This window comes from Caulobacter radicis (genome assembly GCF_003094615.1).
Classification (GTDB): Bacteria; Pseudomonadota; Alphaproteobacteria; order Caulobacterales; family Caulobacteraceae; genus Caulobacter; species Caulobacter radicis.
In genome coordinates, this window is sequence record NZ_QDKO01000009.1 from 389,674 (window position 1) to 447,344 (window position 57,671).

Consider the following 57,671-nt stretch of genomic DNA (forward strand, 5'->3'; position numbering starts at 1 on the left):
GTGAGTCGCCGTCGCCCGCATGGGCCGTTCAAGGGCGCTCGCGCGCCTGAACGCGCCGCTCACGCGACGTTCATTGAACGGGGCTATCGTTTTGGTATAAGCACACCGCCCGCTGAGGGCGGAGTTCATCGGGGCGTGAGGCGTTGATGCAGACGGCCACTGTTCTTAAAGAACCGGACACCTATCGTCCTTCGGACGACGAGCCTTTCATGAACGAGCGTCAGCTTGAATATTTCAAGCAGAAGCTGCTCGGCTGGAAAGAAGAGATCCTCCGCGAATCTCGCGAGACGGTGTCCCATCTTCAGACTGAAACTGAAAACCATGCCGACCTCGCCGACCGGGCGTCGTCGGAAACCGACCGAGCGCTGGAACTGCGGACCCGCGATCGGCAACGGAAACTGATCTCCAAGATCGACCAGGCGTTGCGCCGCGTCGAAGACGGCAGCTACGGCTACTGCGAAGAGACCGGCGAGCCCATCGGCCTGGCCCGTCTCGACGCCCGCCCGACCGCCACCCTGAGCCTCGAGGCCCAGGAGCGTCACGAGCGCCGCGAACGCGTCCACCGCGACGACTGAGGCCTTCTCGGCCTCGACTGATGTGTTTCAAGCGGCCTCGCCCGAAAGGGCGGGGCCGTTTTTGTTTGAACCTCCCCCTGTGGGGGAGGCGATCGCGCAGCGATCGGAGGGGGGGGGGAGTGACTTGGAACTCGGCCAACTCACCGGAAGCTGAAAACGTCCCCCCACCGGCCTTCGGCCGCCTCCCCCAGAGGGGGAGGTCCCTTTAGGCGGTCGCCCGCTTCTCCTCGCCCCGCGCCGTCAGCCAGTACATCACCGGCGTCGCCACCCGTGACAGCACCGTCGAGGTCACCAGGCCGCCGATGATGGCGATGGCCAGGGGCGAGTAGAGGCCCGAACGTTCGAGGGCCAGCGGCAGGAGGCCGCCGATCGCCGTGGCCGAGGTCAGCAGCACCGGCAGGAAGCGCACCTCGCCGGCTTTCTCGATGGCGTCGTGCAGGTTCATCCCCTCGCGGCGCAGTTGCTCGGTGAAGTCGACCAGCAGGATCGAGTTCTTGATCTCGATGCCGATGAGCGCGATCAGGCCGATGGTGGCCGTGAACGACAGCGAATTGCCGGTCAGCCACAGGGCCGCGGCCGCGCCGAAGATCCCGAACGGGATGATGCCGGCCACCACCAGGGCGGTCTTGAACTTGCGGAACTCCAGGACCAGCACCGCCAGGATCCCGAACACCGCCACCATCACCGCAGCCCCCAGCCCCGCGAAGCTTTCCGACTGGGCCTCGGCCTGGCCGCCCAGGGTCAGGGCGTAGCCGGGCGGCATGGGCAGCTCCTTCTGCAGGCGGGCCAGCACCTCCTTGGTGACATTGTCGGTCAGGTAGCCGGTGCGGACGAAAGCGGTGACCGTCACGGTCCGCTCGCGGTCGAAGCGGTCGATGCGGGCGGGGCTGGACTTCAGGCTGGGGGTGGCGATGGCCGACAGCGGCGTCGCCTCGCCGTCGGCGGTGGGTACGTAGACGCCCGACAGGGCCGCCAGGGCGTTGCGGTCGGCGCCGTCGACCTGGCTCATCGGCAGGCGCACCTTGACGGCGTAGTCGTCGCCGTCGGGGTCGCGGAAGCGGCCGGTCTCCTCGCCCGACAGCGCCAGGCGGGCCGAGCGACGGGCCGCGCCGGCCGGCACGCCCAGGGCCGCGGCCTTGGCTTCGTCGACGCCGAGGTCGAGGTCGGTGCGGTCCAGCCGCACCGGGTTGCCGACGTCGCGGGTTCCCGGCGTGCTCTTCAGGACCGCTTCGGCGCGCACGGCCAGGGCCTTCAGCACCTCGAGATTGCGGCCGGTGATGCGCACGGCCACGGGAGCTTCGATCGGCGGGCCGTTCTCGAACACCTCGACGCTGATCCGCGCGCCGGGATAGCGGGCGAAGTCGGCGCGCAGGCGGTCGAGCAGATGCTCGCTCTTGCCCGGCTCCCAGCGCTTGAGGCTGACGAACATCTCGCCATAGGTCACCGCGCTCTCGCGCTGGGACTGGTTGTAGAACACCTGCGGATTGCCGCGCCCCAGGTTGGCGGCGCGCCAGACGACTTCGGGCTCGCGGGCCAGGCGCTGGTCGACATAGCGCAGGGCCGCGTCGGTGCGGGCCAGGGACGAGCCGTCGGGCGTGGTGACGCGGACCAGGAACTGCGGCGTCTCGGCGGCCGGGAACAGGCTGGAGCCGGCGGCCTGCAGCAGCGGAACCGCCGTCGCGCAAAGAGCCAGCATAAGGGCCAGCGCGAGCCAGGGCCGCGCCAGGGCGTGGTGCAGCACGGGGCGATAGACGGTGTGGATCACGCGGTTGACCGCCTGCAGCAGGCGGTTGCCCTCGGGATCGGAGTGCTTGTCCAGCACCCGGCTGGCCAGGAACGGGATGATGGTCAGCGACACGAACAGCGACGCGCCCACCGTGCACAGCACCGTCACCGGCAGCGAGCGGATATAGGCGCCCGAGCCGGCCGGCAGGGCCATCAGCGGCAGGAAGGCCAGCATCAGGGTGGCCGTGCAGCCGATGACGGCCAAGGCGATCTGGCCCGAGCCGTTGATGGCCGCGGCCGTACGCTCCTCGCCCTCGCGGATCCGGCGGGCGATGTTCTCGGTGATGACGATGCTGTCGTCGACCAGCAGGCCCAGCGCCAGCACGAAGCCGGCGATCGACAGCTGGTTCAGGGTGAAGCCGAAGGCCTGGATCAGCGACAGGCCGATCAGCAGGGACAGCGGGATCGACACCATCACCACCAGCCCCGCGCGCGCGCCCAGCGGCAAGAGAGTGATCAGCACCAGCACCAGGGCCAGGCCGAAGTCGCGCAGCAGGTTGTTCAGCCGATGCTCGACATTGCGGGCCTGGACGAAGCCGCGCTCGAGCCTGACCCCGGCCGGCAGCACCTTCTCGTAGTCGTCGAGCACGGCCTCGACGCTCTTGGTGATCTTGCCGACGTCCTGGCCGTCCTTCTGGGTGACGGCGATGAACACCGCCCGCTTGCCGTCGAAGCGGGTGACGTGGGTCGGCTCCTCCTGGGACCAGGCCACATCGGCGACGTCGCGCACCCGCACCACCTGGCCGCCGACCGAGCGGACGGGGGTGTCCTTGACGGCGTCCAGCGAGCGGAAGGCCCCGCCGGACTTGACGTTGAAGCGCCGGGCGCCGGCTTGGACCGCGCCGATCGGGGCCTCGGCTCCGGCCGCGCGCAGGGCGTCGGCGACGCTGGAGGCCGGCAGTTGCAGGGCGGCCAGCCGGGCCAGGTCCAGCGACACCCGCACCTCCGAGGCCGGGGCGCCGTAGTAGCGGGTCTGGCGCACGCCGGGCACGCGGTCGAGGCGTTCGGACAGGCGGTCGGCCGCCTTCTCGAGCCGGCGCATCGGCAGGCTGTCGCTGACCAGGGCGACCTGAACGATGGCCACCTCGGTCGTGCGCACGCGCTCAATGTCGAGCCGTTGCAGGCCGGCGGGCAGGCTGCCGCGGATGGCGTTCACCTCGCGCACCACCTGGTCGAACTTGCGCTCGGGATCGACGTCCCAGGTGAAGAACACCCGCACGATCGCCGCCCCGTCGAGGCTGGTGCTCTCGACCTTGTCGATGTTGTCGAGGCCGTAGACCGCGGTCTCGATCGGGTCGGCGACCAGCTGCTCCATCTCGGCCGGCTCGGCCCCGGGCAGGACGGCGCGGACGATGACGATGGGGATCGGGAAGTGCGGATCCTCCGACCGCGGCACGGTCAGCAGGGCGTTGACCCCCAGCATCACCAGCAGGCCGAAGGCGACGATGGTGAACTGCCAGCGCTTTACCGCGAAGGCGGCGAGGTTGAGGTTCATTTGCCCGCCGCCCCGCGGACAGGGGCTGCAAGGGCGCGCGGATCGACCACGGCGACCTTCTCGCCGTCGGAGACGAAGCCGGCGCCGGCGGTGATCACCCGGGTTCCGGCGGCGAGGCCCGCCACCAGGGCGTCGTCGCCGTCGAAGCCGCCGAACCGGACATTGACGCGCCGGGCCACGGCGCCGTCGAGGCGCAGCACGGCGGCCTTGTCGCCCGAGGCCTCGAGCAGGGCCTCGGCGGGGATGCGGACGAACTCGGCGCGGGCGGCGGCCTGGGCCGAGGCGGGCGCTTGCAGGCGGGCGGCGGCGATCTGGCCGCTTTTCAGCTGTGGCGGGGCCTGGACCTCGATCTCGACGGTGACCGCGCCGGTGCGAGCGTCGGCGGCCTGGCCCAGGCGCGTGACGACGCCGGTCAGGGTCTGGCCGGGCAGGGCGTCGGCGGTGACGGCGGCGCTGGAGCCCAGCGTCACCCGCGCCGCGTCGCGGGCCGGCAGCGGCAGGCGCAGCACCAGCGGACTGGAAAGATCGGCGACGGTCAGCACCGTCTGGCCGGCGGCCACCACCTCGCCGGCCTGGGCCGTGCGGGCCAGCACCACGCCCGAGACGGGCGAGGCCAGGCTCGCCCAGCGCCGGTCGAAGGCCGCGCCGGCGTGGGCGGCCTGGGCCGCCTTCAGCGCGCTTTCGGCGTCGTCCAGCCGGGCCTTGGCCACGAAGCCGGTCGAGTAGAGCTTGCGGGCCCGGTCGGCGTCGCGGCGGGCGCGCTCCAGGTCGGCGGCGGCCTGGGTCTGGCGGGCGTCGACGCCGGCCGGATCGATGGCGGCCAGGGCCTGTCCAGCCCTCACCGCGTCGCCGGCCTCGACGCTCATGCGGGTCAGCACGCCGGGGATGCGGAACGACAGCGCCATTTCGCGCCGGCGCTGCAGGGCGCCCGAGGCGGTGAGTTCCGAGGCCTGGCCGGGCGCGCCGACGGTGACGGCCTCGACGGCCGGGGGCGGGGCGGCCTGGGGCGTCTGCGCCTTGCCGCCGCAGGCGACCAGCATCAGGCCCGAGCCCAGCGCCAGCGCCGTCAGCAGCACGACGCCTCCATAACCAGCACGCGCCCCGTCCATCGCCCTCGCCCTCATCATCGATCGGTGATAAGTTATCACTGATCGATTATTGTGGGTTGTCAAGGCGGACCGAACACGGAAAGGAGGGACGATGACCGCGCCGAAAGTCCGTTCCCCCCGCAAGCCCAAGGGCCAGGGCGCCGAGCGCCGTGAGGAGATCCTGGACGCGGCGCTGAAGCTGTTCAGCGCCAAGGGCCTGCACACCGTCTCGACCCGCCAGATCGCCGAGGCGGTGGGCATCTCGCAGCCGGCGCTCTACGCCTATTTCGCCACCAAGGACGACATCACCGCCGAGCTGTGCATCCGCGCCTTCGCGATCCTGGTCGAACGCATGGAGGCCGCGCGGGCGGACTTCACGCCGACGGCCGAGAGCTTCGAGCGGGCCCTGCGGGTCTATGTCGACTTCGGCCTCGAAAACCCCGACGCCTATCGCGTGGCCTTCATGGTCGAGAAGGGGCTGGACGGGACCTACAAGGAGCGGGTCGGCGACCGGCCGATGATGGCCGGCATCGGCGCCTTCCAGCGCTTCGCCGAGATCGTGGGCGAGGTGCGCGACGCTGGCCTGACCCATGACGACGACGTCCAGCGCATCACTCAGACCCTGTGGGCGGGGCTGCACGGCCTGGTGTCGCTGCTGATCGCCCGCGCCGACTTCCCGTGGGTCGAGCGCGAGGTGCTGATCGCCTGCCACATCTCGCTGCTGCGGCGAGGGGCGTTGAAGGGGGTGGCGTGAAGGACGTCCGTTGAACTGACGGCGTCTCGGGCCTACATCCGCGCCTCGCATTCCCCAGACGAAAGACGCCGCCCATGGCCAAGCTGCAGCCCCTGGAAACCTTTTCCTTGCAGGAAACCGAAGACGGCTACCGCCTGCTGGTCTCGGCCGTCGGCGGCGACAACATCTATGTCTCGATCACGTCCGAGCAGATGGACGAGATCATCGACAGCCTCGACACGGCGCTGACCGGCGAGGAAGAGACGGCGGGCGAAGACGCGTTCGACGACGCGGACTGAGGTTCGAGGAACCTCCCCCTGTGGGGGAGGCGATCGCGTAGCGATCGGTGGGGGGAGGACGGCCACCGCTGCGGCGGTTGAAAACGTCCCCCCTCCGGCCCTTCGGGCCACCTCCCCCAGAGGGGGAGGATCTTTATGCCGCCTTCGCGTTCGTCGGCCGGTAGTTCGCCGCATCCGTCGTGAACTCGGCGTGGCCGTAGCGCTTCAGCAGGGTCCGGATCCGGTGGACCATGGCCGCGTCGGCGACGTGGCGCAGCACCGGCAGGCGGTCGGCCAGGTCGAAGGCCTTCATCTGCAAGGTGACCAGCAGGGCCACGACGATGAAGGTCGCCTCGTCGGCCGGGGTCACCTCGATGCCCATGCTCGCCGCGCGCTTGCGGTCGCCGCGCATGAAGTGGCGCAGGAAGAAGGCCTTGGCGAAGCGGCGCTCGATGCGGTCGTGCAGGCGGTTGGCGGGGCTTTCGTCCGGCGGCAGGTAGGCGTCGAGCGTGGCGCGGATCAGCGCGCCGCAGGTCTCGTCGTCGAAGCCTCGGCGAAGCGTGCTGTCGCGAGCCGTCATCATCCGCACGATCCCCTCCGGCGTGTCGGCCAGCAGGTCCTGCGGCAGGCCCAGCAGGAAGCAGCGATACCGGGCCAGCTCGACCTTGGCCCGCTCGGCCGGCGTGAAGCTGCGGCGGCCCTTGCGCAGCATCTGGAACGACATCAGGAAGATCGGGATCAACCCGGCCGGCATCTGGTCGACCTGCGGGATCGGCACGCCGTAGACCTCGGCGTTCCAGCGGCCTGAGCGCAGGGCGTTGAAGCGGACCATCGAGTGCATCAGCCGCACCATGGCGGCGGCCTTGAAGCCCTCGCCGTGGCGGTCCAGAGAGCCCGGCAGCAGGGTGGTGGTGAAGAAGGCGGCCGTCTCGTTGACCCGCTTGGCGGCGGTTTCCGCGCCCAGGGTTCCGGTCAGGGCCATGGGCAGGGCCGAATACTTGTTGAGGAAGGTGGCCACGAACGCGCCGCGGATGGCGAAGGGGCCAAGGTGGGCGGCGGCGTTGCGGTCGAGCCGCTGGCCCTCGCGCACCAGGTCCATGTCGATCCAGTCGGGCGCGGCTTCCATTTCGGCGATGAAGGCGGCCAGTTCCGGCGGCGCGTCGGGCACGGCGTCGATCCCGCGCTCGCAGGCCGTGACCAGCATGTCTATCAGCCGGCGAAAGCCATACTGCGGGATCAGGGCGGCGTAGGCGTCGGCGACGATGTCGCCCAGCATGGTGTAGGCCCGCACGCGGTCGAGGTCGTCCTGGCTGACCGACACGCCCAGCGGGTTGCGGTCGCGGGCGACGGCGAAGGCGGGATCCTCGGTGAAGCGCTCGGGCGTGCGGTCGAAATCGATCTTGCCGTAGAAGCCCGGCAGCAGGGTCTTCTGCGAGGCGACGCGGGCGCGGACTTCGTCGATGGGACGGATCATCTGGGCTCCTTCCGGTCGGCTCCCCGGGGGAGGGACCTCTATTCTCGGCCTCAAGCGTATGTAAGCATTGCTCATGTTCCTACTCGCCTTGCCGTTCGGCGCGGCGGGCGCGCGGAGGTCGATGGCAAGTGACTGAAAAGAAACGGCGATCGCCAAGCCAGGGGCGGGCGCAGGCCACGGTCGACGCCATTCTCGACGCGGCCTTTCAGCTTCTGGAGAGCGGCGGGCCCGAGCGGCTGACCACCAATCACGTGGCCGAGCGGGCGGGGGTGAGCGTCGGCACGGTCTACCAGTACTTCGCCGACAAGCAGGACATACTGGCGGCCCTGGCCCAGCGGCGGACCAGCGCGGTGCGCGACACGATCGCCCAGACCCTGATCGAGCGGCCGGACCTGGGCAGCGTGCGGCCGATCGTGCGGGCGCTGATGAACGGCTTCGAGGGCTCGCCGGCCACGCGGCAGGCGCTGCTGGGGGCCATGTTCCATCGCGGCGACGCGGTGCTGGAAGAGCACCACCAGGCGTTCCTCGCCTCGATCGCCGGCAAGGCGCGGCTACAGATCGAGCTGACGCCGGAGGCGGCCTTCGTCCTGACCCACGCCGCCGTCGGCCTGCTGCGGGCGGCCGCCGCCGAGCCGGGCCTGGCGCTGGACCCGCAGGCGCTGGAGGACGAGCTGGTGCGGCTGATGGAGGCCTACATCTCGGCGCTGGCGGCGCTGCGCAGATCCTCCCCCTGAAGGGGGAGGTGGCGGCGAAGCCGACGGAGGGGGATGTGGCTTGAGAGCCAGCAACCTTCTCCAACCTCGGCAGAGCCTTCCCCCCTTCGGCCCTTCGGGCCACCTCCCCCTTCAGGGGGAGGGTCTTGTGCGGCTTGCGCTCCGGGTCCAGACGGAAGGCGTCGTCGGCACGGCGACTCGTCAAAGGGCCTGGCGATGCATTCCGATCTCGACACCGACGCGGCCGCCGCGCGGGCGCTGTTCCAATCCCTGGAGGGCATGGAGGGGCTGAGCCGTCCCGAGCCGGCCCCGGCCCTGAAGGCCAGGGAGCGGTTTCCCGGCCAGGCGGCGCTGATCAAGCTCTATCCCGGCGTGCTGGTGGCGGGGACCATCGCTCTCGCCTCGACCTGGCTGTCGCAGCACTACGGCGCGCCGGTGATGCTGTTCGCCTTGCTGCTGGGCATGACCTTCCACTTCCTGCACCAGGAAGGCCGCTGTATCCCGGGCATCGAGTTCTCGTCCAAGGCCATACTGCGGTTTGGCGTCGCCCTGCTGGGGGCGCGGATCACGGCCGGCCAGATCCTGAGCCTTGGGATCACGCCGATCGTCACGGTGGTGATCGCGGTGGTCTCGACGATCCTGCTGGGCGCGTTCCTGTCCAAGCGCCTGGGCCTGCGGCAGGGCTTCGGGGTGCTGTCGGGCGGGGCGGTGGGCATCTGCGGCGCCTCGGCGGCCCTGGCCATCGCCTCGGTGCTGCCGCGCGACAAGGACGGCGAGCGCGACACCATCCTGACGGTGGTGGTGGTCACGGCGCTGTCGACCATCGCCATGATCACCTATCCGCTGCTGACGGCGGCCCTGCATCTCGACCAGACCAAGGCCGGCGTGTTCCTGGGCGGCACGATCCACGACGTCGCCCAGGTGGTGGGGGCCGGTTACATGATCTCGCCGCACACCGGCGACGTGGCGACCTATGTGAAGCTGCTGCGGGTGTCGATGCTGCTGCCGGTGGTGTTCGTCATCGCCTTCCTTGCGGCGCGGATGCTGCCGGGCGGCAGCGGCGGGGCGAGGCCCCAGCTGCCGCTGTTCCTGGTCGCCTTCGCAGCCCTGGTGGCGGTCAACAGTTTCGGTTGGCTGCCCAAGGCTGGCGCCGACGCGGCCACCGAGGTCAGCCGCTGGTGCCTGGTCACGGCGATCGCGGGCCTGGGCATGAAGACCTCGTTCAAGGACGTGATGACCGCCGGCTGGCGGCCCGTGGCGCTGATGGTGGTCGAGACGGCGTGGATCGCCGGCGTGGTGCTGGTGGCGGTGGAGTGGTTTCTCTAGATCCTCCCCCTGAAGGGGGAGGTGGCCCGAAGGGCCGGAGGGGGAAGCGGCCGCTGATATGCCGCTGCAACTTCCCCCTCAGTCGCTCCGCGACAGCTCCCCCCTCAGGGGGAGCATCTTCCTACCGCGCCGCCACCTGGGCGCTGCGCGCCAGCGCCTGGACCACGACCGGCGCCAGGTTGGCCGCGATGACCCGCGCGCCTTCGGCGTTGGGGTGGATGCCGTCGCTCTGCATGTAGCGGCGCGAGCCGCCGATGCCGGCCAGCAGGTTGGGCAGCAGGGGCGCTGCGAAATCGCGGGCCAGGTCGGTGAAGACGGCGTTGAAGCGGCGGGCGTAGTCGGCGCCCAGCAGGGCCGGGGCGTTGACGCCGGCGATGGCGGCGGGGATCCGGCGTTCGCGCAGGCGGGTCAGTATGGCGCGCAGGTTGGCCCGGGTGGCCTCCGGCCGCAGGCCTTGCAAGAGGTCGTTGCCGCCCAGGGCCACGACGCAGACGGCGGTGTCGCCGCCCAGCGCGCCTTCGAGGCGGGCCAGGCCGCCGGCGCTGGTGTCGCCGTTGCGGCCGGCGGCGCGGACCTGGACGGAAAGGCCGCGCGCGGCCAGCACCGCCTGCAGGCGGGCCGGCATGGCCTCGCCCGGACGCACGCCGAGGCCGGCGGTGATTGAGTCGCCCAGCACCGTCACAACCGGCGGACGCGGCGGGGCGACCACGCGCGGGGCGGCCAGGACGGGCCCAGCGGGGAGGGCGAGCAGGCCGGCCAGGATCTCGCGCCGGCCGGGTGTATGAGCGTCAGCGAACTTCATTCTTCCTAGGTAGTAAGCCTTTCAGGCCGGGTTGAGGCGTGCCTGCCCCCTGATCGAGTGGTTGTGATCCGTCTTGAGGAAGGCTTGAGATCGGCACGCCGGGCAGGGGCGGCTCGCCGGTCCATTCCCAGTGCCAGGGCTCGAACACGTAGTTGACGAAGCCGAAGCGGCCGGCGTTGCGCACCATCCAGCGATAGACGTCCGAGCGGGCCATGGCGCGGCGATTGTCGTCGGCGCTGGAGTCGGGGCCATGGCCGGGGGCGGCGGCGATGAACACGTCCATGGCCAGGCCCGTGCGGTGGGCCGAGCAGATGGTGCGGGTCACGCCCTGGCAGTTGTTGTCGCGGGCGCAGCGGGCGGCGTCGGCGGCAGGGTCGCGGAAGGCCGAGAAGATGGTCAGTACGCGCGGGTCGCGGCTCGTGACGACGCCGTCCTCGCGCGCCGCCTCGACCATCCGGCGATAGGCCTCAAGCGCCCCGGGACGCAGCTGGATCGTCTTGCCGCCATAGGCCTCGTCGGCCTTGGCCGTCGAAAGGCCGGCGAGCGCGGGGGCGTTGGGACATTCGCCGCGCGCATTGATGGCGGCGAAGGGGCGGGCCAGGGTCCAGCGGGTCTTCATGGCGTCGAAGGTCGGCTGGTCCAGCACCCCGGTCTGCGGCAGGCGGTGGCCGGCCTGCCAGCGGGCGAGGGCGGCGGCGAAGCGGGTCGTGCCCGGGCCGCAGGCGGTGGCCAGTTCGGCGCCGATGCGCGGGGCGTAGATGACCCAGCCGGTCTCGGCCCGCCCGAACGGGGCCCAGGCCAGGGTGTTGAGGCCGGCGGCGTTGGCCTCGGCCGCGCCGGCGGGGGCGGCGGCCTCGCAGGTCTCGTCGAGCGGCAGGGGCGACAGCGGGGCCGACGGCGGGTCGTTGGAGGGCACGTACTGCGTGGTCGGCTCGACCGGGGTCTCGTCGCCGGTAGGCGGGTCGACGGGCGGCGGACCCGAGGTCGGCCAGGCCAGCCACGCGCCCACCCCCGCGCAGCCGGCCAGCAGCAGGACGAGCAAGGTCAGCCCCAGCCGCCGGCCGCGCCGCCGCTCTTTCGTTCCCTTCCGCCATCGTGAAGCCAAGCGCACCCGCCTTTCGGAACTTCGCCATGGCTCAAGGCTTGAGAACGGCAAGACGTTCCTCGTGCGTGGAGTATGCGATGCCTTCGACCTTCCGTCTCGCGGCCCTGATGGCCGGATGCGCCCTGGCCGCGGCCGCCTGCTCGAAGGGCGAGGACAAGGCCGAGGCGCCGCCGCCGGCCGCCGTCGCGCCGCAGCAGAAGGCCGCCCCGGCCGCCAATGGCCGCTCGCCCCTGGCCCAGGCGGTCGAGGCGGCCGGTCCCCAGGACGCCCCGCCGGCCGACCCATCGATGATCGCGCCGTCGCTGGTTCGGGTGCAGGTGCTGCTGGACCGGGCCCGGTTCTCGCCGGGATCGATCGACGGGGTGACGGGCACGAACCTGCGGCTGGCCATCGAGGCCTTCCAGCAGGCGCGGGGCCTGACCGTCGACGGCCAGGTGACGGCGGACCTGTGGAAGGCGCTGATCGAGGCCGACGGCGGGCCGGTGCTGACCGACTACGTGATCACGGCCGAAGACGTGAAGGGACCCTTCGTCAAGGTGATCCCCAAGGACGACTACGAGGCGATGGCGAAGCTGCCGGCGCTGTCCTACACGAGCCCGCTGGAGGTCCTGGCCGAGCGCTTCCACATGGACGAGGCGCTGCTGCAGGCGCTGAACCCCGGAGCCGACTTCACCAAGGCTGGAACCCGCATCGCCGTCGCGGCCCTGGGCCCGGCCGAACTGCCGGCGCGGGTGACGCGGATCGAGATCGACAAGACCAACGGCCAGGTGCGGGCCTTCGACGACCAGGACGTGCTGCAGGCTGTCTATCCGGCCACGGTGGGCAGCACCGAGCGCCCGGCGCCCAGCGGCGAGTTGGCGGTCAACACCGTCGCGCCGCGCCCGACCTACACCTACGATCCCTCGCGCCTGACCTTCGGCAAGCCCAAGGGCAAGCTGACCATCAAGGCCGGCCCCAACAATCCGGTCGGCGGCACCTGGATCGACCTGACCAAGGACACCTACGGCATCCACGGCACGCCCGACCCCAAGCTGGTCAACAAGCGCGCCTCGCACGGCTGCGTGCGCCTGACCAATTGGGACGCTGCGCAGCTGGGCAAGGCGGTCGAGAAGGGGGCCAAGGTGGTGTTCATGGGCGAGGAGGCGAGGAGCTCCTAGGACCCTCCCCCTGTGGGGGAGGCGATCGCGCAGCGATCGGTGGGGGGAGTGAGTGGAAAACCGGCTGGTCCATCGAAGCTGAAAACGGCCCCCCGCCGGCCTTTGGCCGCCTCCCCCACAGGGGGAGGTTCTTTGTCTGTCATGCGTTGTTGCGTCGCAGCATGCGGCCTTGATTTGACAACGTTGTCATCTTATATCCCCGGCGTCGGGGCAATCCGGTCCCGGCGACGCAAGATGACTGGATCTTCCATGCTGAGCCTGATCGCTCTGGCCGTTTCGGCCTACAAGAACCGCGCCGCCCTGTAATCTGGCCGCGGTCGTCCCGGTTTCGGGGCCCTCGAGGAAATGGCCCGCGCGCTCCGGCTCGCGGGCCTTTCTTTTGGGTGCGATGCAGCAATCGACGTTCGTCGAAGGCGCTTGCATAACGAGACTGATGGTCTAGGCTTCCCCCGCCAGCCTGGGGAGGACGGCATGAAGATCGCGCGCCAACCATCGGTGAAGACCTCGCTTGGGGTCACCGACCATCCCTACATGACCGGCGCCTGGACGCCGCAGCACGAGGAGCTCGACGCCGAGGACCTGATGGTGCTGGAGGGCGCGATCCCGCCCGAGCTGGACGGGGTCTATCTGCGCAACACCGAGAACCCGGCGCACGAGCCGCTGGGCCGCTACCATCCGTTCGACGGCGACGGCATGGTCCACCAGATCGAGTTCCGGGGCGGGACGGCGCGCTATCGCAACCGCTTCATCCGCACGCGCGGCTTCGAAGCCGAGCAGGAGGCGGGCCAGAGCCTGTGGGGCGGGCTTGCCGACGGACCGGGGGTGTCGCTGCGGCCGGGCTTCGGCGCGCACGGGGCCCTGAAGGACACCGCCAGCACCGACATCGTCGTGCACGGCGGCGAGGCGATCGCCACCTTCTACCAGTGCGGCGAGGCCTATCGACTGGATCCGCTGACGCTGGAGACGCTGGGACCGGCCGCGTGGGCGCCGCTGGACGGGGTGTCGGCCCACGCCAAGGTCGATCCGGCGACCGGGGAGCTCCTGTTCTTCAACTACTCCAAGCACGCGCCCTACATGCATTTCGGCGTCGTCGACGCCTCGGGCCGGCGGACGCTCTATCAGCCCGTGCCGCTGCCGGGGCCGCGCCTGCCGCACGACATGGCGTTCAGCCAGAACTGGGCGATCCTCAACGACCTGCCGGTGTTCTGGGACGCAGGGCTTCTGGAGCGCGACATCCACGCGGTGCGCCTGCACAAGGGCCTGCCGTCGCGCTTCGCCCTGGTGCCGCGCCAGGGCGGGCAGCCGCGGTGGTTCGAGGCCGCGCCGACCTACGTGCTGCACTTCCTCAACGCCTATGAGGAAGGCGACGAGGTGGTGGTCGACGGCTATTTCCAGGAGAACCCGACGCCGCGTCCGCTGGCCGACGCGCCCGAGCAGTACGCCCACCTGATGGCCTATCTGGACGAGCACAGCTTCCGGCCCAAGCTCCATCGCTGGCGGTTCAACCTGGCGACCGGCGAGACGGTCGAGCAGCGGCTGGACGACCGGGTGCTGGAGTTCGGCATGTTCAACCAGGCCTGGGCGGGCAAGCCCTATCGCTATGCGTACTCGACGACGGCAAAGCCGGGCTGGTTCCTGTTCGACGGCTTCGTCAAGCACGACCTCGTCACCGGCGAGAGCTGGAGCCTGAAGCTGCCCGAAGGCCGCTACGCCAGCGAGGCGCCGTTCGCAGGACGGCCGGGCGCGACCGACGAGGACGATGGCTGGCTGGTCAGCTTCATCATCGACGAGAACACCGGCACCTCGGAGTGCCTGGTGGTGGATGCGCGGACGATGGAGCCCGCGTGCCGGATCGCGCTGCCGCACAAGATCAGCAGCGGGACGCACTCGGTGTGGGCGGGGCGGGGGGAGCTTCGCTAAACCTTCTCCCAGAGGGAGAAGGAGGGGCCCGCGCCGAAGGCGTGGGAGGATGAGGGGTTACACGGTCGGCCGGCGTGCCGGTACGATCTCGGGCAGGGCGGCCAGGGTTCCTAACCCCTCACCCTCCCAGGCTTCGCCTGGGCCCCTCCCTCTCCCTATGGGAGAGGTGTTTTTTGGGGAAACCACGGCACGAACCCTGACGTCCGCGCCACATAGGCCGCGTAGTCGGGCCGGGTCTTCTTCAGGCGGCCTTCGGTGGTGGGCACGCCGCTCCAGCGGATCAGGGTGAAGGTCAGCAGGATCGGGCCGAGGATCGAGGCCGGGCCCCAGGGCAGGGCCTCGGCGGCGATCAGGAACAGGCCCCACCAGGTGCAGGCGTCGCCGAAATAGTTGGGGTGGCGAGTGTAGCGCCACAGGCCCTTGTCCATGACCTTGCCGGCGTTGGCGGGATCGGCCTTGAAAGCGACGAGCTGGGCGTCGCCGACGGTCTCGAAGGCGATGCCGACCACGGCGAGCGCCGCGCCGGCGAAGGCCAGCGGGCCGAGCGGGCCAGGCGCCTGGCCCAGCTGCACCGGCAGGGCGACGACGAACTGCATGACGTATTGCAGGGAAAAGACCAGCAGCAGCGAGGTCTTGGCGAAGCTCCAGCCGCGTTCCTTCTCGGCATGGGCCAGCATGGCGACGTAGCGGCGGTCGGCGCCGTGCTTGCGCCAGCGCCACAAGAGGTAGCCGCCCAGGCGCGCGGCCCAGACGGTGCAGATCGCCGTCAGCAGCATGCCGCGCGGCGTCGGCGGACCTTGCAGGAAGGCGGTCCAGGCGATCAACGCCATGCCCAGCCCCCACCAGGCGTCGATGAAGCTGACGTCGCGGATCTTCAGCGAGATCAGCCACAGCGCCAGGAAGGCGGCGGCCGAGACGGCGGCGTCGACCAGCAGGAGTTGCAGCATGTCAGGTTCCGATCACCAGGCTGACCGTGGTGGTGGTCGAGCCGCCGATATTGAGGGTCTGGACGGTGCGGGCGCCGTCGACCTGGTAGTCGTTGGCCGTGCCCGTCGTCTGCTTGAAGGCGTCGAGCGCCATGCGCACGCCCGTCGCGCCGACCGGGTGGCCCGCGCCGATCAGGCCGCCGGAGGGATTGATCGGCAAGCGTCCTCCCATGGCGGTGTCGCCGGCCTCGATCGCCTTCCAGGCCTCTCCAGGGGCGGTGAGGCCCAGGTGGTCGATGGCCATGTATTCGGTGATGGCGAAGCAGTCGTGGGTCTCGACGGCGTGGATGTCCGACAGGTGGGCGATGCCGGCCCGGGCGCGGGCGTCCTCGACGGCGCGGCGCACCTGCGGGAAGACGTGGCCGCCCTCACGGCTGGTCGCCAGCTTGCGGTCGAGCGGGATTGGCGCCGAGCGATGGCCCCAGCCCTTGATACGCGGCAGGCTTTCAAGGGGAATGCCGCGGACGTCGGCGTAGGATCGGGCGCGCTCGGGCGAGGCCAGGAAGAGCACCGCGGTTCCGTCGGTGACCTGGCCGCAGTCCTGCTTGCGGGTGCGGCCCTCGACCACCGGATTGGCGACGTCGTCGGCGGTGAAGGCTTCGGGCGAAAAGCGCCAGTCGCGGGTCTGGGCGTTGGGGTTGCGACGGCCGTTGGCGAAGTTCTGTTCGGCGATCGCCATCAGGTGCTCGTAGCGCAGGCCGAAGCGCTGGTCGTACACCTCGGCGAGATCCGAGAAGGCGGCGGGCCACAGGAAGCGGGCGTCCTGGAACTCGTGGCCGGTCCAGGCGGCCGCGCCCAGGTGCTCGGCGGCCTGCTGGCCGGGAACGTTGCGCATCTGCTCGATGCCGACGACGCAGGAAAGGCCGTAGCGGCCGGCCTCGATCTCGGCGGCGGCGGCCAGGACGGCGCAGCTGCCCGAGGCGCAGGCGGCCTCGTGGCGCATGGTCGGCAGGCCGTCGAGGTCGGGGTGGACGAGGCCGAAGAAGCCGCCCAGCAGGCCCTGGCCCGCGAACAGTTCGCCGGCGAAGTTGCCGACGTGGCCGGTCTCGATGTCGGAAGGGGCGAGGTCGGTGGCCGCAAGTCCCTGCGCCACCGCCTCGCCGAACGCGTCGGCCAGGCCCCAGCCCTGGCGCGACCAGTTCGCGGAGAAGTCGCTCTGCCATCCCCCCAGGATGTAGACCATGGCTGCCTCCGCGCCGGCGAGATTACCCGTCCCCGCTCTTGTTAGTCTCGTTATAAAAGCTACTTGTCGGCGAGGCAATCGGCCAAGATTGACAGGCGGCCGCGAACGCTCGCACCAAGGGGAAGATGTCGCCCGAAAACCACAGTTTCCGCTCGGTGCGCGCCAGCTCGGCGGCGCGGGCGCTGAACGTCATCGGCGACCGCTGGACGCTTCTGGCGCTGTACGCGGCGTTCCGGGGCGTCAGCCGGTTCGACGGGTTCGTGGCCCATACCGGCATGGCGCGCTCGCTGCTGACCGACCGGCTGGGCCGGCTGGAGGGCGCTGGGATCCTGGAGCGGCGGCCCTATCAGGAGCGACCCGTCCGGCACGGCTATCACCTGACCGCCAAGGGGCTGGACCTGTTCGCCGCCGCCCTGATGATCCTGCGCTGGGACCAGAAGCGCGGTGAGGCGCCCAGTGACCCGGCCCATCGCGTCATGCACCGCACCTGCGGCTGCGAACTGGTGGCGGAGCTGACCTGCAAGGCCTGCGGCGAGGCGGTGACCGCGCGCAACACGACCGTGGCCCCGGGGCCGGGGGCGGGTCTCGACCCCGCGCCGGGCCCGCGCGCCCAGCGGCGCTCGATCGTGGAAGGGGAGGGCGGCGTCCCGCCGGTGGCCGAGCGGGCCATCGCCGTGCTGGGCGACCGCTGGACCTCGCACCTGGTGGCGGCGGCGTTCTACGGCCTGCGCCGGTTCGCCGACCTGCAGGCCGAGCTGGGCGCGGCGAGCAACATCCTGTCCGACCGCCTGGCGCGGCTGACGGCCCTGGGAGTGCTGGACCGCGTGCGCTACCAGGAGCGGCCCGAGCGCTGGGAGTACCGGCTGACCGACGAAGGGCGCGAGCTGTTTCCGCTGCTGGTGACGCTGATGGCCTGGGGCGATCGCTGGCTGGCGGGGCCGCAAGGTGCGCCCGAGGTGCTGACCCATGGGCCGTGCGGCCAGCCGCTGGAGGCGGTGGTGACGTGCGCGGCCTGCGGCGGGGTGGTCGGGCCTGAGACGACGGTGCTGGCGTGAGGGAACCTCCCCCACGGGGGGAGGCGATCGCGGAGCGATCGGTGGGGGCGTAGATACGAAGAAGGCCGGTGGGGAGGAGGCTGACGCCTTCCCCCCACCGGCCTTCGGCCGCCTCCCCCACGGGGGGAGGTTCTACTACAGCCGATCCACCGGCGAGGCCGTCGCCCCAGGCGCCTCACGCGGCGTGGTCAGGCGCGAGAGCTTCGGCGTGATCCAGCGCTCGAAATCGTCGATGACCTCGTAGACCACCGGCACCAGCACCAGCGACAGCAGGGTCGAGGTGATCAGGCCGCCGATCACGGCCACGGCCATGGGCTGGCGGAACTCCGAGCCCTGGCCCAGGCCCAGGGCGGTGGGCAGCATGCCGGCCATCATCGCCAGGGTGGTCATGACGATCGGGCGGGCCCGTTCGTGGCAGGCGTCGATCAGGGCCTCGCGCTGGGTCATGCCGGCGCGCTCCTGCTCGATGGCGTATTCGACCAGCAGGATCGAGTTCTTGGCCGCCAGGCCCATCAGCATCAGGAAGCCGATCAGCGACGGCATCGACAGCGGCTGGCGGCAGACCACCAGCGCCACCAGGGCGCCGCTGATCGCCAGCGGCAGGGCCGAGATGATGGTGATCGGCTTGAAGAAGCTGCGGAACAGCAGGACGAGCACGCCGAACACCAGGCCGATGGCCGAGAGGATGGCGACCGCGAAGCCGCTGAACAGCTCGGTGAAGGCCTCCTGGTCGCCGGCCGAGGCCGGGGTGACGCCGGCGGGCAGGTTCTTCATCGTCTCCAGCTTGCCGATCTCTTCCAGCGCCTGGCCCAACTGGGCCTCGCCGTTGAGGTCGGCCTCGATGGTCAGCTGCCGCTTGCGGCCGAAGCGGTCGATCTTGGCGGGACCCGCCTGGAAGTCGATGTCGGCGACGCTGTCGAGACGGGTGGCGCCGCCGCTGGCGGTGGGCACCTGCAGGGCGCCGATCGCCGCCAGGTCTGAGCGCGCGCCGTCGGGCAGGCGGATACGGATCGGGATGCGGCGCTCGCCCTGGGTCATCTTGGCGACGTTGGCGTCGATGTCGCCCACCGTGGCCACGCGGGCGATGGCGGCGATGTCGGCCACCGAGACGCCCAGGCGCGCGGCCTCGTCGGCGCGCGGCCGGATGACGATCTCCGGACCGCTGGGCGGCGAGGACGGACGCGGGTCGGCGACGGTCTTGAGCGACCGCATCTCACGCTCGATGTCGAGGGCGGCCTTGTCGAGGGCGGCGCCGTCGTCGGAGGTGATGATGTTCTGGATGTCGGCCGCGCCCCAGTCGCTCTGCAGGTTGACGCGGGCGTCGGGAATGTCGCGCAGGCCGGCGCGGATCTCCTGCTTGATCTGCGTGACGGTCAGCTTGCGGTCGCCCTTGAGCACGACCGTGACGGTGCCGTCGCGGACGTCGGCGCCGCTCTGGCCGCCGAAGCCGCTGGCGATGTTGGAGCCGACCTGGACGAAGACGTGCTCGGTCTCGGGACGCGCCTTGAACATCCTGGTCACGGCCTGGACCGTGCGGTCCATGTCGGTGACGGTCGCGCCGGGCGGGCCCTGAAGCTTGATGTAGTAGTAGTTGGCGTTGCCGGCCGGCTGGAAGCCGACGGGGAGCACGCCGATCGAGGCCAGGAAGCCGGCGCCGACCAGCGAGCCGACGGTCAGCACCCCGCCGAGGATGAAGCTGATGATCCGGTGGTCCAGCGCCCAGTCCAGGCTCTTGCGGTAGAGGCCCTCGAACGGCTTGCGCGGATGCGGGTCCTTCGACGGCTTGAGGAAGTAGGCGGCCAGCAGCGGGGTCAGCAGGCGGGCCACGACCAGCGAGAACAGCACCGAAACCGCGACGGTCAGGCCGAATTCCTTGAAGAACTGGCCGGGGATGCCGGGCATGTAGGACACCGGCACGAACACCGCGACGATGGTGAAGGTGGTGGCCACGACCGCCAGGCCGATGGCGTCGGCCCCCTCCATCGCCGCCTGGTAGGGCCGCTCGCCCTTGGAGACCCGTTTCTCGATGTTCTCGATCTCGACGATGGCGTCGTCGACCAGGATGCCGATGACCAGGGTCAGGGCCAGCAGGGTGACGACGTTCAGCGAGAAGCCGACCATGGCCATGAAGGCGAAGGTCGGGATCAGCGACACCGGCATGGCGATGGCGGTGATCAGGGTGGCGCGCCACTCGCGCAGGAACAGGAACACCACCAGCGAGGCCAGCAGCATGCCTTCCAGCAGGGTGTGCTCGGTGGCCTTGAAGCTGGCGCGGGTCTCGTCGACGGTGGAGTAGATCTTGGTGAAGCTGACGCCCTTGCTCCTGGCCTCGAGGGCGAGCACGGCCGCCTTCACGCGATCCTCGACCTGCACGTCGCTGGACTCGCGGGTCTTCATGACCTGGAAGGCGACGACTGGCTTGCCGTCGAGACGGGCGAAGCCGCGCTCCTCGCCGGCGCCCTGGCCGACGTCGGCCACGTCGGTCAGCTTCACGTAGCGCGAGCCGACCGGGATGGTGATCTGCTTGAGCTGGTCGAGCGTGTTGGCCGCGCCGAGCACGCGCAGGGTCTGCTCGCGGCCGCCGACCGTGGCCCGGCCGCCGGGGGCGTCGAGGCTGAAATTGGCCAGGGCCTGGTTCAGCTGAGGCGCGGTGACGCCGAAGGCGGCCATGCGGGCCGGGTCGATGATGACGTTGATCTCGCGCTCGGCGCCGCCGACGCGGGCCACCTGGGCCACGCCCTTCTCGCCCTGCAGGGCGCGAGTGACGGTGTCGTCGACGAACCACGACAGCTCGGCCGTGCTCATCGCCGGGGCCGAGACGGCGTAGGTGATGATCGGGGCGCTGTCGATTTCCAGGCGCTGGACGATCGGCTCGTCGATCTCCTTGGGCAGGCTGGCGCGGGCCTGGTCGACCTTGGAGCGGACCTCGTCGGTGACCTTCTGCAGGTCTTCGCCAAGCTCGAACTCGATGGTGGTGGTCGAGGCGCCCTGTGTCACCGACGAGCGGATGGTCTTGATGTTGGAGATGCCCGAGACCGCGTCCTCGATCGGGCGGGTGACCTGGGTCTCCAGCTCGCCGGGCGCGGCGCCGCTCTGGGTGACCGAGACGGTGACGGCCGGGAAGGTGACGTTCGGGAACTGCTTGACCGGCAGCGACAGGTAGGCCGCCACGCCGGCGATGATCAGGGCGATGAACAGGACCGCGACGGGGATCGGGTTCCGGATCGACCAGGCTGAGATGCGAAGCTCGGACATCAGTTGGCGGCCTTCTGGGCGGCCGTGACGGGCTGGGGCTTCACCAGGTCGCCGTCGCCGGCGAAGGCGGCCGAGCCGATGATGACGCGCGTGCCGGCGGCGGGGCCCTGGACCAGCTCGACCCAGCCGCCGCCGCGGCGGCCGGTGCGGACCGCAACCTGCTTGGCGCGATTGTTGGCGTCGACGGTCACCACCGACAGGCCCGAGGCGTCGTAGCGGATGGCGGTTTCAGGCACGGCCGTGACCGCCTGGCCCGAGGCGCCGAAGGTCGCCTTGCCAAAGCCCCCCGCCCGCAGGTCCTCGCGCACCGGCAGGCGGATGCGGACCTTGCCAAGGCGCGTGTCGGCGTTGACGCGCGGGCTGACCAGGCGGATGGCGCCGGCGACCTGCTGGCCGCCGGGCAGGGTGACGGTGGCCGGCTGGCCGACCGCCAGGCCCGCCAGGTCCTGCTCGTTGACGTCGGCTTCCAGCTCGACCAGGCCGTCGCGGACGATGCGGAACCACGGCGTCGTGCCGCCGCCGGAGATCTCGCCGGGCTTGACGCCGCGCTCGATGACCCGGCCGCCGACGGGGGCGACGATGGTCATGCGGCTCTGGCGGGTCTTCAGTTCGTTGAGCGAGGCGGCCTGGGCCTTGGCGGTGTAGCGGCGGCTCTCGATCTGTTCCTGGCTGAGCACGCCCTGGCCGTCGAGGCCGGAGACGCGGGCGGCTTCGGCCTGGGCCTGGGCGGCGACGGCGGCCTGCTGGTCGATCTGGGCGCGCAGCAGGGTGGCGTCCAGCTGCACCAGCGGCTGGCCGGCGCGGACATAGTCGCCCTCGTCGGCATAGATGCGGGCGACGCGGTAGCCGGAGAGCTCCGAGCCGACCACGGCCTCGTCGCGGGCCAGCAGCACGCCGGAGGCCTCGATGCCGCCGCCCAGCGGGCGGGTCTCGACCTGGCCGACGCTGACGGCGCGGGCCTGGCTGGTCGGGGCGGCCTTGTCGTCGTCCTTCTTGCCGCAGGCGGTCAGGGCCAGGGCGGACGCGGTCAGCAGGGCGAGCGCGCGGGCGGAGTTCATCGTCATGGTCTGGGTTCTCATCGCGAGGCGCGTTCGGAAGACATGTCGGCGGGCTGGCTGGCGGCCCGTGGAGGCAGGGGCGCGGGCGCGTTCGGAGACCAGCCGCCGCCCAGCGCCTTGTAGGTCTGCACTGCGCGCAGCAGCGCCTGGGTCTGGGCGCCGGTCAGGGCGGTGCGGGCGCTGCGCCAGTTCTGCTCGTTCTGCAGGTTGGTCGTCTGGTCGGTTAGGCCGGCGGCGTAGCCCTTGCGGCTGGCGGCGTAGGCGTTGGCCGCGCGGGCCTCGCCGGCCTTCAGCAGGGCGACGCGGCGATTGTCCGACGCCAGCTGGGCCATGGCGTTCTCGGCCTCGCCATAGGCGGTCTGCACCGACTTCTCGTAGGCGACGGCGGCCTGTTCGGTGCGGGCGTCCTGGGCGTCGATCTCGGCCAGCAGCTGGGGGATGTTGAGCAGCGGGACCGAGACGTTGCCGCCCAGCGTCCAGGTTCCGGTGGTGGTCGACACCGTGCCGCCGCCGGCGCCGCCCTGACCGAAGTTGAAGGCAGGCGAGACGCTCTTGGCCCAGCCGAGGCCGGGGGTCAGGGTGAAGGTCGGGAACAGGGCCTTCTGGTTGACCTTGAGATTGCCGGCGGCCGAGGCCAGGCGGGCCTGGGCCTCGCGCACGTCGGGGCGACGGGCCAGAAGCTCGCCCGGCACCGCGGCCGGGATCGCCGGCGGCTCGGCCAGGGCGGCGTCGACGTCCAGGCTGGCCAGCGGGTCGATCCCCCGCCCGACCAGGATCAGCAGGCTGCGGCGGGCGGCCTGCAACTGGCCCTCGAGGTCGGCGGCCTGGGCCTGGGACTGGGCCAGGGTGGCCGCGGCGCTGTCGGCTTCGGACCCGGCCGACAGGCCCCGGCGGGCCTTTTCGGCGGCCAGGTCGAGCAGGCCCTGGCTGATGCGGGCGCTCTGTCGGGCGTCCTCCAGCTGGACGGCCAGGCCCTTGGCCTCGAAATAGGACTGGGCGACGTTGGCGGCCAGGGCCGCGCGGGCGCCCTCATAGGCGAAGCGGGCGGCGGCCAGGTCGTTGTTGACCACTTGCAGGCCGGCCTTGCGGCGGCCCAGGTAGTCGAGCTCCCACGAGACGTCGAAGCCCGCGCTGTAATTGTCGGTGTCGCCGCCGAGGGTGAAGCCCTGGCCGCTCTGGTCGAGGATGTCGGTGTGCTGGCGGCTGGCCGCGCCCTTGATCTGGCCCGAGGGGATGAACAGCTGGCGGATCTGGCCCTTGCGCACCGCGCGGGCCTCTTCCAGCACGGCTGCGGCGCTGCGGGCGTCGGGGCTCTTTTCCAGGGCCGTGGCGATCAGGCCGCTCAGCTGCGGGTCGTCGAACTGCGTCCACCACTGGTCGAGGGCGGCGGCGGGCAGGGGCGTTCCGGCCGGGGCCTCGAAGGCGGCGGGCAGGCGGGTGTCGGGCGTGCGGGGCGCGGTGGCGTTGCAGCCGGCCAGGGCCAGGGCGGCCAGGCTGACGCCCGCCGCAAGGCCGACCTGGGCGATCAGGCGCGCGGCCGGACGTCGGCGATCGGCGGTCGCGTCGAAACTCATCAAGAATTACCCCACTTCCGGACGACCGCCCCTAAACGGACGAACTGGACCGTCGTTCGCTCAATTAGGGCGACTATTCACAAGAAAAAAGCCCGTCTCGCCAAGACGCGGACGGATTTTCCCATGCTTGCGGTCACTACGTAGGACGGTCGCACCTCTGTTCGCACGGCGACCACCCGAATCTGTCAGCAGGCTGGCAGCCGAACGCGACGATTTTTCGAAGCGGCCCGCAGGCGGCTTTCGTTGCCGCTCGATTACGAGCGGTTGACGTTTCGGAAAAACATACCCAATCATCGAAACATTCGTTCGACTCTCACCGTTGATGCGGTTCGCGGTGGTTTCGGGCAGTTGAAAAGCTTTGCGTACAAAGTATCCGGCGAGAGGGGGGTCCCAAGGTTGTCGGCATCCAAGTTCGCATCTTCCAATTTCGAAAAGCGTGACCATGGCGCGGCGGGCGGCCGTGCGTCGTCATCGCGCGCGGAGGATTTCGCCGAGACCTGAGAGAGATCCGTCCTCGCCCAAGCGCTCCGAAAAAGAAGAGAGACCGGGAGAGGGAAGATGACCAGGAAGACCTATCTGCGCGCGGGCTCGGCCTGCGCGTTGGCGGCGACGCTCGCCGCGACGGCGGGGGCGGCGCGGGCCCAGGAAAGTACGCAGGTCGAGGAGGTGGTGGTCACCGGCTCCTTCATTCGCGGCACGCCCGAGGACGCGGCCCTGCCGGTCGACGTGATCGGGGCCGAGGAACTTCAGAAGCGCGGCTCGCCCTCGACGGTGGAGCTGATCAAGTCGCTGTCGGTGTCGAGCGGGGTGCTGGGCGACACCAACCAGTTCGACAGCCGGGCTCAGGGCTCGGAGGGCTCGGGCTCTGTGAACCTGCGGGGTCTGGGCTCGCAGCGCACCCTGGTGCTGCTGAACGGCCGGCGCCTGGCGATCAATCCGCTGGCCTCGGCCGGGGCCGGCATCGTCGACACCAACATCATTCCCGCCGCCGCCATCGGCCGGCTGGAGGTGCTGAAGGACGGCGCGGCGGCGACCTATGGCTCGGACGCCATCGCCGGCGTGGTCAACTTCATCACCAAGAAGAACGTCGACGGGCTGGAGGTCGGGGCCGACTACCGGGCGATCGACGGCTCTGACGGCGACTACGGCCTGAACCTGACCTACGGCAAGCCGTGGGACAACGGCGACATGCTGATCAGTATCGGCTGGCAGCACCGTTCCAAGCTCAGCGTCGCCGAGCGCGACTGGGCCAACCAGCCCTACCTGTCCAATCCCGAGGCGGGATGGTCGGCGGCGGGCAGCCCCTCGAGCTTCATCCCCGTGGCCAGCACCACCAGCGGCCTGCGCGACCCGGCCTGCGCGGGGCTGGGCGGCTATCCCGGCTTCAGCGGCCTGACGCCGGTCTGCTACTGGCACTACACGCCGTTCGACAACCTGGTGGAAAAGTCCAACGCCGTGCAGGTCTATGGCGAGATCAACGCCCGGCTTTCGGAGACCACCAAGTTCCACGTCGAGGCGCTGTACGCCCATACCGACGTGCCCGACTGGAACACCTCGCCGTCCTATGCGGCGCTGGCCGTGCCGACGGCCGAGGTGGCGCCGATCCCGCAGCTGGCCGGGCGCTATTTCGTGCCGGCGACCAATCCGGGCCTGATCGCCTTCATGGCCGCCAACCCGACGGTGATGCTGACCAACCTGGGCACCGGCGCCCAGACCACCGTGCCCGGCACGATCTTCGCCGGCGGCGCGCTGAACGTCGCCAACCGGCCGTTCGGCATCGGCGGCAACCCGGCCTTCGGTTACGGCCCGTCGATCGGCTCGCGCTCGTTCGACGCCTATCGGGTGTCAGCCGACCTGAAGGGCGAGTTTAGCAACGGGATCGGCTGGGAGGCGGCGGTGACCTACTCGCAGGAGGTGGGCATCCGCACCGGCTACGACACCCTGGTCAACCGCTACGCCCTGGCGCTGCGGGGACTGGGCGGGCCCAATTGCGACAGCAGTCCCTCGACCCCCGGCATCCAGGGCACGCCCGGCGTCGGCGGCTGCATGTACTTCAACCCGTTCGCCAGCGCCCTGCCCAGCAACGCCATCACCGGCGTGGCCAATCCGGGCTACGTCTCGAGCCTAGCCAACAGCAAGGAGCTGACCAGCTGGTTCTTCCAGAAGCTGTCGACCAAGCAGACCTCGCGACTGTTCGTCGCCGAGGCGGTGCTGAACGGCAAGACGACCATCAGCCTGCCGGGCGGCGACATCGCCTGGGCGGCCGGGATGCAGTACCGCCGCAGCTACTTCACGGCGACCTACAACGACATCTCCAACGCCCTGATCAATCCGTGCGTCAACACGCCGGACTTCGGGGTGACCACCTGCACCGGCTCGGCGCGGAACGGGCCGTTCATGTTCCTGGGCGTGGGCACGCCGTCGGATAACCAGAGCGACGTCGTGGCCGCCTTCGGCGAGCTCAGCCTGCCGATCACCGAGACGGTGCAGGCCCAGCTGGCGGCCCGGTACGAGGACTATGGCGGGGCGGTGGGCTCGACCTTCAACCCCAAGGCCTCGGTCCGCTGGCAGGCCACGCCCTGGATGGCGGTGCGGGCCTCGGCCGGCTCGACCTTCCGCGGGCCGCCCGATCCCCTGACCACCACCACCTCGGTGACCTCGCTGCAGGGCATTCTGGGCGTATTCCGGGCGGTCGACATCTTCGGCAATCCGAACCTGAAGCCCGAGAAGGCCAACACCTACAATGTGGGCCTGCTGTTCAAGGCCGGCAGCTTCAAGGCCAGTGTCGACTACTTCCGGTTCGACTTCAGAAACCCGATCGTGGCCGAGCCGGTGGCCGGCATCACCAACGCGATCTATCCGAACGGGGTGGCCGGAGCCAACAACTGCGCCGACCCGGCCTATGCGGCCCTGGTGGCGCGCTTCACCTTCAACGGCGCCTGCGGCTCGCCGGCCAATATCGCGCGGCTGAAGACCTTCTATATCAACGGCGCGCCGGTGGAGAACTCGGGCTTCGACTTCTCGGCCGACTACAGCTTCGCCGGCGTGCTGGGCGGCGACCTCGCCGTCGGCGGCACGGCGACCTGGGTGCAGAAGTACGAGGTGGGGGCGACCACGGTCGAGGGCGTGGTGGTCGAGAAGGCTTTCGACGCGGTGGGCCTTCTGAACTACCAGACCACGGTGGTGCCGATCCCCGAATGGAAGGGCCAGGCCTTCGCCGAGTGGAGCCGGGGGATCCACAATCTGCGCCTGACGGTGCACTACATCGGCAAGTACGACGACCAGCGCGTCGCGCCGTTCGCGACCGGCGCCTACAAGGACACGACCGGCGCGGCGGTGACCGTGGCCAGCGGCAAGACCATCGACGCCCAGGTGCTGACCGATCTGGCCTGGCGAGTGCTGCTGCCGCGCGAAACGACGGCGACGGTGGCGATCACCAACCTGTTCGACCAGGACCCGTCCTACGCCCGGCTCGACCTGGGCTACGACCCGTTCACCGGTGACCCGCTGGGCCGGACCTACAAGTTTAGCCTGCGCAAGAAGTTCTAGGGATCCCCACCTCGGGGAACTGACGGCCGGCCATCCTCCTGCCGGTCGTCCTGGGCCGGAGCCCGCTTGGCCGTCCCCCGCGCCAGGCAGGCTTCGGCCTTTCTGTTGTCAAAGCTCCTCCCCGCTCGCGGGGGAGGGGGACCACAAAGTGGTGGAGGGGGCGAGACTGGGCGCGGCGGAAGCTGTCGCCCCCTCCGTCACGCTGCGTATCCGCAGCGCGCCACCTCCCCCGTTTCACGGGGGAGGAGCTGGGGCTCAGACCTGCGCCACGGCCCGCCGCACGGCTTCGGCCAGGTCGTCGAGGTCGGCGATGTCGAGGTCGGCGGCGAAGGGCAGGCCCAGCATCTTGCCGGCCAGGTGGTCGACGACCGGCACGCTGTCGGCCTGGATCTCGGGATCGCGCACGCCGACGCAGGTGACGAAGCGGCCCTCGACGGCCAGCAGGGCGGCGACGGCCGGGGCGCAGCCCTCGGCGACGCTGACGACGCAGGCGCTGGACACCCACGACAGGCCCCAGCCAGGCTGGAAGGCGACGGGCGAGCCGAGCAGCAGCATGCGCAGGCGCTGGGCGTTGGTGGCCAGCTGCTGGCGCTTGAGGGTCCAGCCGTCCAGGCCGTCGTCGCCCTCGAAGGCGGGGGCGGAAAGGCGGCCGATCAGATCGGCGTCCTCGGCGGCGACGAACACGCCTTGCCCGCCGGGCAGGCCGACGACGACGGGGACGGGGGCGTCCATGATCACGTCGAAGCCGAAGGCGGCGTCGACCACGACCGGCAGGCCGGTCTCGGCCTGGAAGGCGGCCAGGGCCAGGAGGTCGGGGGCGCGGCCGAAGGCGCAGGTGGTGACGATGGCTTCCAGCGGGCAGGGGGCTTCGCTCAGGCGCTCGCGCAGGTGGGCGGTGTCGACCATCCAGGTGAACGGGTCGACGTCGACCAGCCACGGCGTCAGGCCGGCGGCGGCTACGCCTTCCAGGGTCTCGCGGCCGGCCAGGGCCGAGAAGATACAGACGCCGCCAGGGCGCGCGCCCTGGGCGGCCAGCAGGTCGGCGGTGGCGGCGGCGCGGTCGGCGCAGGCGCGCACGGCGGTGGTTCGGGAGAAGCGCTGGGCCAGCCGGCCGTTCAGGTCGTCGCAGGCCGGGCCGCCGAAGGCCTTGCCCAGGGCGTCGAAGTCGAGCGGCGCCGGAGAGGCGAGGACGGACTTCGGCTGCGACGCCAGAACGGCGGCTGAAAGGCTGGACATGCGAGACGCTTCCGCAACGAACCGGCGCCGACAACCCCGACAGCGCCTTTATGGTTAACTGAACGTATCGAGTGACTCGGCCTGTCCAGATGCGGCGCGCGGTCGCGGCGGAGATTGCGGTTTTTCCGGGTTTTCGGTGATCCGCTTTCCTATCCGCCCGTCATTCCCGCCCTTGTGGCGGGAACCTCTGGTTCCACTCGCAAGTGAAGCGCCAGCGGACCGCTGGCGGTCCGCCCCTCCCGCCCTTGCGGCTGATAGAGGGTTTCCCGCCACAAGGGCGGGAATGACGGGCGTTGGGGGTGTGGCGAGCTATCCCTTCGCCGTCCACCCGTCGCGCAGTTCGCGCTTGAGCACCTTGCCGATGTGGCTGCGGGGCAGGGCGTCGACCAGCACCAGCTCGGCCAGGCGCTGGGTCTTGCCCAGGCGCTCGTTGGCGAAGGCGCGGACGGTTTGCGTGTCGGCGGTCGCGCCTGGCTTCAGGGCCACGAAGGCCACCGGGGTCTCGCCCCAGGCGTCGGACGGCACGCCGACCACGGCGGCTTCCAGCACGTCGGGGTGCGCGGCGATCACGGCTTCCAGGTCGCTGGGATAGATGTTGAAGCCGCCGCTGATGATCATGTCCTTCTTGCGATCCATCAGCGTCAGGAACCCTTCGGCGTCGAAGCGGCCGACGTCGCCGGTGCGGATGAAGGATAGGCCTTCGGGGCTGGTCCAGGTCGCCTCGGCGGTCTTGCCGGGCTGGCCGTGATAGCCGTTCATCATGCCGGCCGAGCGGCCGACGATCTCGCCGACGACGCCGGGACCGACCTGGACGCCGTCCTCGTCGATCAGGCGGATGTCGTGGCCCGGGGCGGGCTGGCCCACCGTGTGCAGCTTGTCGGGATGCTCGTGGGCCATGAGGATGCAGGTGCCGCCGCCCTCGGTCATGCCGAAATACTCGACGAGGCCGCCGGGCCAGCGACGCAGGACCTCCGCCTTCAGTTCGGCGGCGAAGGGCGCGCTGGTGCAGAACTTCAGCCGCGTGGACGACAGGTCGAAGGCGTCGAAGTCCGGATGGGCCATCAGCCGGCGGTACTGCACCGGCACCAGCATGGCGTGGGTCATGCGGTGGGCCTGCGCCAGTTCCAGGAAGCGGCCGGCGTCGAACTTCCTCATCAGCACGACGGTCCCGCCGCCGGCCAGGGTGGGGAAGAAGCAGACCAGGGTGGTGTTGGAATAGAGCGGGGTCGACAGCAGGGTGACCGCGTCAGGGCCATAGCCGACGGCGTCGCCGCGGAAGACGTGCTTCCAGCGCATGCCGTGCGACTGGACGATGCCCTTGGGCGCGCCGGTGGTGCCGCTGGAATAGATGATGTTGAACGGATGCTCGGGGCCGATCTCGACCGGCGCGGGCGTCGCGTCTTCGGGAGCCAGCCAGGTCTCGAAGGCCTCGCCGGCGGCCGAGCCGTCGAGCGCGATGGTGCGGGTCGCGACCGGGGCGGGCTTTTGCGCCTGCGCCACCCCGGCGTCGACGAAGAACAGTTTCGCGCCGCAGTCGGCGACCATGCCGGCGATGGCCTCGGGCGTGGAGGAGGGCGCCAGCGGCGCGACCGCGACGCCCGCGCGCAGGCCGCCCAGGAACACGGCCGCATAGGGAATGGACGACAGGGCGCAGACGGCGACCGCCTCGCCAGGCGCCACGCCGTCGCGCTGCAAGGCGGCGGCGACGCGGTCGGCCAGGGCGTCGAACTGGCGGTAAGTGACGGCCTCGCCCGTCTCCATGATCACGGCGGGGTGGCCGGGCGTTTCCCGCGCCCGCTCGCGCAGGATGTCGCCCATCACGCCGTAGTCGGCGGCGATCATGGAGGGGATGGTGGGCATGGGGGACGCCTCTGCACTGACTGCTCCCTTCCCCCTTGATGGGGGAAGGGTTGGGGAAGGGGGTGGTTGCTGAGCTTGCGGCGGTGCGCGGCTTCGACCGTCGCAGTCACCCCCACCCCTGTCCCTCCCCCATCAAGGGGGAGGGGAGAGTTAGAGGTCCTTGAAGCCCTTGCCCTCGGCGACCAGCCGCTCCAGCAGGGCCGACGGCTTGAAGTCGTCGCCGTGCTTTTCCTGGAAGGCCTTCATGCCGGCCAGCACCTTGTCGAGGCCGACCAGTTCGCCCCAGAACATCGGGCCGCCGCGATAGACCGGCCAGCCGTAGCCGTTGATCCAGACGATATCGATGTCCGACGCCCGGATGGCCTTGCCTTCCTCGAGGATCTTCGCGCCCTCGTTGACCATCGGATAGAGGCAGCGCTCGAGGATTTCCTGGTCGCTGATCTGGCGGCGCTGGATCTGGCGCTTCTCGGCGAAGTCCAGGATCACCTTCTCGACCTCGGGTGAGGGCTTGGCGACGCGGTTCTCGTCGTAGTCGTAGAAGCCCTTGCCGTTCTTCTGGCCGCGGCGGTCCATCTCGCACAGCACCTCGCGCACGGTGGACGAGCTGGTCTTGGCGGGATCCCAGCCGATGTCGAGGCCGGCCAGGTCGCTCATGGCGAACGGGCCCATCGGCAGGCCGAACTCGTAGAGCACGCGGTCGACGTCCCAGGGCATGGCGCCCTCGAGGATCAGCTTCTGGGCCTCGCGTTGGCGCTGGGCCAGCATGCGGTTGCCGACGAAGCCGAAGCAGTTGCCGACCAGGACGGCGACCTTGCCGATCTTCTTGCCGATCTGCATCGAGGTGGCGATCACCGACTTGTCGGTCTTCTCGCCGCGCACGATCTCGAGCAGGCGCATGACGTTGGCCGGCGAGAAGAAGTGCAGGCCGATGACGCTTTCCGGGCGCTTGGTGACGGCGGCGATGGCGTCGATGTCGAGGTACGAGGTGTTGGAGGCCAGGATGGCGCCCGGCTTGGCGATGGCGTCGAGCTTGGTGAAGACCTCCTTCTTGATCTCCATCAGCTCGAACACGGCCTCGATGATCAGGTCGCAGTCGGCCAGGTCTTCCAGGTGCATGGAGGGGGTGAGCAGCCCCATGCGCTTTTCGACGTCGTCCTGGGTCAGGCGGCCCTTCTTGGCGGTGTTCTCATAGTTCTTGCGGATGATCCCGACGCCGCGGTCGAGGTTCTCCTGCTTGGCCTCGATGATCGTCACCGGGATGCCGGCGTTGAGGAAGTTCATCGAGATGCCGCCGCCCATGGTGCCGGCCCCGATGACGCCGACCTTCTTGACGGGGATCGTGGGGGTGTCGTCGGGCACGTCGGGGATCTTGGCGGCCTGGCGCTCGGCGAAGAACACGTAGCGCTGGGCGGCCGACTGGCTGCCGGTCATCAGTTCCATGAAGAGGCGGCGCTCTTCCTTCAGGCCCTCGTCGAAGGGCAGGTTCACCGCCGCCTCGATGCACTTGATGTTGTTCTCGGGCGCCAGGAAGCCGCGGAACTTGCGGGCGTTGGCCTTCCTGAACTCGGCGAAGATCTCGGGCTTGCCGCGGGCGGCCTCGACCTTGTCCGACAGGTCGCGGACCTTCTTCAGGGGGCGGCCCTCGGCCAGCGCCACGCGGGCGAAGGCGATGGCCCCGTCGCGCAGGGCGCCTTCCTCGACCAGGCTGTCGAACAGGCCCATGGCCAGCGCGACCTTGGCCGGCACGTGCTGGCCGCTGGTGACCATCTCCAGCGCCTTCTCGACGCCGACGATGCGCGGCAGGCGCTGGGTGCCGCCGGCGCCCGGGAGGAGGCCGATGTTGACCTCGGGCAGGCCCGCTTTCGCGGAGGGTACGGCGACGCGGTAGTGCGCGACCAGCGCCACCTCCAGCCCGCCGCCCAGGGCCGTGCCGTGGATCGCGGCGACCACCGGCTTGGGCGAATTTTCGATGGTGTTCTGCACGTCTTGCAGAGAGGGGCCGGTCATGGCCTTGCCGAACTCGCTGATGTCGGCGCCGGCGATGAAGGTCTTGCCCTCGCAGATCAGCACGATCGCCTGCACGGCCGGATCGGCGATCGCCGCCTCGAAGGCGCTCTTCAGTCCTTCGCGGACCTGGGCCGACAGGGCGTTGACCGGCGGAGAGTTCAGCGTGACGACGCCGATGTCGCCTTCGACGGTCAGATCGGTGACGGCGTTGATCGCGGCCATGCGGTTCCACCCTTTTCGGTTCGTTTGAACGCTTGTTTGACTAAAGCCAGCACGACGGCGCGCCAGAGTCCAGAGGGCGCGGGCGGCGCCGCTTTTTCGGGCGCCGCAGGTTGACGTCGCGAGAGTCGTACTGGACATTCGAAGGGTTCAGTTTCGGTCGAGATGGCGCCTGCCGGCGCGGGCCGACGTGACATCGCGTCGGCGCGTAAGCCTACGGTCTTCCAAGAACAATCGACCAGACTGGGGAGGGAGTTCGCACCAGGACCGGCCGCTCGCCGCCGCTTGCAGGCGTGCGGGACATTCCAAGACCGATTCAGGCGCGGGCGCGACGCGGTGCATACGACGCGTCGAAACTTAGAGGTGAAGCGCACCTCGGCGCGGGGGCGACAGGCTCCCGCGCCGCCTTGTGCGGGCTTGACCCTGCCGCGCTGCGAGCCGATGGAATTCCCATGACCGACACCACGCTCGAAGCCTTCGCCCGCGGCCTGCCCAAGGCCGAACTGCACATGCACATCGAGGGCAGCCTCGAACCGGAATTGATGTTCGCCCTGGCCGAACGCAACGGGATCACCCTGCCGTACAAGTCGGTGGAGGAGATCCGCGCGGCCTACGCCTTCTCGAATCTGCAGGACTTCCTGGACATCTATTACCAGGGCGCGGGCGTGCTGATCACGCGGGCCGACTTCAAGGACTTGGCGCTGGCCTATTTCGAGCGCCTGGCGGCCGACGGCGGGGTGCACGCCGAGATCTTCTTCGACCCGCAGACCCACACCGAGCGCGGCGTCGCCTTCGAGACGGTGATCGACGGCCTGCTGGACGGCATGAGGGAAGCCGAAGAGCGCTTGGGCGTGACCTCCAAGCTGATCCTCTGCTTCCTGCGCCACCTGTCGGAAGAGAGCGCCTTCGAGACGCTGGAGCAGGCCAGGCCGCATCTTGCGAAGATCGCCGGCGTCGGCCTCGACTCCTCGGAAGTCGGCCATCCGCCGGCCAAGTTCGCCCGCGTGTTCAAGGCCGCCCGCGACCTGGGCCTCAAGATCGTCGCCCACGCGGGCGAGGAGGGGCCGCCGGAATATGTCTGGGAAGCCATCGACCTCGTCGGCGTCGACCGTATCGACCACGGCAATCGCGCCCTGGAGGACGATGCCCTGACCGCCCGTTTGGTGGCCGATGGCGTGACCCTGACGGTCTGCCCGCTGTCGAACCTGAAGCTGTGCGTGGTGCCGGATCTGACGGCGCACCCGATGCGGCGGATGCTGGACCTGGGCCTGAAGGCGACGGTGAACTCCGACGACCCGGCCTATTTCGGCGGCTACCTGCTCGACAATTACCTGGAGACCGCCAAGGCCGTCGACCTGTCGCGGGACGATTTGGTGGTGCTGGCGCGCAATAGCTTCACGGGCTCGTTCCTCGACGAGGCCGAGAAGGCGCGGCGGCTGGCGCAGGTGGATGCGTATGTGACGGGAAATCCCTCTCTCTAAGAGAGAGGGAGGGGCCCACGCCAAAGGCGTGGGAGGGTGAGAGGTTACATCCTCTCCGAATGGAGCGCGATGGTTCGAGCTTCGGCTTGGACAGGGTCTGAGGTGCGCCGGCTAGCGGTGAAACCTCTCACCCTCCCACCGCTGCGCGGCGGGCCCCTCCCTCTCTCGAAGAGAGAGGGTCTCAAAAAGGCTACTTCGCCATCAGGCCCATCAGCAGAGGCCTCGCGAAGAGCCTCGCGGCGTCTTCGCGCGTCACGCCAGGGGCCCAGGCTTGCAGCGAGGCCGCCGCGTTGAGCATCGAGTTGATCATGTGCGCGGCCACCAGCGGGTCGACCGCGCGCACCGAGCCGTCGGCTATGCCGTCGGCGATCATGCCGGCGAAGCGGTTGGAGCCGCGGGCGTAGCCGTCGCTCATTTCGTGCCGGATCTCGATCGGCAGGGCGCCCATCGACGAGGCGCGCAGGAGCGGGCCGTGGTCCGACAGCTGGTATTCGACCAGGGCCGCCGTCGCCGCCGACACCGCCGTCCAGCCGTCGCCTTCAAGCGAGGGGGCGGCCAGGGCCAGGGCCGACAGCTGGGCGCGGCGGGTGACCGCGAAGGTGCGCTGGAAGCACTCGACCACCAGGGCGTCCTTGTCCTCGTGGTGGTGGTAGAACGAGCCCTTGGTGACGTTCAGCGCCGCCGAGATGTCCTCGACCGAGGCGCCGCGATAGCCGCGCTGGTTGATCAGGCGCGTGGCGGCCACGAGGAAGGTCTCGCGCCATTCCTGGCCCTCGTCGGAGACGGGCGTCGGGTCGGGCAGGGCCGGCGGCGTCCAGTCGCGGCCAGGGCCGGCGATGCCGCCCACGAGAATGTCGTACATCCGCTCGCGCACCCGCTCGTAGTCGTCGAGGTCGAAGCGGCGCAGCCAGGCGCCGGTCCAGAAGACCTGTTCGAGCAGCAGGTGGGCGCGGGCGTTGCGCTCGGCCTTGTCGAGATGGGCGAAGGCCTCGCCGTCGAAGAAGCCGCGCACCCGGCGGAAGATGTCGGCGAAGGCGGCCTGCACCGAGGCGCGCATCGGCTCCTTCAAGGCGCGGATCTCGGTGAAGCTGGCCAGTGGCGCGTCTTGCCCTGCGCGCACCCGGCGCGACAGGTCGAGATAGAGGGTCAGGAACTTGCGGATGCGGCCGGCTGCGTCGGGCTCGGCGGCCGCCTCGTCGATCATCGCGTCCAGGCGTTCGAGGCCCCGGATGAAGCAGGCGGCGGCCAGGTCGTCCTTCTTGCGGTAGTAGTAGGTGACGCTGGTGGTGATCAGCCCGACCTTGGCGGCGACGTCGGCCAGGGTCATGCCCTTGACGCCCTGGCGATTGAGCACGGCGGTGGCGGCCGCCAGGATGGCTTCCTTCTTCTGCGCGTAGCGCGCGGTCGCCGCGGTGACGGTGTGGCCGTCGTCCATAGTCTGGCCCCCTGCAACGCCGGACTTTCCGGCGTTGGACTCAAGCGTCCAATCTAGGCCTGGAAAGGGGCCGCAGAAAGGCCCGCCCAAGTCTTTGTCGCTCAGTGGACGCGGTCGGGCAGGGCGGCGACCACGGCGCGGACCAGGGCGGCGGGCGACAAAGGCTTGGCCACCGAGCCGTTCATCCCGGCCTCGGCATAGGCGGCGGTCTGGTGGGCCAGGGCGTTGGCGGTCATGGCCACGATCGGCGCGGCGCCGGCCGGACCGGGCAGGGCGCGGATGGCCCGCGTGGCCTCGACCCCGTCCATGATCGGCATCTGGATGTCCATGAAGATCAAATCATAGCCGCGCGCGGCCGCCACGATGCCGGCCTGGCCGTCCTCGGCGGTGGCGACCCGGGCGCCGAGGGCTTCGAGCATGCGGGTGGCGATCAGGCGGTTGACCGCGTTGTCCTCGACCAGCAGCACCTCCAGCCCGTCGAGCATCGGGGCGTCGTCCTCGTCGTCCGTCGCCGCGGGGGGCTGGGCGGCCGGGGCCAGAAGTTCCAGCCAGAAGGTCGAGCCCTGGTCCGGCGTGCTGGAAAAGCCGATATCGCCGCCCATCAGCTGGGCCAGACGACGGGTGATGGAGAGGCCAAGGCCCGCGCCGCCGAAACGTCGGGTGGTCGAGCCGTCGGCCTGGCTGAAGCGCTCGAACAGGCTGGCCTGGGCGTCGAGCGGAATACCGACCCCCGTGTCCTCGATCTCGAAGCGCAGGCGCAGGCCCTCTTCGACCGGCGCGACGGACAGGCGGGCGGTCACCTGGCCGGCCAGGGTGAACTTCACCGCGTTGCCGATCAGGTTGAACAGGGCCTGGCGCAGGCGCACCGGATCGGCGGCGACGAAGGCCGCGCCGGCCGGCGGGGCTTCGACGCGGATGGCCAGGCCCTTGGCCTCGGCCTGCGGCTCCAGCAGGTCGGCGACGCTGCGCAGCAGGGCGGACGGATCCAGCGCCTCGGGGGAGAGCTCCAGCTTGCCGGCCTCGACCTTTGAGAAGTCGATGATGTCGTTGAGCAGCTCCGACAGCATGGCGCCGCAGCCCAGGGCCTCGGCCAGCAGGCGGCGGCCGTCGGCCGACAGCGGTTCGTGCTTGAGGAGGTGCAGGACGCCCAGCACGCCGTTCATCGGCGTGCGGATCTCGTGGCTCATATTGGCCAGGAATTGCGACTTGGTCGCGGTCGCCGCCAGGGCCGCGTCGCGGGCGACCAGCAGCTCGGTGACGTCCTGGCTGATGCCGATGACGTCGAACAGCTCGCCCGCCCCGGCCCGCACGCCGCGCCAGTCGGTGCGCATCCAGTTCCAGCCCTCGCTGGAGGGGTCGGCGTGGCGGTAGACCAGCTGGGCGTGCTCGCCGGTCTCCTGGGTGCGCAGGAAGGCCCGGGTCATCGTCTGGCGATCGTCGGGGTGGATGGCGGACAGCATCTCGGCCACCGTCATCTGGCGGGCGTCGCCCAGCGGCGCGGCCAGGGTCGTGATGTCCTGCTCGAAATAGTAGATCCCCTTGCGGGTCTCGAAGCGCCAGACATAGACGCCGGCGGCGTTGCGCAGCATCTCGTTGGCGCGCTCGGCCTGCTGGCGCTGGAGGCGGCGCAGCCGTTCCTCGGAAAAGTCCTGGAAGACGATCAGCAGCGCGCCGTCGGGCAGGATCTTCGAGCGCGAGCGCACCCAAAGCCAGCCGCCGCCCTTGCGGGCCAGCCGGTGCTCGGACTGCACCTGGCCCTCGGCCCGCAGAACCCGGCCGGCCTGTTCCAGCACCTCGGTGTCGTGCAGGTGGAGAAAGTCGCGGATCGAGCGGCCCAGGGTCTCGTCGGGGCTCCAGCCGGCGATCGCGCTCCAGGCCGGATTGACCCGCACGATGGCGCGGTCTTGCAGCACCACGAACATGTCGAGGCTGTTCTGGAAAAACCAGTCGGCCGCGGCACGGTCGATGTTCGAGGCCGTCTCGCCCTCGGGACGCTTGCCCATCGCGCTCCCCTCGTCTTCAATCGATCAACGCAGGATCAGGTGAAGGTTGCGTTATCCGTACCGCCTATTCGATCCGCGATAATAAGGCGACCGTGACTGAAGGTCGCGCCAGTAAGGGGGATTCCCGTTTGAGCACGCCCGAAGCCGTCGGCCTGTCGTCGCAGCGCCTGAAGCGCATCGATACCTTCCTGCAGGCCAAGTATGTCGAGCCCGGCCTCCTGCCCGGCGCCCAGCTGCAGGTCTGGCGGCGCGGCCAGCTGGCCCACGAGACCGTGCTGGGCCTGGCCGACCGCGAGCGCGGAACGCCGCTGAAGTCCGACACGCTGTACCGCATCTATTCGATGACCAAGCCGATCACCTCGATCGCCTTCATGATGCTGGTCGAGGAGGGCCGGGTGGCCCTCGAGGATCCGGTGCATCGCTTCATCCCGGCCTTCAAGGACCTCGGCGTGTTCGCCGCCGGCTCGCTGGGCATGTTCCAGACCAGGCCCCTGGCCGAGCCGATGCGGATGATCGACCTTTTGCGCCACACGGCCGGCTTCACCTACGGCTTCCAGCAGCGCGGCAATGTCGACGCGGCCTATCGCAAGCTGCATCTCGACGACCTGCCGGGGCCGCGCGACCTGGACGGCTTCATCGCCGAGCTGGCCAAGCTGCCCCTCGAGTTCAGCCCCGGCGAGGCCTGGAACTATTCGGTCTGCACCGACGTGCTGGGCTATCTTGTGCAGGTCATCTCGGGCCAGCCGTTCGACCAGTTCCTCAAGGACCGCATCTTCGAGCCGCTGAAGATGGCCGACACCGGCTTCTTCGTGCCGGAGGCCGATCAGGCCCGCTTCGCCGCCTGCTACAGCCTGGATCCCAAGGGCAAGGTGGTGCTGCAGGACGATCCGGCCCAGAGCCCGTTCCTCAAGGACCCGCTGTTCAAGTCCGGCGGCGGGGGCCTGGTCTCCACCGCCGCCGATTACATGCGCTTCTGCCGCATGATCCTGAACGGCGGCCAGCTGGACGGCGCCCGCATCGTCAGCCCCAAGACGCTGAAGGCGATGATGCTCAATCACCTGCCGGGCGGCCGCGAGCTCACCGAGATGTCGAAGTCGCTGTTCAGCGAGAGCGTCTATGACGGCGTCGGCTTCGGCCTCGGCTTCGCCGTCACGACGGACCTGGCCCGCACCCGCACCATCGGCAGCCTGGGCGAGGCCTTCTGGGGCGGCATGGCCTCGACCGCCTTCTGGGTGGATCCGGTCGAGGACCTGGCGGTGGTGTTCATGACCCAGCTGATGCCGTCCAGCGTCTATCCCATCCGGCGGGAGCTGCGGACGCTGGTCTACGCGGCGTTCGAGGAGGCGGCTTAATCTCCGGGAACCTCCCCCTGTGGGGGAGGTGATCGCGAAGCGATCGGTGGGGGGAGTGGTTGATGACTTTCCGTTGTCTCGGAAGCTGAAAACGGCCCCCCACCGGCCTTCGGCCGCCTCCCCCACGGGGGGAGGTTCGTCCTAGAGCGGCGAAGCCGGCGGGGTATAATCCTCCGGCAGGGGGATGAACTCGCCGTCGTCGAGGTCGGGCAGCTTCATGCGGCCGGCGCGCCAGTCGGCCTTGGCCTGTTCGATGCGGTCCTTGGAGCTGGAGACGAAGTTCCATTCGATGAAGCGCGGGCCGATCGGCTCGCCGCCCAGCAGCATGACCACCGACGGCTCCAGGGCCTCGAAGACCACGGTCTCGCCCGGGGCGAAGACGGCCATCTGGGCCGCGCCCAGTTCGCGGCCGGCGACTTCGACCCGGCCGCTGGAGACATAGGCCGCGCGCTCGGAGTATTCGGCCGGCAGGGCCGCCTTGGCCCCGGCCGCCAGCTCCCAGTGGACGTAGAACAGCGGCGAGTGCACCGGCACGCTGGCCTTGGCGCCGAAGGCCTCGCCGGCGATCAGGCGGGCTTTCAGGCCCGCGCCCTCATAATAGGGCAGGTCGGCCGAGCCGGCGTGGTGGCTGAAGCCGGGATCCATCTCCTCGTATTCCTTGGGCAGGGCGATCCAGGCCTGCATGCCGTTCATCACCCCGCCCTGGCTGCGCAGGGTCTCGAAGCGTTCGGAGTGGGTGATGCCCGAGCCTGCGGTCATCCAGTTGACCTCGCCGGGCACGATCTCGATCTCCGAGCCGACGCTGTCGCGGTGGGTCATGGCCCCTTCGAACAGGTAGCTCAGGGTCGACAGGCCGATGTGCGGGTGGGGCCGCACGTCGACGCTACGGGGGAAGTTCGGGTCGAAGCTGGCCGGGCCCATGTGGTCGAGGAACACGAACGGCCCGACCATGCGCCGCTTGGCGAAGGGCAGCACCCGCCCGACCTCGAAACCGCCGATGTCGCGGCGGCGGGCGTCGATGACGAGGTCGATCATGGGGGCTCCGTGTGGCTTGTTGCGCGGGCTCAGTCCTCCCACGGCGGACGTGCGGCGTCTTGTTGATTTTCGCGGAGGCGCGGTCCCGCCTTCAGCGGTCGTTCCACCAGGCGCCCTGGCGGCGCAGGATCTCGACATATTCGTCGACGACCTCGGGCGGACAGCCGCGGCGGCGCTTGTACTCGGCCTTCTTCTCGGCCTCGATCGCGGCCAGCCGCCGGGCTTCGGCGCGAGCGGCGGCCTTGGCGGCGGCGCGGGCCTCGGCCTCGGCGCGCTCGGCGGCGCGACGCGCGGCCAGCCGCTCCGCCGGCGTCGGCGGGGGCGGCGGAGGCGCGGGGCCGCGGGTGCGGTGCGGACGGGCGGGGCAGGGGTTGCGGCGATGGGGCATGGGGTTGGGCTCGGCTGGGAACCTCCCCCCGTGGGGGAGGCGATCGCGCAGCGATCGGTGGGGGGAGTTGGGGGCTGAACCAGGCCGGCCTGGGTGGAAGCTGAAAACGGCCCCCCGCCGGCCTTCGGCCGCCTCCCCCAGAGGGGGAGGTTTCCTGATCGCCGGACACGCGGCCTCGCGCTCACGCGGAAAACCGCTGAGGGGATGGAGAGGGCGCGGGGCGTCCGGACCGCGTCCGGAGCTGTGTTTGAATGTACCGTTTCGACGAAGCCTTGACGCCCCGCGCGATCGTTTGACCTCAGGCCGGGGCGCGCGGGCCTTTTCCGCCCTTCACCCCCTTCGGCATGTGCCTTCCCCGTGACCGGGCTGTGAGCTTCGCTAGCCATCGCGTGCAGACAGAAGGCGCCGGAGCGGACCCTCGGGCGGGCGGGAGCCCATGACAGGCAAGCCCCCGATAGGCGGGTTTACGTCCCCCGCCCTCCGTTCAAGCCCCGCCGGCCCGGCTCACGCCGCTCCAGGAGGCCCCGCTCGATCGCACCCCGCCGCACGCATCGGGCCGGATCCTAGCGCCCTCTCCCCGCGACGGGATCGAGAGGATTATGCGGGCGGTTTGAGGGCCGTCGGATGGGAAACGTGCGTTTTTATGTAGGGCGTTGATTGGGTTGGGGTTTGTTCGGCGGGGGATGGGGATTGGGGGAGGTTATTCGGCCAGTGAAGTGAGGGGGGGCACGGTAAGCTGGACGTTTTGGGGCAGCTTCACCTAAAGTGTAGTTTCTTCTGTCGATTTTCGAGTCGGCAGGCCTAACAGTCGCGAATCTTACGTGAGCCCCTCAAGCAAGCCGTTCACAAAGCCCATTCAGCGGGTGAAGCTTAATCTTGCGGTGACTCGGCTCGCGCAGGAGTTAGATGTTTTTGTCGCTGGCCCATTTATAGATAAAAATTGGACGGCTGAAGAGCTGGTTAAGCAAAGTGCCGCTACCCGTGCCAGGCTTGCGGTAAAGGATTTTATAGAATCTGATTTGCAGCACAGGGTCGTTCTTGGTGAGCATCGCGGTGTTGATGAAATTGGATCGTCTGCGTTCGGTGATCACACCAGTTTTGCTATCGCTGAGCTTGCTCTCGTCAGGGAGTGTGAGGCTATTGTAATATTTCCGTCAAGTGTTGGATCTTTCTGTGAGCTTGGTGCCTGGTCTTTAAGTGAACATATATGCAGAAAGATGTTAATAATACCGGAAAAGAAATTTGAGAATGAGGTAAGCTATTTAAATATTGGAACATTGAGAATGGCTGCTAGTAATGGCGCTTCTATTATTTGGCGAGATTTGGAAGATCTAGAAAGTATAATGGGTGATGTAAGGAGGTTCGTTGGCTTTGCGCATGATCGCGCCATGGTGAGGTCTGTCACTCGTGACTAAGCGGGAGGCTATAGATGATATTCTCTTGATGTTGGCTATTAAGCTGGCGCAGCCTGGGTTGGCGGCTGATATCGAGGAGGGATATTATCGTCTCGATCCGGACTCTGCTGAGGATAGGCCCTCTAGGAAAGATCTGAGGCTTCATTTAGATAGGCTTATAGATCAAAAGTATATATGGCTGTATGCGGGGCGGCGTTACCTGTTGACGCGGCGTGGTGAGCGCTACGTTGCGCTTGCTGGTTTGAGGTTGGATCTCGATATGCGTCGCCTCTACTTGCTAAAAGAGACGCGATCGTCTAGTTTGAAGCGTCGGGGCGGCACTCACGATTGGCCGCTGAAGCAGCAGCCATAGGTTTTCTTGGTTGGGCGTAAAGGGCTCGCGGTTAGGCTTCTGTCGCGCTTTCGGGCGCAGCCAAAACCGCGACAGAAGCCTAACCGCGTGCTCTTAAGCAACTAATTTGGTTGGTAAAACGTGTCGCCCCGCACCTACGACCTCATCACGAACCCCAAATACATAGACTTTATCAGCGAGTCTGTTCGATCTGGGTGTTCTTTGGAGGATGTCAAGTTTCCGGTCCCTTCGGTTTCTTTGCCGGCATTAAATAAAGCTGAAGATATATCTTATTATCTTGGTATATCTCCGGAGTTGATTTGGACTCTTATCAGGTCGCCAAGGTATAAATATAATACCTTTTCAGTAAGAAAAAAATCTGGCGGATCGCGTGTTATAAGCGCTCCCAGAACATACATGAAGGTTGTTCAGTGGTGGATAAACGACGTAATTCTTTCTAAATTTCCGCAAAGAGATAACGTATTTGGATTTGTTCCTGGCGTTAGTTATGTCGATAATGCCGCGTATCATCATGGTGCAGTTACTATGATGAATGTTGATATAAAGAACTTTTTCCCTTCCATTAAGTCGGAAGATGTTCTCGTCTGCTTTATGAAAATTGGATATTCTAAGCAGGTGGCTTTGGGGCTTTCCGCCTTAACGACTTATGCGGGATTTTTACCGCAGGGGGCTCCCACTAGTCCAAATTTATCAAACATCGTATTTTCGGAATTTGATGAAAAAATATCCAATATATGTAAACTATACAATTTAAAATATTCTAGATATGCTGATGACATGACTTTTTCTAGCATTGGTAGGGTGCCGAAAGACTTTCACCGTATTATTTCCAGAGAATTGTTTCCGAAATTTTTGCTGAACGATGAAAAAACCCAGTATATGGGTGCGGGGGACAAGAAGGAAGTAACGGGACTCGTTCTTGGTCGAGATGGTCCCGCTATTAGCCGAGAGAAATTAAATGGTCTGAGGGGGTGGTTGCATCAGATTATTGCTAACCCGGAACAGTATGTAGATGATTTGGACAGATTATCTGGCACCCTCGCTATGGTTCGGATGGTGGGTGGTCGTGGCACCGGCCCAATTCTGCTGCAAGGAGGACGAGCTATGCAGGCTATCGAGCAATCTCTCCGCATTTAATTAAATCCCCCTACCTTCTCCCCTTCCTGAACGCCTCCGCCTTCTCCGCCCGGTGCTCGGCCCGCACCCGCTTCGGCGCTGACGTGTCCACCGCCTCGCCGGCCCCCGTCAGGGCCTCGTTGGCGAACTCCAGGTCGAGCAGCTTCATGCGCTTGATCTCGTCGCGGAGGCGGGCGGCGGTTTCGAATTCGAGGTTGGCGGCGGCTTCGCGCATCTTGGCTTCGAGGTCGCGCAGGGCGGCCTTGAAGTTGTCGCCGCTGAAGGGCTTCTCGGCGCCCGAGGCGTCGGCGACGCCCATCGGCACCAGGACGCGGTCGCCGCGCTCGTAGGGGCTGGCCAGGATGTCCTTGATGTCGCGCTTGACGCTCTCGGGCGTGATGCCGTGCTCGAGGTTGTAGGCGTTCTGCTTGTCGCGGCGGCGGGTGGTCTCGGCCATGGCCCGCTCCATGCTGCCGGTGATGCGGTCGGCGTAGAGGATGACCTTGCCGTCGACGTTGCGGGCGGCGCGGCCGATGGTCTGGACCAGCGAGGTCTCCGAGCGCAGGAAGCCTTCCTTGTCGGCGTCGAGGATGGCCACCAGGCCGCATTCGGGGATGTCGAGGCCCTCGCGCAGCAGGTTGATGCCGACCAGCACGTCGAAATGGCCCAGGCGCAGGTCGCGGATGATCTCGATGCGCTCAAGAGTATCAACGTCCGAGTGCATGTAGCGGACGCGGATGCCCTGTTCGTTGAGATATTCGGTCAGGTCCTCGGCCATCTTCTTGGTCAGGACGGTGACCAGGGTGCGGTAGCCCTTGGTGATGGTCTGGCGGATCTCGTCGACGACGTCGTCGACCTGGGAGGCGCCGTCCTTGGCCACGGGGCGCACCTCGACCGGCGGGTCGATCAGGCCGGTGGGGCGGATGACCTGCTCGGCGAAGACGCCGCCGGCGCGCTCCAGCTCCCAGTTGGCGGGCGTGGCCGAGACGTGCACCGACTGGGGCCGCATGGCGTCCCACTCCTCGAACTTGAGGGGCCTGTTATCCAAGGCGGACGGTAGGCGGAAGCCGTATTCGGCCAGGGTCCATTTGCGGTTGCGGTCGCCCTTGTACATGGCGCCGATCTGCGGAACCGTCTGGTGGCTCTCGTCGGTGAACAGCAGGGCGTTGTCGGGGATGTATTCGAAGAAGGTCGGCGGCGGCTCGCCGGTGCGGCGGCCCGACAGGTAACGGCTGTAGTTCTCGATGCCGGCGCAGGAGCCGGTGGTCTCGATCATCTCCAGGTCGAAGGTGGTGCGCTGCTCCAGGCGCTGGGCCTCGAGCAGCTTGCCGTTGGCGTTCAGCCACTCCAGCCGTTCCTTCAGCTCCTTGCGGATCTCGATGATCGCCTGGCGCAGGGTGGGGCGCGGGGTGACGTGGTGGCTGTTGGCGTAGACCTTGATGGTCTCCAGGTCGGCGGTCTTCTTGCCGGTCAGCGGGTCGAACTCGCTGATCGCCTCGACCTCGTCGCCGAACATCGAGACGCGCCAGGCGCGGTCCTCGTAGTGGGCGGGGAAGATCTCGATGGTGTCGCCGCGGCGGCGGAACGTGCCGCGGTCGAAGGCGGCGTCGTTGCGCTTGTACTGCTGGGCCACCAGGTCGGCCATCAGCTGCTTCTCGTCGACCCGGTCGCCCACCGTCAGGGTGAAGGTCATGGCGGTGTAGGTCTCGACCGAGCCGATGCCGTAGATGCACGACACCGAGGCCACGACGATGACGTCGTCGCGCTCGAGGATCGCCCGCGTGGCCGAGTGGCGCATGCGGTCGATCTGCTCGTTGATGGAGCTGTCCTTCTCGATGAAGGTGTCGGTGCGCGGGACGTAGGCTTCCGGCTGGTAGTAGTCGTAGTAGCTGACGAAGTACTCGACCGCGTTCTCGGGGAAGAAGGCCTTCATCTCGCTGTAGAGCTGGGCGGCCAGGGTCTTGTTGGGGGCCAGGATCAGCGCCGGGCGCTGGGTGGCCTCGATGACCTTGGCCATGGTGAAGGTCTTGCCTGAGCCGGTGACGCCGAGCAGCACCTGGTCCTGGTCGCCGTTCTCGACGCCCTCGACCAGCTCCTTGATGGCGGTCGGCTGGTCGCCGGCCGGCTCGTAGGACGACACCAGCTTGAAGGTCTTGCCGCCTTCCGACTTCTCGGGACGCGCCGGCCGGTGGGGCGTCCACAGCATCGGCATGCCTTCGAGAGCGCCATCCAGTTGCGCGTCGAGGACGAAGGGCGTCGAGGCGTCGGAGACGCCGGGGTTCTGGCTGCTGGGCATGGGCCAAATCTAGGCATGCGGGCGCGCGAAGGCCAGAGGGCCTGCTGACAGCCGGTGTCAGCAGGTGGCGGCAGGTGGCGACAGCTCAGCCGCCGTAGTCGCCGCCCAGGTCGTAGGCCAGGGGGCGACCGACCCTGGCCAGGGCGGCCTGGACCTCGGGGCGCTGCTTCAGCTCGGACTGGCGGCGGAGATAGGCCGGAGCCTTGGCGGCGACGGCCTGGGCGCCGGGCGAGGGGCGGCCGGTGCGGAACCCGGCCAGCGCGCCGTCGCGCAGGGCGGGGTCCTCCAGCCAGCGGACCAGCAGGGCGGCGGCCTCGTCGTCGCGCTGCAGGCAGGCCAGGCCCTCGACGGCGGCGCCGGGCGCGTCGCGCCAGTCGGGCAGCAGCCTGGCCAACTGGGCCTCGGCCTCCGGCCGCCGGTCGAGCAGGGCCAGGGCGCACAGCCTGTTGCTGGCGGTCACCATGCGGCCGTAGGGCGAACCATAGTCGGCCGGGATCCTGTCGAGCGCCGCCAGGGCCTCGGCCGGGCGGTTCAGGGTCAGCAGCATGGCGGCGCGGTTGACGTTCTGGCTGATCTTGTCGGGCCCGCGAGCGCCGTCGGCGAGGGCCGTCTCGGCCGGGGCGGTCTGGCCCAGGTCGCCGAGCGCGCTGGCGTAGGCGTACAGCACCCAGGCCTTCTGTTCGTCCTGGTCGTCGAAGGCCTTCCTGCGCTTCATGCGCTCGACATAGTCGGCCCCGACGGCGCGGGCCTCGTCGTAGCGCTGCAGGGTGCGCAGGATCTGGATGCGCTCGACCACCAGCTCCAGGCGACGGGGCTCGCGGGCGATGCGCTCGTCGACGCCGACCAGGCGGGCGGCCTCGCGGGCGCGCCAGTCGAAGCGGCCGGCGGCCTCCATCTCCGGCCACAGCCGCTCGAAGCGGCGGTCCTGGTAGACGGTCATCATGACGTAGGGATCGGTGGCGCGCGACAGGGCGGCCGAGGCCAGGGTCATGTCGCCGGCGTCGGCGGCGACCTTGGCCTCGCGCAGGGCCCAGTCGTTGTCGACCAGCTGGTGGGCGTCCTCGGTGGCCCAGGGGGCGCGGCGCAGGGCGGTGACGAAGGCGGCGGCGGGATCGCCGGCGAGGTCGGCGAGCGCCCAGGTGAACACCCGCGGCGGCAGGGCGACGGCCTTGGCGGGCGTGGTCTCCAGCACGATCCGCATGTTGTCGGCGAACGAGCGGGCGTCGTGCTGGGCGCCGTCGACCAGGGCGACCATGAAGGCGGCCTCGCCGCGCGTCTCGGGCCGGAACTCGGCGGCGGTCAGGCGGCGGGCGGCGACCGTGGAGGCGGGGCGGTCGCCGGCGCGCAGGGCGCAGTTCATGCGGACGTGCAGCAGGGTCTCGCGCTGGCGGGCGTCCAGCTGCGCGAAGCCGGCGGCGTCGGTCACGGCGGCGATGCGGTCGAGCGTCGAGACCTCGCAGGCGCGCACGCCCCGGTCGGCCACGGTCTCGATGAGGCCCCGCGCCTGGTCGGCCAGCGACGGGGATCCCGCGGTCTGGGCGAGGACCGGCGAGGCCAGGGCGATCGACGACAGGCCGGCCGCGGCCAGCAGGGCCGCGCGGGCGGTGAAGCGATTCATGTCTCTCATCGGGATGCCGTCCTAGTAGCCGCCGGCGTAGTCGCCGCTGAGCGGCACGGTGATCGCGCGGCCGTACTCCCGCATCACCGACACCACCTCGGGCCGGGCGACCATCGCCTTGCGGCGGGCGTCGAGCTCGGCGTCGCGCGGGGTGACCACCGGCGGCGGCGGGCCGTCGCGGAAGGCCTTCAGCGCGTCGCCGCGCAGGGCCGGGTCGCGCAGGCGGCGGATCATCAGCTGGGCGGCCTCGTCGTCGCGGCCCAGGCACAGCAGGGCGCCGGACAGGGCGTAGGGGTTGTCGCGCCAGCCCTTGCGCAGCTTGTCGAGCGCCTTGCGGGCGCCGGCCTCGTCGCCCAGCTGGTGGCGGGCGCAGGCGCGCAGCTCCTCCAGCCACATCAGGCCGAACGGCGAGGCGATCGAGGCGTCGGCGGCGTCGACCACCTTCAGCACCTCGGCCGAGCGGTCGAGGCCCAGCAGCAGGGCGGCGCGGGCGGTGTTCTGGGTCAGCTTGTCCTGGGCGACGGGCTTGGCCAGCAGGGCGTCGGCCTCGTCGAAGCGGCCCAGCTCGCTCAGCGCCGCGGCCTGGATGGCGACCAGCATCGGGCCCGACAGCTCGACGTCGTCGAAGGCTTCGCCGGCCTGCAGGCGGGCTACATAGCCGGCGCCCAGGGCGATGGCCTCCTCGCGCCGGCCCAGGGCGCGCAGGTGATCGATGCGCTGGGCGATGCGCTTGAGGTTGGCCGGCTCGCGCGCCGACTGCTCGTCGACGCGGACGAGGGCGGTTTGCAGCACCTTGGTCCAGTCGAAGCGGCCGGCGGCTTCCATCTGCGCCCAGAGGGGCGAAAAGCGGCGGTCCTGGGCGACGGCCAGCAGCACGTGCGGGCTGCTGGCGCGGTCGAGCACGGCGCCGGCGCGGGTCATGTCGCCGTCGTCGGCGGCCAGCTCGGCGCGGACCAGGGCCCAGTCGTTGTCGACCTGGTCGTGGCCGTCCTCGGTGGGCCAGTCGAGGCCGCGCAGCAGGTCCAGCGCCCGGGCGCGGGCGACGGGGTCGCCCTTCAGGTCCTCGATCGTCTGGCCGTACATCTCGGGCGGCAGGGCGGTGACCTGCGAGGCGTCGGCGCTGGCGGCGCGCTGCAGAGCGGCCAGCTCGCCCTTGCCGTCGTTGCGCATGGCCGCGTCGGCCAGCAGCACCATGTTGGCCGAGGCCAGGATCGGCGGGGGCGTGTCGTCGCGATCGAGGCGGCGGGCGGCGGCCACGGCGCGGGCGTCGTCGAACGGCCGGCAGACGACGACGGCGTACAGCACCGCGTCGCGGCGGAAGGCGTCCAGGGTGTCGAAGCCGCGCCGGGCGATCAGGGCGTCGACCCGGTCGGCCAGGTCGGCGGGGCACGGCTGGCTCGCCTGCGCGCCCTGCGGGTTCGACAGGTCGAGCATCCGGGCGATCACCGCATCGGCGTCGCGGGCGAGGTCGGGCGCACCCCTGGTCGGCGCGGCGAAGGCGGGGGCGGGGGCCGGAACGGCCGCCAGCGACAGCGCCGCGGCCACGGCGGCGAGTTGCAGTTTCACGATCATGCGCGGCCCCCGGTCACCCGTCACTTAAGACCACGCGCCCGGCCGCGCCGCAACGCCGCGATCAAGCGCAGGCCTTGCGCGGATCGTCGGCCTTGATCACGCAGAGGATCTTGCTCCCCCGCGCCTCGCCGTACTGGCGGCGAACGCGATCGGAGAACTCGTCCCACTTCTGGCGGGTGTCGGCGGCGGCCACGGCCATGGCCTTCTCGTAGCCGCCGCGACCGGTGTGGACGGTGTCCTTGTTCAGGTAGTCGTGCTTGATGCGGCCGCCGCAGCTGGCCCATTCGGGAAAGCCGTAGCAGCCGCTGATCAGGCCGACGGGGAACTCGGCCGGCCGGGCGGGGCCCAGCCACTCGGCGGGGGCGTCGTGGTTCAGGCCCTGCGGGTTCTTGACCGTCGGGCTGGCGCGGGGCGCGTCGACCCAGTTGGTGTGCGAGTAGAAGTCCTGGGCGGCGTGCAGGGCCAGGCCGAAATATTCCAGCACCCGGCACTTGGGGGTGTCGCCGTCATCCTCGTCGAACTTGCAGCTGGAGCCCATGGCGGTCTGGCCCAGCGACAGGTCGGGGGCCACCAGGTCGCCGGCGCGGCGCAGGGCCTCGTCGAGATTGCGGTGCATCAGGGCGCGGCAGGCGCGCAGGGCGTCGCTCGCCTTGTCGCGGCTCTGGGCGTAGTCGCGCGCGTCGAACCAGTCGCCGTCGTCGCAATGGGCCTCGGTGACGCTGATCAGGCCGCGGAACGGCCGGTCGGGCGCGCCGACCGCGCCGAAGCTGCCGGCCCCGACCATCAGGCTCGTGCCGGCCAGCTGGTTGAGGGTCAGGCGCTCGAAGCCGGCCGGCTCCAGGGCCCGGCGGGTGATCCGCTCGTGCTCGGCGTTCTGGCCCAGCTTGCGCACGGTGCCGAAGGCCTGGGCGGCCTGCGGCGCCATGGCGGCGGCCAGGGCGGCGGCCAGCGTGGCGACGGCGAGGCCGACGGCGAAGAGGCGCGAACGGACGGGCTTGGACATGACGCGAAAATCCCCTGAAGCGCGACAACCGGCGGTCACATTTTCAGGGATTCCCTTAAGCGCCGGTGTGTCGAATGTCACAGGCGGGCCAGGGTCAGCGGATCGTCCTGGCCACCGAAGTATTTGGCCAGGGCGGCGCGAAAGCGCGGCTCCTCCGGCGCGGCGGCGGAAAACAGGGAGAGGCTGGAGCGCAGCTTCACGTCGTCGGGCGAGCCGAACACCGCATGGGCGTCGTCGCCGGGCAGGGCCAGGATCGCCTCGACGCACTCCAGCAGCCGTTGCCCCAGCACCGGATGCGCCAGATAGGCCCGCGCCTCGTCCAGCCCCGCGATGGCGTAGAACCGGGCGGTCGGGCTATGCCCCAGGCCCTCGACCTGCGGGAAGATGAACCACATCCAGTGGGTTTGCTTGCGGCCCCGCCGCAGCTCGGCGAGGGCGGCGGGGTAGGCGGCGGCCTGGGCGTCGAGGAAGCGGGTGAGGGCGTGGGGCATGGGGGTATGAGCCATCACCCCGCCCCCGCCAGCCGCGCCGCCGCCCAGTCGATGAACACCCGCGAGCGCGCCGAGAGTTGGCGGTCGCGGGGCCAGAGGAGGTGGACGGGGGTCGGGGTCGGCGGGTGGGCGGTCAGCACCTCGACGAGGGCGCCGGAGGCCAGGTGCTCCTCGGCGCGGTAGCGGGGGACCTGGATGAGGCCAAGGCCCAGGAGGCCCATGGCCAGGGAGCTTTCGGCGCTGGAGACCACGACGGCGGCGGGGACGGCGACCTGGCGGACGACGGCGCCGTCGGTGACTTCCAGCGGGTGCCAGCCGCCGTCGGGACGGGCGAAGCCGACCATCTGGTGGCGGGGCAGGTCGGCGGGGGTCCGGGGCGCGCCGTAACGGCCGATATAGGCGGGGGCGGCGCAGGTGACCTCGGGCAGCAGGGCCACGCGGCGGGCGGCCATCGCACTGCTCGAGGGGGCGCTGTCGGCGGGCGTTCCCAGCCGCAGCACGCAGTCGACGCCCTCGGCCACCAGGTCGACCAGCCGGTCGCCCTCGGTCATGCGCAGGCGGAGCTCGGGATAGGTCGCCAGGAATTCGGGCAGGCCGGGCAGCAGGAAGCGGCGGGCCAGGGCCCCCTGGACATCGACCCGCAGCTCGCCGCGCGGGCTGGCGCGGCGGAAGGCGTTCTCGGTCTCGTCGAGTTCATCGAGCAGTTTCAGGCAGCGGCGATAATAGGCCTCGCCATCGAGGGTGGGAGTGACGCTGCGGGTGGTGCGCTGCAGGAGCCGCACGCCCAGCCTCGCCTCGAGCTGCTGCACGGCCTCGGTGGCGGTGGAGCGGGGCAGGGAAAGGTCGGCGGCGGCCTTGGTGAAGCTGCGGCGCTCGACGACGCGGGCGAAGAGACGCATGGCCTCGAAGCGGTCCAGGGCGGCCTCCATTATTCGGCTATGCGAATAGTGATGGCCTAATCGCCTGAATTATTCAATCGGCGCGAAGGCGCATGGTCCGTCCGTCGGCGCGGTGTCGACCGGAGGACCAGGACATGGCGAAGAGCAACGACGCTCGGGGCAACGGCAGGGCGGCGCTGGTGACCGGCGCCTCGGGCGGCATCGGGGCGGCGATGGCGCGGCGGCTGGCGGCGGACGGCTTTGTCGTCATCGTCAACTATGCGGGCCGGGCGGCGGCGGCGGAAGGCGTGGTCGCGGACATCGAGGCGGCCGGCGGCCGCGCCGTGGCGCGCCAGGCCGACATCGCCGACCCGACGGCCGTCGCGGACATGTTCGACGCGGCCGACGCGGCCTTCGGCGGGATCGACGTGCTGGTCAACAACGCCGGCGTCATGGAGCTTTCGACCCTCGCGCAGGCCGACGACGCGCTGTTCGCACGGATGATCGCGGTGAACCTGACGGGGACCTTCAACACCCTGCGCGAGGCCGCGCGGCGGATGGCGGCGGGCGGGCGCATCGTCAACGTCTCGTCCAGCGTGGTGGGTCTGCTGCAGCCGTCCTACGGCCCCTATGCGGCGGCCAAGGCGGGCGTCGAGGCCCTGACCGGCGTGCTGGCCAAGGAGCTGCGCGGCCGCGGCATCACCGTCAACGCCGTGGCGCCGGGGCCGACGGCCACGCCGCTGTTCCTCGACGGCAAGACGGACGAGCTGGTCGAGCGCCTGGCCAAGGCCGCGCCGCTGGAGCGGCTGGGAACGCCCGAGGACATCGCCGCGGTGGTGTCGTTCCTGGCCGGTCCCGACGGGGCCTGGATCAACGGCCAGACCCTGCGCGCCAACGGCGGGATCATCTGAGCGCGACGCGGCCTGTCGCGGGACGGGGCCGAGGAGGTCAACGGCGTCGCCGACCGGGTGCGCGCCGAGATGTTCCGCCGCATCGGGCTGGAGGCGCGGCTGGCGCCGGTCGCCCGCGACTGAGGCCGTCGTCGCCGGCGGAGCGGATGGGAAGGGGGCGTGGCCGGCGGCCGCGCCCCTTTTCGCATTACGAACAATTCAGAGAACGGCGGTTGACCCTCGCATCTACTGTGTGACACACAGTGTGTATCGCACACTATGTGCTGCACACCATGTGACGCACACCAAACCGGTCACGCCAATGCCGACAGACACGGACATCTTCGAATCCCTCCGCCAGGAGCTGCGTCGCGGGACGCTGATCCTGGCCGTGCTCGCCCAGCTGAAGGTCGAGCGCTACGGCTACAGCCTGCGCCAGGCCCTGGCTGAGGTGGGCCTGGAGATCGACGAAGGCGCGCTCTACCCGATGCTGCGCCGGCTCGAGGGCCAAGGCCTGCTGACTTCCGAATGGCGCGAGGAGGAGAAGCGCAAGAAGCGCTTCTACCGCCTCTCCACCGAGGGCGAGGCCGTCCTCGAACGCCTGGCCGCCGAGTGGCGCGCCATCAACGACACCCTGCAAAATCTGATCTGAGGGGACTGGATCATGGACCTGCTCGACCGCTATCTCGCCGCCGTCGCCGCCCTGCTGCCCAAGGCCCAGCGCGAGGACATCGTCGCCGAACTGCGCGACCTGCTGCTCAACCGCATCGAGGAGAAGGAGGAGGCCCTGGGCCGCCCCCTGACCGACAAGGAGCGCGAGGCCGTGCTCAAGGACTTCGGCCATCCGCTGGCCGTGGCCGGGCGCTACGGCCCCCAGCAGAGCCTGATCGGCCCGACGCTCTATCCGTTCTACGTGTTCGCCCTGAAGATCGCCCTGGCGGTCGCGGCGGCGATCTCGGTGATCCCGGCGGTGGCCGCCATCGTCCTGGGCGCCGGCAATCCCGCCCGGCTGCTGGCCAACGCCGCCTTCGACCAATTCCCGAGCTCGGCCCTGATGCTGGCGGGCCTGGTCACCCTGGTGGCGGCCGGCATCGAGCGCGGCTGGGTGCCGCTGACGGGCCTGACCGAGTGGAAGGTCAGCGACCTGCCGGTGTCGAGCAAGAAGAAGGGGCTGTTCGAAACGCGCTTCAACGCGGTGTTCGAGATGGTCGTGGTGGCGCTGTTCATCCTGTGGTGGACGGGCCTGTGGAAGGTGGACCTGGGCGACCTGACCGTGAAGGGCGCCGTGGTGCTGAAGCCGTCGGCGGTCTGGCAGACCCTGTTCTGGCCGATCCTGGCCTGGTCGGCGGTGCAGCTGGTCTTGGCGCTGGTCACGCTGGTCCAGCCGGGCCGGGTCCGGCTGCGGGCCGCCTTCGAGCTGGCCGTGGGCGCGGGCGGCATGGCCCTGACCACCGTGATGTGGAAGTCGCTGCCGCTGTTCACCCTGGAGCCGGTGACCGCTTCGGGCGCCGATACGACCCGCCTGGAGCAGGTGATCGGCATGGGCTTCCACGTGGCGATGCTGGTCGCCGGGATCACCTTCGCCTGCCAGATCGGCGCGGCCGCCTGGCGCTTGTACAAGGGCGCCCGCTAAGGGGCGCCTATTGGGGGGCGATACAAGCGGGGCGGATTTTTCCACGGTCGAATGACACGGAATTAATCCGTCCCCAGTTGCCCCGCCCGCCAGGGGCATTTACGCCTTCGCCCCAGCCTTTCCGGCGCGGACCAACGCGCCGGAATTCATGTCAGGGCCCGACCGGAGGGGGAGGGCTCGAGGGAAGGGGACTTTCTCTTGCAAAACCGCCGCGAACTCCTGCTGTCGACCGTGGCCGCGGGCCTGGCCGCCGCCGCCGCCCCGTCGCTGGGCTTCGCCCAGCCGGCCGCCGCCTCGGCCTCTGGCGAAGCCGCCAAGATGAACGCGTTCTTCGACGCCGCCATGGCCAAGCTGATGCGCCAGGCGCCGGAGCTGACCACGAGCCTGGGCCTCGACAAGGACGACCTGGCCTGGACCAAGGGCCTGTTGAGCGACCGCTCGTTCGAGGCGATCGCCGCGGGCGCCGCCCAGACGACCGCCCAGCTGGCCGAGCTGCGCGGCATCGACCGCAAGCAGCTGACCGGCATGGACGCCGTCAACTACGACACCGTCGAGTTCACCCTGGCGGTGCAGGACGAGGGCAACCGCAAGTTCACCTATGCCGGCGGCGGTTCGGGCGCGCCCTACGTGCTGAGCCAGCTGACGGGCAGCTACCAGCAGATGCCCGACTTCCTCGACACCCAGCACAGCATCGAGACCAAGGCCGACGCCGACGCCTACCTGCAACGCATGGAAGGCTTCGCCCGCCTGATGGATCAGGAGACCCTGATCGCCAAGCGCGACTACGCCGACGGCGTGATCCCGCCCGACTTCGTCATCGACAAGGCCCTCATCCAGATGAAGGCCTTCGCCGACACCCCGACGGCCGAGACCACCCTGGTCAAGTCGATCGCCCGCCGGACCAAGGAAAAGAACATCGCCGGCGACTGGGCCGCCGAAGCCAGCAAGGTCTACGAGAACTCGGTGCTGCCGGCCCTCAAGCGCCAGATCGCGCTGCTGGAGAGCGTGCGCCCGAAGGCCAACCACGACGCCGGCGTGTGGCGCCTGAAGGACGGCGGCGACTACTACGCCGTGTCGCTGAAGAACTACACGACCTCGACCATGGGTCCCGAAGAGATCCACCAACTGGGCCTGGACCTGGTGAAGTCGATCTCGGCCGAAGCCGACAAGCTGTTCAAGTCGATCGGCATGAGCAAGGGCACGGTCGGCGAGCGCATGGCCGAGCTGGGCAAGGACATCTACGAGAACACCGACCCGGCCAAGGAACAGCTGATCGCTGACCTGAACACCAAGGCCAAGTGGATCGAAAAGCAGCTGCCGGCCTATTTCGGCCAGCTGCCCAAGGCGCCGCTGGAAATTCGCCGCGTGCCCAAGGCCATCGAGGCCGGCGCGCCGGGCGGCTACTACAACTCGCCCTCGCTCGACGGCAAGCGCCCGGGGATCTACTGGATCAACCTGCGTGATACGGCCGAGCAGGCCAAGTACACCCTGACCACGCTTACGGTGCACGAGGGCGTCCCGGGCCACCACCTGCAGCTGTCGCTGTCGAACGAAGCCCAGGGCCTGCCGCTGATCCGCAAGGTCATCGGCTTCTCGGGCTACGCCGAGGGCTGGGCGCTCTATTCCGAAGAGCTGGCCGTCGAGATGGGCATCTACAAGGGCGACCCGCGCGGCCACATCGGCATGCTGCACGACGCCCTGTTTCGCGCCGTGCGCCTGGTGGTCGACAGCGGCATGCACTACAAGAAGTGGACCCGCGAACAGGCCGTCAAGTACATGGCCGAGACCATGGGCGACGAGGAAAGCGGCACGATCACCGAGATCGAACGCTACGTCGTGTGGCCGGGCCAGGCCTGCTCGTACATGCTGGGCAAGATCACCTGGCTGCGCGCCCGCGAGCGCGCCAAGAAGGCCCTGGGCAAGAAGTTCGACATCAAGAAGTTCCACGACGCGGGCCTGCTGTCGGGCATGACCCCGCTGACGGTGCTGGACCGCGTGGTCGACGACTACGTCGCCGCGACCAAGGCCGGAAAGTAAGCGTCGCGCCTTTCCGCAAGGCCGAGGCAGAGGGGGAGCGTCCGAGAGGGCGCTCCCCCTTTTCGTTGGTGGCGGTCGGTGTGGCCGCGTTCGCACAGTTGTCGGGCCGGATCGCCGGGTTTTCGCGGCGCGAGCGTTGTCCACCGCGCAGTCGATGCTGTTGCGGAAAAAGTGTCATCAACCTGTGAAATAGACGCGGCGCTGAAAACAACCGGCGCCGTCGAGAACAGTACCTCGCGGCGCTTCCGATATCGGGGGATATCCGAATGCTGCTCAGGACCGCCAGCGCCGCGGCGATCGCCGCCTGCCTCATGCTCGCGAGCCAGGCCCAGGCGGCCGACGTCCCCGCCGCCGATGCGCCGGTCGCTACGGCGGATGGCGGCGAGGTCGAGGGCGTCGTCGTGGTCGGCAGCGGCCAGACCCGTTCGGTCTCGACCCTGACTCCGGCCAGCCTGGAAGTGCTGCCGCCAGGCACGAGCGTGCAGAAGGCGCTGAACTTCCTGCCCGGCGTGATGGCCCAGTCGATCGACGCCCTGGGCGTCAACGAGCAGTCGCTTTCGTTGCAGGTGCGCGGCTTCAACACCACCCACCTGGGCTACACGCTGGACGGCATGCCGCTGGGCGACGGCGCCTACAACAACTACAACGGCCTGACGATCAGCCGGGCGCTGATCTCCGAGAACCTGGGCCGGGCCGACCTGGCGACCGGCATCGCCGGCCTGTCGATCCCGTCGACCAGCAATCTCGGCGGCGCGCTGATCTACAGCTCCAGCGATCCGAAGAAGGCCATGGGCCTGTCGATCAGCCAGAGCTTCGGCAGCGAGGACACCCTGCGCACCTTCGCCCGCTTCGACACCGGCGAGCACAACGGCTGGTCGGCCTATCTGTCGGGCCAATACAGCGAGCAGGACCTGTTCGTGAACCAGCCGGTCTACAACAAGTCGACCGGCAAGCAGTTCAACGGCAAGCTGACCTACAAGGGCGAGCGCGGCCAGGTCACGGCCTTCGCCGACATCTCGCGCACCAACCAGGCCGACGACGCCTATCTGTCGAAGGACATGTTGAACCGCCTGGGTTGGGACTGGGGCGGCTATGCGCCCAACTGGGACGCCTATGTCGCCCGCGCGGCCTGCTCGGTGGCCTCGCTGGCCTCCAAGTGCGTGACCTCGACGGCGCCGGAAAAGCTGTCCGACGTGACCTTCACCAACGGCCAGATCCTGCGCAACGACGACCTGTTCTACATCGCGGCCGACTTCGACGTCACCGACAGCCTCAAGGTCCACGGCCAAGTCTACAAGCACGAGAACAAGGGGGCGGGGAACAACTTCATCACCGGCCTGTCGAACCAGGGCACGGCGTCGACGGCCGACGACCTGCCGGTGCAGATCCGCGACACGCGCTACACCATCGACCGTGACGGCGTGATCGCCAGCGTGGCCTGGACCCACGGCTTCAACCACCTGCAGGCCGGCCTGTGGCTGGAGCAGAACACCAGCAGCGCCGCCCGCTACATCTGGACCAACGTCACCGGTCCGTTCAGCCTGGCCCAGTACCTGAAGGGCCGTCCCGACACCGCCCAGTGGGTGCAGAAGACCGACTGGACGACCCAGCAGTTCTACGTGCAGGACACCATCACCCTGCTGGACGACGCGCTGAGCATCGACTTCGGCTTCAAGAGCACCAGCGCCAAGTCGACCGCCACTGCCCTGCCGGGCATCGCCAAGGCTCCGGCCGCGGCCTCGACCCAGTTCGCCAGCGGCTCGCTGAAGGCGTCGGACAGCTTCCTGCCGGAGGCCGGCGCGCGCTGGCGCATCGCCCCGGGCCACGAGGTGTTCGCCAGCTACGCCGAGAACATGGCCATGTTCCAGGGCGGCTTCAAACTGGGTCCGCAGTCGGTCAGCCAAGCTGTCTGGGACGCCCAGGGCAAGTACCTCGAGCCCGAGACCTCCAAGAGCTTCGACGCCGGCTATCGTTATGTGGGCGAGAAGGTGCAGCTGTCGGTGTCGGCCTACGAGGTCGATTTCGACAACCGCCTGCTGCAATACAATCCCTGCCCGACCAACCAGCAGCAGAATCCCGGCTGCGGCAACTCCTTCCACAACGCCGGCAGCGTCACCAGCAAGGGCGCCGAGTTGGGCGTGCTGTGGAAGCCGCTGTCGTGGCTGAACTGGTACAACTCGGCCTCGTACAACAAGTCGACCTATGACGAGGACCTGAATTGGTGCACGACCACCTGCGTGGTC

40 protein-coding genes and 2 pseudogenes (1 of these 42 running past the window's edge) are annotated in these 57,671 nt (G+C 69.3%); 18 read left to right on the forward strand and 24 right to left on the reverse strand.

Annotated features, from left to right (window positions below; all coding sequences use genetic code 11):
- The first annotated feature begins 146 nt into the window (after positions 1-146).
- Entirely contained in the window at positions 147-575 is a 429-nt protein-coding gene (dksA, locus tag DDF62_RS04160; RefSeq protein ID WP_058346549.1) for an RNA polymerase-binding protein DksA, read from the forward strand.
- Between the two features lie 205 nt (positions 576-780).
- Here dksA and DDF62_RS04165 read toward each other — a convergent pair whose 3' ends face one another.
- Positions 781-3,855 carry an efflux RND transporter permease subunit gene (locus tag DDF62_RS04165; RefSeq protein WP_116487934.1) on the reverse strand — a complete coding sequence of 1,025 codons (3,075 nt, stop codon included), beginning with the start codon at positions 3,853-3,855 and terminating at the stop codon, positions 781-783.
- Entirely contained in the window at positions 3,852-4,931 is a 1,080-nt protein-coding gene (locus tag DDF62_RS04170; RefSeq protein WP_341871558.1) for an efflux RND transporter periplasmic adaptor subunit, read from the reverse strand. Before DDF62_RS04170 ends, DDF62_RS04165 begins: the two co-directional genes overlap by 4 nt.
- A gap of 124 nt (positions 4,932-5,055) precedes the next feature.
- Between DDF62_RS04170 and DDF62_RS04175 the strand changes: the two genes are divergently transcribed.
- Together DDF62_RS04175 and DDF62_RS04180 are read left to right on the forward strand one after the other, a co-directional pair.
- Positions 5,056-5,697 carry a TetR/AcrR family transcriptional regulator gene (locus DDF62_RS04175; protein ID WP_116487935.1) on the forward strand — a complete coding sequence of 214 codons (642 nt, stop codon included), beginning with the start codon at positions 5,056-5,058 and terminating at the stop codon, positions 5,695-5,697.
- A gap of 74 nt (positions 5,698-5,771) precedes the next feature.
- A complete protein-coding gene (locus tag DDF62_RS04180; protein WP_101718719.1) occupies positions 5,772-5,975 on the forward strand; it encodes a hypothetical protein in 204 nt (67 codons plus the stop codon).
- 133 nt (positions 5,976-6,108) lie between these two features.
- On the opposite strand, the gene DDF62_RS04185 is transcribed toward DDF62_RS04180, so the two are convergent.
- Positions 6,109-7,428, reverse strand: a complete 1,320-nt coding sequence (locus DDF62_RS04185) for an oxygenase MpaB family protein (RefSeq protein WP_116487936.1) — start codon at positions 7,426-7,428, stop codon at positions 6,109-6,111.
- Positions 7,429-7,556: 128 nt separating this feature from the next.
- On the opposite strand from DDF62_RS04185, the gene DDF62_RS04190 reads away from it, so the two are divergent.
- Both DDF62_RS04190 and DDF62_RS04195 read left to right on the forward strand, forming a co-directional pair.
- Entirely contained in the window at positions 7,557-8,162 is a 606-nt protein-coding gene (locus DDF62_RS04190; RefSeq protein WP_116487937.1) for a TetR/AcrR family transcriptional regulator, read from the forward strand.
- A gap of 195 nt (positions 8,163-8,357) precedes the next feature.
- Positions 8,358-9,467 (forward strand): YeiH family protein, encoded by a 1,110-nt coding sequence (locus DDF62_RS04195; protein WP_116487938.1) that lies wholly within the window; start codon positions 8,358-8,360, stop codon positions 9,465-9,467.
- A gap of 121 nt (positions 9,468-9,588) precedes the next feature.
- Here DDF62_RS04195 and DDF62_RS04200 read toward each other — a convergent pair whose 3' ends face one another.
- Both DDF62_RS04200 and DDF62_RS04205 read right to left on the reverse strand, forming a co-directional pair.
- Positions 9,589-10,269: an arylesterase gene (locus DDF62_RS04200; RefSeq protein WP_116487939.1), complete on the reverse strand. Its 681-nt coding sequence runs from the start codon at positions 10,267-10,269 to the stop codon at positions 9,589-9,591.
- A complete protein-coding gene (locus tag DDF62_RS04205) occupies positions 10,256-11,311 on the reverse strand; it encodes a D-alanyl-D-alanine carboxypeptidase family protein (protein WP_244286695.1) in 1,056 nt (351 codons plus the stop codon). Before DDF62_RS04205 ends, DDF62_RS04200 begins: the two co-directional genes overlap by 14 nt.
- A gap of 140 nt (positions 11,312-11,451) precedes the next feature.
- Between DDF62_RS04205 and DDF62_RS04210 the strand changes: the two genes are divergently transcribed.
- Together DDF62_RS04210 and DDF62_RS04215 are read left to right on the forward strand one after the other, a co-directional pair.
- Positions 11,452-12,531, forward strand: a complete 1,080-nt coding sequence (locus tag DDF62_RS04210) for a L,D-transpeptidase family protein (protein ID WP_116487940.1) — start codon at positions 11,452-11,454, stop codon at positions 12,529-12,531.
- A 471-nt stretch (positions 12,532-13,002) separates the two neighbouring features.
- Entirely contained in the window at positions 13,003-14,451 is a 1,449-nt protein-coding gene (locus tag DDF62_RS04215) for a carotenoid oxygenase family protein (RefSeq protein WP_116487941.1), read from the forward strand.
- Positions 14,452-14,606: 155 nt separating this feature from the next.
- Here the strand turns inward: DDF62_RS04215 and DDF62_RS04220 are convergent, their stop codons facing one another.
- A complete protein-coding gene (locus DDF62_RS04220) occupies positions 14,607-15,398 on the reverse strand; it encodes a DUF1295 domain-containing protein (RefSeq protein WP_116487942.1) in 792 nt (263 codons plus the stop codon).
- A 1-nt stretch (position 15,399) separates the two neighbouring features.
- A complete protein-coding gene (locus DDF62_RS04225) occupies positions 15,400-16,620 on the reverse strand; it encodes an acetyl-CoA acetyltransferase (protein WP_116487943.1) in 1,221 nt (406 codons plus the stop codon).
- 125 nt (positions 16,621-16,745) lie between these two features.
- On the opposite strand from DDF62_RS04225, the gene DDF62_RS04230 reads away from it, so the two are divergent.
- Positions 16,746-17,675: a winged helix-turn-helix transcriptional regulator gene (locus DDF62_RS04230; RefSeq protein WP_116487944.1), complete on the forward strand. Its 930-nt coding sequence runs from the start codon at positions 16,746-16,748 to the stop codon at positions 17,673-17,675.
- A gap of 135 nt (positions 17,676-17,810) precedes the next feature.
- Here the strand turns inward: DDF62_RS04230 and DDF62_RS04235 are convergent, their stop codons facing one another.
- Genes DDF62_RS04235 through DDF62_RS04245 form a run of 3 tightly spaced genes read right to left on the reverse strand, consistent with a single transcriptional unit; the run spans position 17,811 to position 23,562 of the window.
- Complete coding sequence (locus DDF62_RS04235; protein WP_116487945.1) at positions 17,811-20,930, reverse strand: efflux RND transporter permease subunit; 3,120 nt, start codon at positions 20,928-20,930, stop codon at positions 17,811-17,813.
- Positions 20,930-21,994, reverse strand: a complete 1,065-nt coding sequence (locus tag DDF62_RS04240) for an efflux RND transporter periplasmic adaptor subunit (protein ID WP_116488209.1) — start codon at positions 21,992-21,994, stop codon at positions 20,930-20,932. The genes DDF62_RS04235 and DDF62_RS04240 overlap by 1 nt, the downstream gene beginning before the upstream one ends.
- Before the next feature lie 11 nt (positions 21,995-22,005).
- The gene (locus DDF62_RS04245; protein WP_116487946.1) at positions 22,006-23,562 is read right to left on the reverse strand and encodes an efflux transporter outer membrane subunit; all 1,557 of its coding nucleotides are present in this window, start codon (positions 23,560-23,562) and stop codon (positions 22,006-22,008) included.
- 243 nt (positions 23,563-23,805) lie between these two features.
- Here DDF62_RS04245 and DDF62_RS04250 point away from each other — a divergent pair.
- A pseudogene (locus tag DDF62_RS04250) lies at positions 23,806-27,111 on the forward strand (TonB-dependent receptor).
- 255 nt (positions 27,112-27,366) lie between these two features.
- Here the strand turns inward: DDF62_RS04250 and DDF62_RS04255 are convergent.
- The 4 genes and pseudogenes from DDF62_RS04255 to DDF62_RS04265 all read right to left on the reverse strand — a co-directional run bounded on the left by DDF62_RS04255 (position 27,367) and on the right by DDF62_RS04265 (position 32,436).
- Complete coding sequence (locus tag DDF62_RS04255; RefSeq protein ID WP_116487947.1) at positions 27,367-28,347, reverse strand: DegT/DnrJ/EryC1/StrS family aminotransferase; 981 nt, start codon at positions 28,345-28,347, stop codon at positions 27,367-27,369.
- A 160-nt stretch (positions 28,348-28,507) separates the two neighbouring features.
- Positions 28,508-28,651 (reverse strand): annotated as a pseudogene (locus DDF62_RS26025) (hypothetical protein); the annotation flags it as partial.
- A 5-nt stretch (positions 28,652-28,656) separates the two neighbouring features.
- A complete protein-coding gene (locus DDF62_RS04260) occupies positions 28,657-30,207 on the reverse strand; it encodes a class I adenylate-forming enzyme family protein (protein ID WP_116487948.1) in 1,551 nt (516 codons plus the stop codon).
- A gap of 150 nt (positions 30,208-30,357) precedes the next feature.
- A complete protein-coding gene (locus DDF62_RS04265; RefSeq protein ID WP_116487949.1) occupies positions 30,358-32,436 on the reverse strand; it encodes a 3-hydroxyacyl-CoA dehydrogenase NAD-binding domain-containing protein in 2,079 nt (692 codons plus the stop codon).
- A 449-nt stretch (positions 32,437-32,885) separates the two neighbouring features.
- Here DDF62_RS04265 and DDF62_RS04270 point away from each other — a divergent pair, with 449 nt between their 5' ends.
- Positions 32,886-33,914, forward strand: coding sequence for an adenosine deaminase (locus DDF62_RS04270; protein ID WP_116487950.1), 1,029 nt, complete (start codon positions 32,886-32,888; stop codon positions 33,912-33,914).
- A gap of 190 nt (positions 33,915-34,104) precedes the next feature.
- Here DDF62_RS04270 and DDF62_RS04275 read toward each other — a convergent pair whose 3' ends face one another.
- The gene (locus tag DDF62_RS04275) at positions 34,105-35,349 is read right to left on the reverse strand and encodes a TetR/AcrR family transcriptional regulator (protein ID WP_116487951.1); all 1,245 of its coding nucleotides are present in this window, start codon (positions 35,347-35,349) and stop codon (positions 34,105-34,107) included.
- A gap of 101 nt (positions 35,350-35,450) precedes the next feature.
- Positions 35,451-37,352 (reverse strand): ATP-binding protein, encoded by a 1,902-nt coding sequence (locus tag DDF62_RS04280; RefSeq protein WP_116487952.1) that lies wholly within the window; start codon positions 37,350-37,352, stop codon positions 35,451-35,453.
- Between the two features lie 128 nt (positions 37,353-37,480).
- Here DDF62_RS04280 and DDF62_RS04285 point away from each other — a divergent pair, with 128 nt between their 5' ends.
- The gene (locus tag DDF62_RS04285) at positions 37,481-38,704 is read left to right on the forward strand and encodes a serine hydrolase domain-containing protein (RefSeq protein WP_116487953.1); all 1,224 of its coding nucleotides are present in this window, start codon (positions 37,481-37,483) and stop codon (positions 38,702-38,704) included.
- A 141-nt stretch (positions 38,705-38,845) separates the two neighbouring features.
- Here DDF62_RS04285 and DDF62_RS04290 read toward each other — a convergent pair whose 3' ends face one another.
- Positions 38,846-39,739: a pirin family protein gene (locus DDF62_RS04290; protein ID WP_116487954.1), complete on the reverse strand. Its 894-nt coding sequence runs from the start codon at positions 39,737-39,739 to the stop codon at positions 38,846-38,848.
- Between the two features lie 91 nt (positions 39,740-39,830).
- On the reverse strand, positions 39,831-40,127 hold the full coding sequence (locus tag DDF62_RS04295) for a hypothetical protein (RefSeq protein WP_101718743.1): 297 nt from the start codon (positions 40,125-40,127) through the stop codon (positions 39,831-39,833).
- Between the two features lie 821 nt (positions 40,128-40,948).
- Here DDF62_RS04295 and DDF62_RS25360 point away from each other — a divergent pair.
- Together DDF62_RS25360 and DDF62_RS04300 are read left to right on the forward strand one after the other, a co-directional pair.
- On the forward strand, positions 40,949-41,542 hold the full coding sequence (locus DDF62_RS25360; RefSeq protein WP_133244887.1) for a hypothetical protein: 594 nt from the start codon (positions 40,949-40,951) through the stop codon (positions 41,540-41,542).
- Positions 41,543-42,014: 472 nt separating this feature from the next.
- On the forward strand, positions 42,015-43,031 hold the full coding sequence (locus DDF62_RS04300) for a retron St85 family RNA-directed DNA polymerase (RefSeq protein ID WP_116487955.1): 1,017 nt from the start codon (positions 42,015-42,017) through the stop codon (positions 43,029-43,031).
- Positions 43,032-43,041: 10 nt separating this feature from the next.
- Here DDF62_RS04300 and uvrB read toward each other — a convergent pair whose 3' ends face one another.
- From uvrB to DDF62_RS04330, 6 genes are all read right to left on the reverse strand, one after another.
- Complete coding sequence (gene uvrB / locus DDF62_RS04305; protein ID WP_116487956.1) at positions 43,042-45,306, reverse strand: excinuclease ABC subunit UvrB; 2,265 nt, start codon at positions 45,304-45,306, stop codon at positions 43,042-43,044.
- Between the two features lie 85 nt (positions 45,307-45,391).
- Positions 45,392-46,933, reverse strand: a complete 1,542-nt coding sequence (locus DDF62_RS04310; RefSeq protein WP_133244888.1) for a hypothetical protein — start codon at positions 46,931-46,933, stop codon at positions 45,392-45,394.
- 12 nt (positions 46,934-46,945) lie between these two features.
- Entirely contained in the window at positions 46,946-48,496 is a 1,551-nt protein-coding gene (locus tag DDF62_RS04315; RefSeq protein WP_116487958.1) for a hypothetical protein, read from the reverse strand.
- Between the two features lie 61 nt (positions 48,497-48,557).
- The gene (locus DDF62_RS04320; RefSeq protein WP_116487959.1) at positions 48,558-49,499 is read right to left on the reverse strand and encodes a hypothetical protein; all 942 of its coding nucleotides are present in this window, start codon (positions 49,497-49,499) and stop codon (positions 48,558-48,560) included.
- Between the two features lie 77 nt (positions 49,500-49,576).
- A complete protein-coding gene (locus tag DDF62_RS04325) occupies positions 49,577-50,005 on the reverse strand; it encodes a DUF1810 domain-containing protein (RefSeq protein WP_208866822.1) in 429 nt (142 codons plus the stop codon).
- Positions 50,005-50,919 (reverse strand): LysR family transcriptional regulator, encoded by a 915-nt coding sequence (locus DDF62_RS04330; RefSeq protein WP_244286696.1) that lies wholly within the window; start codon positions 50,917-50,919, stop codon positions 50,005-50,007. Before DDF62_RS04330 ends, DDF62_RS04325 begins: the two co-directional genes overlap by 1 nt.
- Before the next feature lie 104 nt (positions 50,920-51,023).
- Here DDF62_RS04330 and DDF62_RS04335 point away from each other — a divergent pair, with 104 nt between their 5' ends.
- The 5 genes from DDF62_RS04335 to DDF62_RS04355 form a co-directional block, all read left to right on the forward strand.
- A complete protein-coding gene (locus DDF62_RS04335) occupies positions 51,024-51,779 on the forward strand; it encodes an SDR family oxidoreductase (RefSeq protein ID WP_116487961.1) in 756 nt (251 codons plus the stop codon).
- A 301-nt stretch (positions 51,780-52,080) separates the two neighbouring features.
- Positions 52,081-52,410: a PadR family transcriptional regulator gene (locus DDF62_RS04340; protein WP_101718753.1), complete on the forward strand. Its 330-nt coding sequence runs from the start codon at positions 52,081-52,083 to the stop codon at positions 52,408-52,410.
- A gap of 12 nt (positions 52,411-52,422) precedes the next feature.
- Positions 52,423-53,391 carry an HAAS signaling domain-containing protein gene (locus DDF62_RS04345; RefSeq protein WP_116487962.1) on the forward strand — a complete coding sequence of 323 codons (969 nt, stop codon included), beginning with the start codon at positions 52,423-52,425 and terminating at the stop codon, positions 53,389-53,391.
- A gap of 198 nt (positions 53,392-53,589) precedes the next feature.
- Positions 53,590-55,428 (forward strand): DUF885 domain-containing protein, encoded by a 1,839-nt coding sequence (locus DDF62_RS04350; RefSeq protein ID WP_116487963.1) that lies wholly within the window; start codon positions 53,590-53,592, stop codon positions 55,426-55,428.
- A 266-nt stretch (positions 55,429-55,694) separates the two neighbouring features.
- A protein-coding gene (locus DDF62_RS04355) for a TonB-dependent receptor (RefSeq protein ID WP_116487964.1) crosses the window boundary here: on the forward strand, positions 55,695-57,671 show its 5' portion. It continues 372 nt past the right edge of the window; only the first 1,977 of its 2,349 coding nucleotides appear in the window; its start codon is at positions 55,695-55,697; the stop codon falls past the right edge of the window.

Bases quoted from the DNA above. Each gene is read 5' to 3' on its own strand.
- dksA (WP_058346549.1), top strand. From the start codon at position 147: ATGCAGACGGCCACTGTTCTTAAAGAACCGGACACCTATCGTCCTTCG.
- DDF62_RS04165 (WP_116487934.1), bottom strand. From the start codon at position 3,855: ATGAACCTCAACCTCGCCGCCTTCGCGGTAAAGCGCTGGCAGTTCACC.
- DDF62_RS04175 (WP_116487935.1), top strand. From the start codon at position 5,056: ATGACCGCGCCGAAAGTCCGTTCCCCCCGCAAGCCCAAGGGCCAGGGC.
- DDF62_RS04180 (WP_101718719.1), top strand. From the start codon at position 5,772: ATGGCCAAGCTGCAGCCCCTGGAAACCTTTTCCTTGCAGGAAACCGAA.
- DDF62_RS04185 (WP_116487936.1), bottom strand. From the start codon at position 7,428: ATGATCCGTCCCATCGACGAAGTCCGCGCCCGCGTCGCCTCGCAGAAG.
- DDF62_RS04195 (WP_116487938.1), top strand. From the start codon at position 8,358: ATGCATTCCGATCTCGACACCGACGCGGCCGCCGCGCGGGCGCTGTTC.
- DDF62_RS04200 (WP_116487939.1), bottom strand. From the start codon at position 10,269: ATGAAGTTCGCTGACGCTCATACACCCGGCCGGCGCGAGATCCTGGCC.
- DDF62_RS04210 (WP_116487940.1), top strand. From the start codon at position 11,452: ATGCCTTCGACCTTCCGTCTCGCGGCCCTGATGGCCGGATGCGCCCTG.
- DDF62_RS04215 (WP_116487941.1), top strand. From the start codon at position 13,003: ATGAAGATCGCGCGCCAACCATCGGTGAAGACCTCGCTTGGGGTCACC.
- DDF62_RS04220 (WP_116487942.1), bottom strand. From the start codon at position 15,398: ATGCTGCAACTCCTGCTGGTCGACGCCGCCGTCTCGGCCGCCGCCTTC.
- DDF62_RS04225 (WP_116487943.1), bottom strand. From the start codon at position 16,620: ATGGTCTACATCCTGGGGGGATGGCAGAGCGACTTCTCCGCGAACTGG.
- DDF62_RS04230 (WP_116487944.1), top strand. From the start codon at position 16,746: ATGTCGCCCGAAAACCACAGTTTCCGCTCGGTGCGCGCCAGCTCGGCG.
- DDF62_RS04235 (WP_116487945.1), bottom strand. From the start codon at position 20,930: ATGTCCGAGCTTCGCATCTCAGCCTGGTCGATCCGGAACCCGATCCCC.
- DDF62_RS04240 (WP_116488209.1), bottom strand. From the start codon at position 21,994: ATGACGATGAACTCCGCCCGCGCGCTCGCCCTGCTGACCGCGTCCGCC.
- DDF62_RS04245 (WP_116487946.1), bottom strand. From the start codon at position 23,562: ATGAGTTTCGACGCGACCGCCGATCGCCGACGTCCGGCCGCGCGCCTG.
- DDF62_RS04255 (WP_116487947.1), bottom strand. From the start codon at position 28,347: ATGTCCAGCCTTTCAGCCGCCGTTCTGGCGTCGCAGCCGAAGTCCGTC.
- DDF62_RS04260 (WP_116487948.1), bottom strand. From the start codon at position 30,207: ATGCCCACCATCCCCTCCATGATCGCCGCCGACTACGGCGTGATGGGC.
- DDF62_RS04265 (WP_116487949.1), bottom strand. From the start codon at position 32,436: ATGGCCGCGATCAACGCCGTCACCGATCTGACCGTCGAAGGCGACATC.
- DDF62_RS04270 (WP_116487950.1), top strand. From the start codon at position 32,886: ATGACCGACACCACGCTCGAAGCCTTCGCCCGCGGCCTGCCCAAGGCC.
- DDF62_RS04275 (WP_116487951.1), bottom strand. From the start codon at position 35,349: ATGGACGACGGCCACACCGTCACCGCGGCGACCGCGCGCTACGCGCAG.
- DDF62_RS04280 (WP_116487952.1), bottom strand. From the start codon at position 37,352: ATGGGCAAGCGTCCCGAGGGCGAGACGGCCTCGAACATCGACCGTGCC.
- DDF62_RS04290 (WP_116487954.1), bottom strand. From the start codon at position 39,739: ATGATCGACCTCGTCATCGACGCCCGCCGCCGCGACATCGGCGGTTTC.
- DDF62_RS04295 (WP_101718743.1), bottom strand. From the start codon at position 40,127: ATGCCCCATCGCCGCAACCCCTGCCCCGCCCGTCCGCACCGCACCCGC.
- uvrB (WP_116487956.1), bottom strand. From the start codon at position 45,306: ATGCCCAGCAGCCAGAACCCCGGCGTCTCCGACGCCTCGACGCCCTTC.
- DDF62_RS04310 (WP_133244888.1), bottom strand. From the start codon at position 46,933: ATGAGAGACATGAATCGCTTCACCGCCCGCGCGGCCCTGCTGGCCGCG.
- DDF62_RS04315 (WP_116487958.1), bottom strand. From the start codon at position 48,496: ATGATCGTGAAACTGCAACTCGCCGCCGTGGCCGCGGCGCTGTCGCTG.
- DDF62_RS04320 (WP_116487959.1), bottom strand. From the start codon at position 49,499: ATGTCCAAGCCCGTCCGTTCGCGCCTCTTCGCCGTCGGCCTCGCCGTC.
- DDF62_RS04325 (WP_208866822.1), bottom strand. From the start codon at position 50,005: ATGGCTCATACCCCCATGCCCCACGCCCTCACCCGCTTCCTCGACGCC.
- DDF62_RS04330 (WP_244286696.1), bottom strand. From the start codon at position 50,919: ATGGAGGCCGCCCTGGACCGCTTCGAGGCCATGCGTCTCTTCGCCCGC.
- DDF62_RS04335 (WP_116487961.1), top strand. From the start codon at position 51,024: ATGGCGAAGAGCAACGACGCTCGGGGCAACGGCAGGGCGGCGCTGGTG.
- DDF62_RS04340 (WP_101718753.1), top strand. From the start codon at position 52,081: ATGCCGACAGACACGGACATCTTCGAATCCCTCCGCCAGGAGCTGCGT.
- DDF62_RS04345 (WP_116487962.1), top strand. From the start codon at position 52,423: ATGGACCTGCTCGACCGCTATCTCGCCGCCGTCGCCGCCCTGCTGCCC.